Source organism: Chelatococcus sp. GCM10030263, from assembly GCF_042666455.1.
In the GTDB taxonomy this organism is placed as follows: domain Bacteria; phylum Pseudomonadota; class Alphaproteobacteria; order Rhizobiales; family Beijerinckiaceae; genus Chelatococcus.
Genome location: NZ_JBHTDB010000016.1, coordinates 569,493 through 624,174 on the forward strand (window position 1 = coordinate 569,493; position 54,682 = coordinate 624,174).

Annotated in this window: 55 protein-coding genes and 1 pseudogene (2 of these 56 only partly in view); 34 read left to right on the plus strand and 22 right to left on the minus strand. The window is 66.5% G+C overall.

Annotated features, from left to right (window positions below; genetic code table 11):
- From ACFQU1_RS24985 to ACFQU1_RS25010, 6 genes are all read left to right on the plus strand, one after another.
- Positions 1–546, plus strand: partial view of an ATP-binding cassette domain-containing protein gene (locus tag ACFQU1_RS24985; protein WP_378137897.1) — the final stretch only. 1,947 nt of this gene lie to the left of the window's left edge; 546 of the gene's 2,493 nt are visible here — the last part of the coding sequence; the start codon falls outside the window, past its left edge; it ends in the stop codon at positions 544–546.
- Complete coding sequence (locus ACFQU1_RS24990; RefSeq protein ID WP_378137899.1) at positions 546–1,541, plus strand: ABC transporter permease; 996 nt, start codon at positions 546–548, stop codon at positions 1,539–1,541. Before ACFQU1_RS24985 ends, ACFQU1_RS24990 begins: the two co-directional genes overlap by 1 nt.
- A gap of 148 nt (positions 1,542–1,689) precedes the next feature.
- Entirely contained in the window at positions 1,690–2,406 is a 717-nt protein-coding gene (nanR, locus tag ACFQU1_RS24995; RefSeq protein WP_378137901.1) for a transcriptional regulator NanR, read from the plus strand.
- A gap of 108 nt (positions 2,407–2,514) precedes the next feature.
- On the plus strand, positions 2,515–3,780 hold the full coding sequence (locus ACFQU1_RS25000) for a ribulose-bisphosphate carboxylase large subunit family protein (protein WP_378137903.1): 1,266 nt from the start codon (positions 2,515–2,517) through the stop codon (positions 3,778–3,780).
- Positions 3,777–5,168, plus strand: coding sequence for a four-carbon acid sugar kinase family protein (locus tag ACFQU1_RS25005; RefSeq protein ID WP_378137905.1), 1,392 nt, complete (start codon positions 3,777–3,779; stop codon positions 5,166–5,168). The genes ACFQU1_RS25000 and ACFQU1_RS25005 overlap by 4 nt, the downstream gene beginning before the upstream one ends.
- Before the next feature lie 4 nt (positions 5,169–5,172).
- Positions 5,173–6,021, plus strand: coding sequence for a phosphogluconate dehydrogenase C-terminal domain-containing protein (locus tag ACFQU1_RS25010; RefSeq protein ID WP_378137907.1), 849 nt, complete (start codon positions 5,173–5,175; stop codon positions 6,019–6,021).
- A gap of 112 nt (positions 6,022–6,133) precedes the next feature.
- On the opposite strand, the gene ACFQU1_RS25015 is transcribed toward ACFQU1_RS25010, so the two are convergent.
- The 5 genes from ACFQU1_RS25015 to pdxA all read right to left on the minus strand — a co-directional run bounded on the left by ACFQU1_RS25015 (position 6,134) and on the right by pdxA (position 12,382).
- Positions 6,134–7,600, minus strand: a complete 1,467-nt coding sequence (locus ACFQU1_RS25015) for an aldehyde dehydrogenase family protein (RefSeq protein WP_378137909.1) — start codon at positions 7,598–7,600, stop codon at positions 6,134–6,136.
- A 43-nt stretch (positions 7,601–7,643) separates the two neighbouring features.
- Complete coding sequence (locus ACFQU1_RS25020; RefSeq protein ID WP_378137911.1) at positions 7,644–8,627, minus strand: ABC transporter permease; 984 nt, start codon at positions 8,625–8,627, stop codon at positions 7,644–7,646.
- A gap of 10 nt (positions 8,628–8,637) precedes the next feature.
- Complete coding sequence (locus tag ACFQU1_RS25025; RefSeq protein WP_378137913.1) at positions 8,638–10,113, minus strand: sugar ABC transporter ATP-binding protein; 1,476 nt, start codon at positions 10,111–10,113, stop codon at positions 8,638–8,640.
- 63 nt (positions 10,114–10,176) lie between these two features.
- Positions 10,177–11,244 carry an ABC transporter substrate-binding protein gene (locus ACFQU1_RS25030; RefSeq protein ID WP_378137915.1) on the minus strand — a complete coding sequence of 356 codons (1,068 nt, stop codon included), beginning with the start codon at positions 11,242–11,244 and terminating at the stop codon, positions 10,177–10,179.
- A gap of 82 nt (positions 11,245–11,326) precedes the next feature.
- Positions 11,327–12,382, minus strand: coding sequence for a 4-hydroxythreonine-4-phosphate dehydrogenase PdxA (gene pdxA, locus ACFQU1_RS25035; RefSeq protein WP_378137917.1), 1,056 nt, complete (start codon positions 12,380–12,382; stop codon positions 11,327–11,329).
- Between the two features lie 346 nt (positions 12,383–12,728).
- On the opposite strand from pdxA, the gene ACFQU1_RS25040 reads away from it, so the two are divergent.
- From ACFQU1_RS25040 to ACFQU1_RS25050, 3 genes are all read left to right on the plus strand, one after another.
- Positions 12,729–13,550: a DeoR/GlpR family DNA-binding transcription regulator gene (locus tag ACFQU1_RS25040; protein ID WP_378137919.1), complete on the plus strand. Its 822-nt coding sequence runs from the start codon at positions 12,729–12,731 to the stop codon at positions 13,548–13,550.
- Positions 13,547–14,644, plus strand: coding sequence for a four-carbon acid sugar kinase family protein (locus ACFQU1_RS25045; protein WP_378137921.1), 1,098 nt, complete (start codon positions 13,547–13,549; stop codon positions 14,642–14,644). The genes ACFQU1_RS25040 and ACFQU1_RS25045 overlap by 4 nt, the downstream gene beginning before the upstream one ends.
- Positions 14,645–14,946: 302 nt before the next feature.
- Positions 14,947–15,771 carry an alpha/beta fold hydrolase gene (locus ACFQU1_RS25050; protein WP_378137924.1) on the plus strand — a complete coding sequence of 275 codons (825 nt, stop codon included), beginning with the start codon at positions 14,947–14,949 and terminating at the stop codon, positions 15,769–15,771.
- Between the two features lie 63 nt (positions 15,772–15,834).
- Here ACFQU1_RS25050 and pncB read toward each other — a convergent pair whose 3' ends face one another.
- From pncB to ACFQU1_RS25080, 6 genes are all read right to left on the minus strand, one after another.
- Positions 15,835–17,139, minus strand: coding sequence for a nicotinate phosphoribosyltransferase (gene pncB / locus ACFQU1_RS25055; RefSeq protein WP_378137926.1), 1,305 nt, complete (start codon positions 17,137–17,139; stop codon positions 15,835–15,837).
- 131 nt (positions 17,140–17,270) lie between these two features.
- Positions 17,271–17,906: a hypothetical protein gene (locus ACFQU1_RS25060; protein ID WP_378137928.1), complete on the minus strand. Its 636-nt coding sequence runs from the start codon at positions 17,904–17,906 to the stop codon at positions 17,271–17,273.
- A complete protein-coding gene (locus ACFQU1_RS25065; protein ID WP_378137930.1) occupies positions 17,906–18,766 on the minus strand; it encodes an ABC transporter permease in 861 nt (286 codons plus the stop codon). Before ACFQU1_RS25065 ends, ACFQU1_RS25060 begins: the two co-directional genes overlap by 1 nt.
- Positions 18,766–19,521, minus strand: coding sequence for an ABC transporter ATP-binding protein (locus ACFQU1_RS25070; protein ID WP_378137933.1), 756 nt, complete (start codon positions 19,519–19,521; stop codon positions 18,766–18,768). Before ACFQU1_RS25070 ends, ACFQU1_RS25065 begins: the two co-directional genes overlap by 1 nt.
- A 36-nt stretch (positions 19,522–19,557) precedes the next feature.
- A complete protein-coding gene (locus ACFQU1_RS25075; protein ID WP_378137935.1) occupies positions 19,558–20,547 on the minus strand; it encodes a YVTN family beta-propeller repeat protein in 990 nt (329 codons plus the stop codon).
- Between the two features lie 33 nt (positions 20,548–20,580).
- Positions 20,581–21,801, minus strand: a complete 1,221-nt coding sequence (locus ACFQU1_RS25080; protein ID WP_378137937.1) for an ABC transporter substrate-binding protein — start codon at positions 21,799–21,801, stop codon at positions 20,581–20,583.
- A 254-nt stretch (positions 21,802–22,055) separates the two neighbouring features.
- On the opposite strand from ACFQU1_RS25080, the gene ACFQU1_RS25085 reads away from it, so the two are divergent.
- From ACFQU1_RS25085 to ACFQU1_RS25105, 5 genes are read left to right on the plus strand one after another with little or no spacing between them, the layout of a single operon-like run.
- A complete protein-coding gene (locus ACFQU1_RS25085) occupies positions 22,056–22,745 on the plus strand; it encodes a (5-formylfuran-3-yl)methyl phosphate synthase (protein WP_378137939.1) in 690 nt (229 codons plus the stop codon).
- Positions 22,742–23,362, plus strand: coding sequence for a uridylate kinase (locus ACFQU1_RS25090; protein ID WP_378137941.1), 621 nt, complete (start codon positions 22,742–22,744; stop codon positions 23,360–23,362). Before ACFQU1_RS25085 ends, ACFQU1_RS25090 begins: the two co-directional genes overlap by 4 nt.
- Positions 23,359–23,919, plus strand: a complete 561-nt coding sequence (locus ACFQU1_RS25095) for a flavoprotein (RefSeq protein WP_378137943.1) — start codon at positions 23,359–23,361, stop codon at positions 23,917–23,919. The genes ACFQU1_RS25090 and ACFQU1_RS25095 overlap by 4 nt, the downstream gene beginning before the upstream one ends.
- Complete coding sequence (locus tag ACFQU1_RS25100) at positions 23,895–25,301, plus strand: DUF6513 domain-containing protein (protein WP_378137945.1); 1,407 nt, start codon at positions 23,895–23,897, stop codon at positions 25,299–25,301. Before ACFQU1_RS25095 ends, ACFQU1_RS25100 begins: the two co-directional genes overlap by 25 nt.
- A gap of 3 nt (positions 25,302–25,304) precedes the next feature.
- Entirely contained in the window at positions 25,305–25,865 is a 561-nt protein-coding gene (locus tag ACFQU1_RS25105) for a DUF447 domain-containing protein (RefSeq protein ID WP_378137947.1), read from the plus strand.
- A 57-nt stretch (positions 25,866–25,922) separates the two neighbouring features.
- On the opposite strand, the gene ACFQU1_RS25110 is transcribed toward ACFQU1_RS25105, so the two are convergent.
- Positions 25,923–26,999, minus strand: a complete 1,077-nt coding sequence (locus tag ACFQU1_RS25110) for a hydantoinase/oxoprolinase family protein (RefSeq protein ID WP_378137949.1) — start codon at positions 26,997–26,999, stop codon at positions 25,923–25,925.
- A 77-nt stretch (positions 27,000–27,076) separates the two neighbouring features.
- Between ACFQU1_RS25110 and ACFQU1_RS25115 the strand changes: the two genes are divergently transcribed.
- On the plus strand, positions 27,077–27,772 hold the full coding sequence (locus ACFQU1_RS25115; protein WP_378137951.1) for a HisA/HisF-related TIM barrel protein: 696 nt from the start codon (positions 27,077–27,079) through the stop codon (positions 27,770–27,772).
- A 150-nt stretch (positions 27,773–27,922) separates the two neighbouring features.
- Here the strand turns inward: ACFQU1_RS25115 and fae are convergent, their stop codons facing one another.
- The 7 genes from fae to ACFQU1_RS25150 all read right to left on the minus strand — a co-directional run bounded on the left by fae (position 27,923) and on the right by ACFQU1_RS25150 (position 34,333).
- The gene (gene fae, locus ACFQU1_RS25120; protein ID WP_378137953.1) at positions 27,923–28,432 is read right to left on the minus strand and encodes a formaldehyde-activating enzyme; all 510 of its coding nucleotides are present in this window, start codon (positions 28,430–28,432) and stop codon (positions 27,923–27,925) included.
- Positions 28,433–28,562: 130 nt separating this feature from the next.
- Positions 28,563–29,441, minus strand: coding sequence for a triphosphoribosyl-dephospho-CoA synthase (locus ACFQU1_RS25125; protein ID WP_378137955.1), 879 nt, complete (start codon positions 29,439–29,441; stop codon positions 28,563–28,565).
- Positions 29,441–30,352, minus strand: a complete 912-nt coding sequence (locus tag ACFQU1_RS25130; RefSeq protein ID WP_378138368.1) for a RimK family alpha-L-glutamate ligase — start codon at positions 30,350–30,352, stop codon at positions 29,441–29,443. Before ACFQU1_RS25130 ends, ACFQU1_RS25125 begins: the two co-directional genes overlap by 1 nt.
- 13 nt (positions 30,353–30,365) lie before the next feature.
- Complete coding sequence (mch, locus tag ACFQU1_RS25135; RefSeq protein WP_378137957.1) at positions 30,366–31,340, minus strand: methenyltetrahydromethanopterin cyclohydrolase; 975 nt, start codon at positions 31,338–31,340, stop codon at positions 30,366–30,368.
- Positions 31,285–32,472 (minus strand): ATP-grasp domain-containing protein, encoded by a 1,188-nt coding sequence (locus tag ACFQU1_RS25140; RefSeq protein ID WP_378137959.1) that lies wholly within the window; start codon positions 32,470–32,472, stop codon positions 31,285–31,287. The genes mch and ACFQU1_RS25140 overlap by 56 nt, the downstream gene beginning before the upstream one ends.
- Positions 32,459–33,352, minus strand: a complete 894-nt coding sequence (locus tag ACFQU1_RS25145) for an NAD(P)-dependent methylenetetrahydromethanopterin dehydrogenase (protein WP_378137961.1) — start codon at positions 33,350–33,352, stop codon at positions 32,459–32,461. The genes ACFQU1_RS25140 and ACFQU1_RS25145 overlap by 14 nt, the downstream gene beginning before the upstream one ends.
- A gap of 18 nt (positions 33,353–33,370) precedes the next feature.
- A complete protein-coding gene (locus tag ACFQU1_RS25150; RefSeq protein WP_378138370.1) occupies positions 33,371–34,333 on the minus strand; it encodes a beta-ribofuranosylaminobenzene 5'-phosphate synthase family protein in 963 nt (320 codons plus the stop codon).
- 210 nt (positions 34,334–34,543) lie between these two features.
- On the opposite strand from ACFQU1_RS25150, the gene ACFQU1_RS25155 reads away from it, so the two are divergent.
- The 17 genes and pseudogenes from ACFQU1_RS25155 to folK all read left to right on the plus strand — a co-directional run bounded on the left by ACFQU1_RS25155 (position 34,544) and on the right by folK (position 48,836).
- Entirely contained in the window at positions 34,544–35,641 is a 1,098-nt protein-coding gene (locus tag ACFQU1_RS25155; RefSeq protein ID WP_378137963.1) for a formyltransferase, read from the plus strand.
- Positions 35,638–37,269 (plus strand): formylmethanofuran dehydrogenase subunit A, encoded by a 1,632-nt coding sequence (locus ACFQU1_RS25160; RefSeq protein WP_378137965.1) that lies wholly within the window; start codon positions 35,638–35,640, stop codon positions 37,267–37,269. Before ACFQU1_RS25155 ends, ACFQU1_RS25160 begins: the two co-directional genes overlap by 4 nt.
- Positions 37,257–38,165 (plus strand): formylmethanofuran--tetrahydromethanopterin N-formyltransferase, encoded by a 909-nt coding sequence (gene fhcD / locus ACFQU1_RS25165; RefSeq protein ID WP_378137967.1) that lies wholly within the window; start codon positions 37,257–37,259, stop codon positions 38,163–38,165. The genes ACFQU1_RS25160 and fhcD overlap by 13 nt, the downstream gene beginning before the upstream one ends.
- A complete protein-coding gene (locus ACFQU1_RS25170; protein ID WP_378137969.1) occupies positions 38,162–38,977 on the plus strand; it encodes a formylmethanofuran dehydrogenase subunit C in 816 nt (271 codons plus the stop codon). The genes fhcD and ACFQU1_RS25170 overlap by 4 nt, the downstream gene beginning before the upstream one ends.
- Positions 38,978–39,043: 66 nt before the next feature.
- Positions 39,044–39,262: a hypothetical protein gene (locus ACFQU1_RS25175; RefSeq protein ID WP_378137971.1), complete on the plus strand. Its 219-nt coding sequence runs from the start codon at positions 39,044–39,046 to the stop codon at positions 39,260–39,262.
- A 230-nt stretch (positions 39,263–39,492) separates the two neighbouring features.
- The gene (locus ACFQU1_RS25180; RefSeq protein WP_378137973.1) at positions 39,493–41,076 is read left to right on the plus strand and encodes an ATP-binding protein; all 1,584 of its coding nucleotides are present in this window, start codon (positions 39,493–39,495) and stop codon (positions 41,074–41,076) included.
- A gap of 3 nt (positions 41,077–41,079) precedes the next feature.
- Complete coding sequence (locus tag ACFQU1_RS25185; RefSeq protein WP_378137975.1) at positions 41,080–41,778, plus strand: response regulator transcription factor; 699 nt, start codon at positions 41,080–41,082, stop codon at positions 41,776–41,778.
- A gap of 201 nt (positions 41,779–41,979) precedes the next feature.
- Positions 41,980–42,468, plus strand: a complete 489-nt coding sequence (locus ACFQU1_RS25190; protein ID WP_378137977.1) for an SRPBCC family protein — start codon at positions 41,980–41,982, stop codon at positions 42,466–42,468.
- A gap of 302 nt (positions 42,469–42,770) precedes the next feature.
- Positions 42,771–42,848, plus strand: a complete 78-nt coding sequence (pqqA, locus tag ACFQU1_RS25195) for a pyrroloquinoline quinone precursor peptide PqqA (protein WP_378138372.1) — start codon at positions 42,771–42,773, stop codon at positions 42,846–42,848.
- Positions 42,849–42,897: 49 nt separating this feature from the next.
- A complete protein-coding gene (gene pqqB / locus ACFQU1_RS25200; RefSeq protein WP_378137979.1) occupies positions 42,898–43,797 on the plus strand; it encodes a pyrroloquinoline quinone biosynthesis protein PqqB in 900 nt (299 codons plus the stop codon).
- Between the two features lie 19 nt (positions 43,798–43,816).
- A pseudogene (gene pqqC, locus ACFQU1_RS25205) lies at positions 43,817–44,859 on the plus strand (pyrroloquinoline-quinone synthase PqqC).
- A complete protein-coding gene (gene pqqE / locus ACFQU1_RS25210; RefSeq protein WP_378137981.1) occupies positions 44,856–46,007 on the plus strand; it encodes a pyrroloquinoline quinone biosynthesis protein PqqE in 1,152 nt (383 codons plus the stop codon). Before pqqC ends, pqqE begins: the two are co-directional and overlap by 4 nt.
- Positions 46,004–46,702: a hypothetical protein gene (locus ACFQU1_RS25215; RefSeq protein WP_378137983.1), complete on the plus strand. Its 699-nt coding sequence runs from the start codon at positions 46,004–46,006 to the stop codon at positions 46,700–46,702. Before pqqE ends, ACFQU1_RS25215 begins: the two co-directional genes overlap by 4 nt.
- Positions 46,683–47,054 (plus strand): hypothetical protein, encoded by a 372-nt coding sequence (locus tag ACFQU1_RS25220; RefSeq protein ID WP_378137985.1) that lies wholly within the window; start codon positions 46,683–46,685, stop codon positions 47,052–47,054. The genes ACFQU1_RS25215 and ACFQU1_RS25220 overlap by 20 nt, the downstream gene beginning before the upstream one ends.
- A 105-nt stretch (positions 47,055–47,159) precedes the next feature.
- Positions 47,160–47,981 (plus strand): dihydropteroate synthase, encoded by an 822-nt coding sequence (folP, locus tag ACFQU1_RS25225; protein WP_378137987.1) that lies wholly within the window; start codon positions 47,160–47,162, stop codon positions 47,979–47,981.
- Positions 47,978–48,346, plus strand: a complete 369-nt coding sequence (gene folB / locus ACFQU1_RS25230; RefSeq protein ID WP_378137989.1) for a dihydroneopterin aldolase — start codon at positions 47,978–47,980, stop codon at positions 48,344–48,346. Before folP ends, folB begins: the two co-directional genes overlap by 4 nt.
- The gene (folK, locus tag ACFQU1_RS25235; protein ID WP_378137991.1) at positions 48,339–48,836 is read left to right on the plus strand and encodes a 2-amino-4-hydroxy-6-hydroxymethyldihydropteridine diphosphokinase; all 498 of its coding nucleotides are present in this window, start codon (positions 48,339–48,341) and stop codon (positions 48,834–48,836) included. Before folB ends, folK begins: the two co-directional genes overlap by 8 nt.
- A gap of 88 nt (positions 48,837–48,924) precedes the next feature.
- Here folK and ACFQU1_RS25240 read toward each other — a convergent pair whose 3' ends face one another.
- The 3 genes from ACFQU1_RS25240 to xoxF5 all read right to left on the minus strand — a co-directional run bounded on the left by ACFQU1_RS25240 (position 48,925) and on the right by xoxF5 (position 52,333).
- On the minus strand, positions 48,925–49,812 hold the full coding sequence (locus ACFQU1_RS25240; RefSeq protein ID WP_378137993.1) for a substrate-binding domain-containing protein: 888 nt from the start codon (positions 49,810–49,812) through the stop codon (positions 48,925–48,927).
- Complete coding sequence (locus ACFQU1_RS25245; protein WP_378137995.1) at positions 49,793–50,341, minus strand: c-type cytochrome, methanol metabolism-related; 549 nt, start codon at positions 50,339–50,341, stop codon at positions 49,793–49,795. The genes ACFQU1_RS25240 and ACFQU1_RS25245 overlap by 20 nt, the downstream gene beginning before the upstream one ends.
- Before the next feature lie 189 nt (positions 50,342–50,530).
- The gene (xoxF5, locus tag ACFQU1_RS25250; RefSeq protein ID WP_378137997.1) at positions 50,531–52,333 is read right to left on the minus strand and encodes a lanthanide-dependent methanol dehydrogenase XoxF5; all 1,803 of its coding nucleotides are present in this window, start codon (positions 52,331–52,333) and stop codon (positions 50,531–50,533) included.
- A gap of 749 nt (positions 52,334–53,082) precedes the next feature.
- Here xoxF5 and ACFQU1_RS25255 point away from each other — a divergent pair.
- Positions 53,083–54,084 carry an ABC transporter substrate-binding protein gene (locus tag ACFQU1_RS25255; protein ID WP_378137999.1) on the plus strand — a complete coding sequence of 334 codons (1,002 nt, stop codon included), beginning with the start codon at positions 53,083–53,085 and terminating at the stop codon, positions 54,082–54,084.
- On the plus strand, positions 54,074–54,682 hold the 5' portion of the coding sequence (locus ACFQU1_RS25260) for an ABC transporter permease (protein ID WP_378138001.1). It continues 162 nt past the right edge of the window; the window shows 609 of its 771 coding nt (coding positions 1–609); the start codon lies at positions 54,074–54,076; its stop codon lies off the right edge, out of view. Before ACFQU1_RS25255 ends, ACFQU1_RS25260 begins: the two co-directional genes overlap by 11 nt.

The following is a 54,682-nucleotide window of genomic DNA, read 5'->3' on the forward strand; positions in this document are numbered from 1 at the left end:
ATCGGCTACAGCCTGCAGCCGACGCCCGGCGGCAGCAGCCCGGAATGGCTCACGGCGCTCTTCACCTGGCAGATCCCGGGCGTACCGACCACGGTCGTGCTCGTGCTCATCGCCGCGGCCGTGGCGGTCCTTATCGATCGAGCACCGCTCGGCGTGGTGCTGCGCGGCTTCGGCAACAATGCGCCGGCGCTCGCACGCGGCGGCTGGTCGGTGCTGCGTTATGCGGTCATCCGCTATCTCATCGCCGGAGCCTTCGGCCTCGTCGCCGGGCTTTCCCTCACCGCGATCAACACGGCGAGCGACATCAATGCCGGCGGGTCCTTCACGCTCTTGAGCGTCGCAGCGGTTGTGATGGGGGGCTGCGCTTTGCTGGGCGGCGTCATTTCGCCGCTCGGCGTCGCGGCGGGAGCCGCCACCTTGTCGCTGATCGGCGCCCTTCTCGGCACGCTTGACGTCAGCACCGACTATAACGCGGCGGTGCAGGGAGCGCTGCTGCTCGTCATCCTGGTGCTGCGCATCGCGGCCGACCGCCGGGGAGAGGCGTGATGCAGAACCTGTCGCAATGGGCGGCGCGCAACCGCTGGATCTGGTCGCTGATCGGCGTCGTCGTCCTGTGGGGCATCCTCAGCCTCATCACAGACCGGCTCAGCCTGCATAGCCTCTCGGGGGTGGCGACCTCCGCCTCCTTCCTGGTGCTCGCAGCGCTCGGGCAGATGTTCGTGGTCACCACCGGGCGCGGCAATATCGATCTGTCGATCGCCAGCGTGATCGCCATGAGCGCCTTTGCGAGCCTGATCCTGTCGAGCGGCAGCGACGGCAATCTTGCGCTGGGGCTCGCGGCTGTCCTCGCCATCGGCCTCGTGGTCGGGACGGTGAATGCGGTGCTCGTCGTGCTCTTCCGGATCCCGGCGATGATTGCGACCTTGGCGACGGGTTACGTGCTCGCCACCGGGACGCTTCTCGCCAACCGCCATATCGCGGGCGCCGTCGCCAACCCTGCGCTCACCTTCGTCGCGGCCGGAAAGGTCGCCGGCGTGCCGGTGATGCTTCTCGTAGCGCTCGCAGCGGTTATCCTCTCCAGCCTCGTTCTCGGCCGGCTCGCCTATGGGCGCAGCCTGTCGGCGGTCGGCCAGAACCTGCGCGCGGCGCGGCTCGCCGGTGTGCGGACCGGCCGCGTGGTGGCAACGACCTTCCTGATCAGCTCGCTTCTTGCGGCGATCGATGGCGCCCTCCTCAGCGCCTATGTGGGCGGCGCCTTTCTCGAGATGGGCACACCCTATCTCTTGCAGTCGGTCGGCGCCGTGGTGATCGGCGGCTCACTCATCTTCGGCGGCGGCTCGACGGCTGTCGGCACCTTCTTCGGCTGCGTCCTGCTCGTGCTGATCGTCACGACCATGCAGATCGCAGGGCTACCGCCCGGCACCCAGGACATCGTCCAGGGCACCGTGGTGATCGCCGTGCTCGCGCTCGCCGGCGGGAGCGCCTGGAGGCGGAACACGCGCAGAGGCACGGGCGCTGCAGTCGCGGCCAGGAGCGCATAAGCCAGGAGGACGGAAGGCCTTTCGGCGAGCGCACGAAGTGCAGCCGAGGTCGAGGCCTTGACTTCGGAGGAAGCCCGGCGCAATGGCCGGCAATCATTGGGCCGCCAGGCCGGTGAATTTCAGCAGCGAGAAGGCAGTCGGGTCAAGGATGGAAGCCATCACGCGCCGCAAGCTCTCCCATGAGGTGCTCGATCGCCTGCTCGCCGGGATCGAGGCGGGGGAGTATGCACCGGGCTCGCAGCTGCCGTCCGAACGCGAACTGATGACGCGCTTCGGTGTCGGGCGCCCGGCCATTCGCGAGGCGATGCAGACGCTCCAGCAGATGGGCATCATCCGCATCACGCATGGCGAACGGGCGCGCGTCATTCTGCCGACGCCCAATGCCATCATCGACCAGATCACGGGCGCGATGATCCAGCTCCTGTCGAGCAATCCGCGCGACCTGCACGATCTCAAGGAAGCGCGCCTGTTCTTCGAGGTCGGCCTTGCCCGCATCGCCACCCAGCGAGCGACACGCGAGAGCCTCGAGCAGCTTCGGGCAGCGCTCGTCCACTGCCAGGACGTCCGCGGCGACCTCGGCCGCTTCGTGGCCGCCGACATGGCCTTCCACCGGCAGATCGCGGCCATGTCCGGCAATCTCCTGATCGCCGCAGTCAGCCAGGGCATGCTCGACTGGCTCAGCCGCTTCAAGCGCGAGCTCGTTTCCGCTCGCGGGGCAGAGCGGCTGACACTCGAGGAACATGAGCGCATCTACAAAGCCATCGCTGCCGGTGATGCGGATGCTGCGGCGAAGGCCATGTCGGACCATCTGACGCGCGCCAATGCGCTCTATTCGGTGCTCGCGGCCGGCGCCGGCAACGACTGAGATCGCGGGCGCCGGCAAGGCTGCAATCCACGGCCTGCGGGCCGCCTCCGGCTTGTGACGGCCCCCCAACTGGTATAATCAGTATAACATAAACGGGAGGAGCCAATCGTGACCGAGCCGACGCGTATCGAAGCCGATTATCTGATCGAGACCGCTTTCGATCCGCGCCAGGCCGTGGAGGTCATGGCGGGCGAACAGTCGAGCGGCACCTTCGTGCCCGTGCCGGGTGAGACGCCCGAGCTCAAGGAGCGCTCGGCGGCGCGCATCGAGAGTCTTGAAGTGGTCGAGGAGCTGCGCGAACCCTCGCTCCCAGGGGCCGGCCGGCCGAAGACGGGCGAGCCCGTCTACAAGCGGGCGCGCGTGACGCTGTCCTGGCCCTTCGCCAATCTCGGCGCCTCCCTGCCGAACCTCATGGCCACCGTCGCCGGCAATCTCTTCGAGCTGAAGCAGTTTTCCGGGCTCAGGATCCTGGATATCCGGCTGCCGCATGCCTTCGCGGAGGCCTATCCCGGGCCGAAATTCGGCGTCGCCGGCACGCGCCGGCTCACGGGCGTCGAAGGCCGGCCGCTCATCGGCACGATCATCAAGCCAAGCGTCGGCTTCGGCCCGGAGGAGACGGCATCGCTCACGAAGTTGCTGTGCGAGGCCGGCATCGACTTCATCAAGGATGACGAATTGCAGGCCGACGGGCCGCATTGCCCCTTCGAGGAGCGGGCGCGCGCCGTGATGCGCGTCATCAACGACCATGCCGAGCACACCGGCAAGAAGGTGATGTATGCGCTGAACATCACCGGCGATCTCGATGAGATGCGCCGGCGCCACGATCTCGTGCGCGGCCTCGGCGGCACCTCGATCATGGCGAGCCTCAACTCGGTCGGTCTCGTCGGCATGATCGAGCTCGGCCGCTTCTCGGAGCTACCGATTCACGCCCACCGCAACGGCTGGGGCTATCTCTCTCGCGCGCCGCTGCTCGGCTGGTCCTATGTCGCGTGGCAGAAGATCTGGCGCCTCGCCGGTGCCGACCACATGCATGTGAACGGCCTCGGCAACAAATTCTGCGAGGAAGACGAAAGCGTCATCGCCTCGGCGCGGGCCTGCCTCACGCCCATGTTCGCCGACAAGCCTTGCATCGCCATGCCGGTCTTCTCCTCCGGTCAATCGGCGAAACAGGCGCCGGGCACTTTTGCCGCGCTCGGCTCGACGGATCTCATCTATGCGGCCGGCGGCGGCATCATGGCCCATCCGGACGGGCCGGCCGCCGGGGTCGCGAGCCTGCGGGAGGCCTGGGAGGCGGCAACTTCGGGCGTGCCGCTCGCCGACTACGCGAAGGACCGCCCTGCCCTCGCCAAGGCGCTCGGAGCCTATGCCGGATGAGCGCGCCTGACCGGGGCCTGCCTGACGGGCTCCTCCTCAGCTATTATGGCGACGATTACACCGGCTCCTCGGCCGTCATGGAGGTGATGACCTTCGCCGGCCTGCCGACGGTGCTCTTCCTCGACCTGCCCACACCCGAGCGACTCGCCTCTTTCGCGGACTACCGCGGGATCGGCATTGCCGGCATCGCCCGGTCGCAGAGCCCGGCCTGGATGGAGGCGCATCTGCCGCCGATCTTCCGGCGGCTCGACGATCTCGGCGCGCCCATCGCCCATTACAAGGTCTGCTCGACCTTCGATTCCGCTCCGCATGTCGGCTCCATCGGCAAGGCGGTGGAGATCGCCGCACCTCTCCTCGGCGGCGCCTGGCATCCGCTCGTCGTGGCCGCGCCGGCGCTCGGCCGCTACCAGGCCTTCGGCAATCTCTTCGCCACCATCGCCGAGGAGGGCTACCGCCTCGACCGTCACCCCGTCATGGCGCGCCATCCGGTGACGCCGATGGACGAGGCGGACATTCTGCGCCACCTCGCCCGCCAGACGGAGATGGCGAGCGGCCTCGTCGATTTCGTCGCCATGAAGCAAGGACGCGGCAACGCGCGGCTCGCCGTCATGCGCGATCAGGGCGCGCGCATCGTCGCCTTCGACGTGCTCGATGACGAAACGCTGGCCGAGGCCGGCCGGCTCATCTGGGAGCATCGCGGTGAGCGGCTGCTGGCGGTTGGATCGCAAGGCGTCGAATATGCGCTCGCGGCCCATTGGCGGGAGCGCGGCTTCATTCCGCAAGAGGCACCCGCCTTTCGCGCGCCGCCCGTCGAGCGCATCATCGCCGTCTCCGGCTCCTGCTCGCCCATTACCGCTGGGCAGATCGCCTTCGCCGAGCGGAACGGCTTTTCGCCATTGCCGCTCGATGCGACGCGCGCCGTCGACGAGGCGGCCTGGGCCGCGGAGATCGGTCGCGCTGGCGATGAAGCCCTACGCCTCATCAGTGACGGCAAGGACCCGCTCGTCTTCACCGCGCGGGGCCCGGATGATCGGGCTGTCGCCGCCCTCGCGCAGGCGATCGCGACGAGCGGCGCTTCGCCCGGCAAGGTCAACGACCGCATCGGCGACGGCCTCGGCCGGCTGCTCGATGGCGTGCTGCGCAAAAGCGGGCTGCGCCGCGCGGTGATCGCCGGCGGCGACACCTCCGGACACGCGAGCCTGGCGCTCGGCATCTATGCCCTGACCGCGCTCGCGCCGGTCGCACCCGGTTCGCCGCTCTGCCGTGCTCATTCCGACGATCCGGTCCATGACGGGCTCGAGATCGCCCTCAAGGGTGGCCAGGTCGGCCGGCCCGATTTCTTCTGCGCCGTCAAAGACGGCGGCGCGCCCGATCCCAATGGAGGATGACGAGATGACCAGGATCGCTTTGCTGGGCGCCGGCGGCAAGATGGGCGTGCGCCTCGCCCGCAATCTGCAGAATTCGCCCTATGAGGTCGCCCATGTGGAGGTGTCGGACGAGGGCCGGGAGCGTCTCAAGGCCGGCATCGGCGTCGATTGCGTCGAGCGCGATGTGGCGCTCGCCGATGCCGATGTCGTCATCATGGCGGTCCCGGACCGGCTGATCGGCAAGATCGCCCATACTTTCATCGACCGCGTGAAGCCCGGCACCGCCATCATCATGCTCGATGCGGCCGCTCCTCATGCCGGCGAGTTGCCGGAGCGCAAGGACATCACCTATTTCGTCACGCATCCCTGTCATCCGCCGATCTTCAACGACGAGACGGACCCGGAGGCGCGTAAGGATTTCTTCGGTGGCGTTAAGGCCAAGCAGCACATCGTCTGCGCGCTCATGCAGGGGCCTGAGGAGCATTATGCGCTCTGCGAGGCCATCGCGCGCACCATCTATAAGCCGGTGATGCGCTCGCATCGCTGCACGGTCGAGCATATCGCCATCATGGAGCCGGCGCTGTCCGAGACGATCGGCGCGACGCTCTGCCTTGCGCTGCGCGAGGCGACCGACGAGGCCGTGCGCCGCGGTGTGCCGCGCCAGGCGGCCGTCGATTTCATGCTCGGACATCTCAATATCGAGCTCGCCATCGCCTTCGAGCAGTTTCCCGAAGGCCGGTTCTCGGATGGCGCGCTCTATGCGATCGCTCAGGCGCGGCCGCAGATCTTCCGTGAGGGCTGGCTCGAGCGGATCTTCGACCCGGCCGCCGTCAAGCAGTCCGTCGACGAGATCTGCAACCCGAAAGCCGCGTAAACCGGCCGCTCAGTTCGCGCACTACAGGGGCGGCTGGCGCATGCCAGCCGCCCCTGATCATCAGCCTGATTGCCGCGCTCATCAGCGCGGCGCAATGCTTCTGAGGAAGCGTTCAGGCGTAGTTGTTGTAGAGGGTCTTCTTGCGCATGAAGCCCTCGATGCCGTGCTGGCCGTCCTCGCCGCCGAGGCCGCTCTTGCGGTAGCCGGTGTGGAAGCCGTGCGGGCTCTCGCCCGACGGGCGGTTCACGTAGATCTCGCCGAAATGCAGCTCGTTCACGCTGCGCATGATCTTGCGGTTGTCGCGCGTGAAGACATAGGCCGACAGCCCGTATTCGGAATCATTGGCATAGGCGAGCGCCTGGTCGAAATCTTCGACCGCCATCGCGGCGATGACCGGACCGAAGGTTTCCTCCCTCATGATGTCCACGTCATTGGAGGAGACCGAGAAGACCGTCGGGAAGAACCAGTGGCCACGTTCGAAAGTGCTGCCCGTCGGCTTTGCTTCACTGACGAGCGTCGCATTCTGCTCCAATGCGCGGGCGACCATCTTCTTCAGCTTCTCGACCTCGACATTGCTGATGCGCGGACCGACATTCACGTCCGTCGTCGGATCGCCGACCTTGAGCGCATTCACCTTGGCGATGAACTTGTCCATGAACTGGTCATGGATCTTGCGGTGCAGATACATGCGGTCGTTGCAGGTGCAAACCGACCCGCCGAAGAAGAACTTGGAGGTCACCGCGGCCTCGACGGCCTTGTCGATGTCCGCATCGTCCATGACGATGAAGGGCGCTTTGCCGCCGAGCTCCAGCCGGATCGGCTTGATCTGCTCGGCGCCGAGCGCGTAGATCTCGCCGCCGGCGCGCACGCTGCCGGTCATGGAGATGAGGTCGGTGCCCTTGTGCGAGACGAGATGCGCGCCGACCGTGCGTCCGTCGCCGACGACGATATTGACGACGCCGTCCGGAATGCCGGCCCGGCGGCAGAGCTCGCCGAGGACCAGCGTGGTGAGCGGCGTGAGCTCATGCGGCTTGACGACGATCGTGTTGCCGGTAACGAGGGCCGGCCCCACCTTGCGGGCGAAGAGCGCCGCGGGGAAGTTCCAGGCGGTGATGCCGGCGACGACGCCATAAGGCACGCGCTGGATCCAGATCTGCTCGTCGCGTCCTTCGCCGGGCAGGATTTCGCCCTGCAGCCGACGGGCGCTCTCGGCCGCATAGCGCAGCAATGCCGAGGAGAAGCCGACATCGATGCGCGACTCGGACAAAAGCTTGCCGCCCTCGGCGGTAAGGAGCTGGGCAAGCGGCTCGGCGTTCTCGTCGATCAAGCCTGCGAGCTTGTGAAGGAGGGTGGCCCGTTCCATCGGCGTCGCCGCGCCCCAGGCGGGTTGCGCCTTGCGGGCGGCGGCCACCGCGCGGTCCGCGTCTTCGATGCTGCTCGATGCCACCGTCGCAACGGGACTCTCGTCCGTGGGATTGTGAATTTCGCGGCGGTCGCTGCTCGCCGACTCGACCCATCGCCCGCCGATATACAACTGCCCGGCGCCGATGCCGAAATCCCGCATGGTCTGAATGGTCATGCACTATTCTCCTTGGCCTACGCGATCTGTGGAGCGCGCCTGGTTACTTGATGATGCCGATTTTCTTGCGGTCGATCGTGAAGAAGACCGAAAGGATGAGCACCAAGCCCTTGATGATGTTCTGGAAATAGGGGTCCAGACCGATGATGTTCAGGCCGTTCGAGAGGATGGTGATGATCAGCGCTCCGAGGATGGTGCCCTGGATGCTGCCGACGCCGCCGGTCAGTGGTGTCCCGCCTACCACGACCGCTGCGATGGCGTCGAGTTCCAAGCCCTCGCCGAGCTGCGCGGTCGCGGCCATGGCGCGCGCTCCCTGGAGTAGGCCCGCCATGCCGCAGAGGAGCCCGAGCAAGGCAAAGATGGCGATCTTGACGCGCTCTACCTTGATGCCCGTGAGGAAGGCGATCCGCTCGCCGCCGCCGATCGCGCGCACCTCGCGGCCGAAGACTGTCAGGTTGAGCATGACTGCTGACAGGCCGATCAGCGCGAGCGCGATCAGCACCGAATGGGGAATATTGCCGCTGCGCCCGGAATAGACGTCGAGAAAGGACTCGTCCTCGATGGAGACCGGCGCGCCGCGCGTGAAATAGAGCACAACGCCGCGATAGACCACCATGGCGCCGAGCGTCACGATGAAGGAAGGCACCTTGCCCTTGGCGACGATGATGCCGTTGAGGAGGCCGCAGGCGACACCGACTGCGCAGGCCGGCACGATGGCGAAGACGCCGAGGCTAGCCGAAGTCGCGGCAGCGACCAGCGCCGACAAGGCCACGATGGCGCCCACGGAGAGGTCGATCGAGCCGGCGATGATGACGAAGGTCAAACCCAGCGCCGCCACGAGCAGCACGACCGCCTGCTGCGCGACGATCATCAAATTGTTGAACTGCAGAAAGCGGGGAGACAGCAGCGAGAAGATCGCTGCGAGCGCGACGAGAAGCAGGATGGGAAACAGGCGTCGCAGTTCCTCCCGTCCGAAACGGCGGCGGGGCTCGCGCGGCGCGCTGGCCTGGAGTTCGGCGGGTGTCACGGCGCTCTCCTCAGGTCATATGCCGAATGATGGCGTCTTCGGTCGTGGTCGCGGGATCGTCGATCGCGGCGACCGCTTTGCCGCCGCGCATGACGAGGATGCGGTCGCTCAGGCCGATCAGCTCGTTGAGGTCCTCGCTCACGAGCAGAATGGCGAGGCCCTCGTCAGCCGCCTCGCGCAGCGACCGGTAGATCTCGGCGCGCGCCCCGACATCGACGCCCCGCGTCGGATTGTTGAGAAGCAGCACGCGCGGATCGATCGCCAGACATTTGCCGAGCACGACCTTCTGCAGATTGCCACCGCTGAGCGAGCCGGCACGCGCCTTGTCGGAGCTCGTTTTGATGCGGAGCCGGCTAATGAGCTTCGCGGCCAGGTCGCGCGCGCGGCCACGGTCAAAGAAGGGCCCGCGTCGCGGCGGCCGCGCCATCACGAGATTGTCGAGAACGCTCGCCTCGACGATCAAGCCTTCCGCCGTGCGGTCGCCCGGCAGATAGGCGATGCCACGCGACCAGGCGCCCGCGGGCGTCCGGGGCTTCAGCGGCTGTCCTTCGAGGCGCAGCTTTCCTCCGCTCGGCCGCGCCGCGCCGGCAACGATTTCGAGGATGCGCTCGCCCCCTGCCCCTTTGAGGCCGGCGATGCCGAAGATCTCGCCGCTGCCGAGCGCGAGCGAAATGGGCTCCAGCCGGTCGCTCGCAACCGCATCGAGACGCAACACGGGATCTGAGCCCCGCACGGCCGCCCGCGGCGGAAACAGGCCGTCGGCGAGGTCGCGCCCGACCATCCGGCTCTGAATGCCCTCGCGATCGAGTTCGCCGGTGGCATAGTCGCCGACCTTGCAGCCGTCCTTGAGGATCGTCAGCCGGTCGGCCACCGCTTCGACTTCCGCGAGATGATGCGACACGAAGGCGACGACCAGCCCGCGCGCCTTCAAGGCCTGCATGGCCGCGAGCACGAGCTCGATCTCGCGATGATTGAGGAAAGCCGTCGACTCATCGAAGAGCACGGCGCGCGGCGCGGTCGACAGCACGCGAGCGATCTCGATGCATTTCCACTGCCCGAGATCGAGCGATCCGATCGGCCGGCGGACCGAGATATCCGCCGAGAGGCCGTCGAGAATAGCCTGCGCCTCACGCTGTAGCGCGGCCTGCATCAGCATCCCGCCGCGCCGGAAGCGCCGCAACTGGCCGGCGAAGATGTTCTCCGCGACGGTGAGAGACGGGTTGATCGTCATCTCCTGAAAGACGAGGCCGACCCCCGCCTGCGTCGCATCCGTCAGCGAACGCGGCGCATAGGAGGCGCCGTCGAGTGACATGGTCCCGGCATCCGGCCGTTCGGCGCCGCCGAGGATCTTGAGCAGGGTCGACTTGCCCGCACCATTCTCGCCGACCAGCGCATGAATGGTGCCGGCCTGAAGCGTGATGGAGACGCCGGCAAGCGCCTTCGTCCTGCCGAAGCTGCGTGAGATATCCTGAGCAACGATCTGCACGGGCATCCTGCCTCGCGAGCGGGTTGACGGGCCGCCAGGGCTGCCCGGTCAACGAGACCTCGGCTATTTCGAGTATTTCAGCTCGAAGGCCGCCGCAGCCGCTTCGGGCGTATACACGCGGGAATGGGCCTTGAAGTCGTAGGGCGGCACGCCGGCGGGGAAGTCGGCCTGGAACTGCGCGATCCGGTCCTGGGTCAGCGGCAAGAGCTTCAGCTTGACGTTGTCCTGCGCCTTCGGCACCGGATGGCCCTTGATCTCGTCATAGAGCATGACCAGCGCGAAGCCGCCCTGGAGCCAGTGGCCGCCGATGTCGAACAGCAGGTCCCCGTTCTTGACCGCGTCGACATTTTCGGGATTGAGGTCCATGGCGACGACGACGACATCCTTGCCCGGCTTCTTGCCGGCATTCTTGAGCGCCGTCATGACGCCCGTCGCCGTGCCGCCATTGGCGGCCCATACGCCCTTGATCTCGGGATGGCCTTGATAGAGGGACTCGAACACGGTCTGGGACGTATCCCGAACGAAGTTGCCGTCCACCTCGCCAGCGACGACCACCTCGGGATGGCTTTTCAGTGCATCCTCGAGCCCTTTGCGACGGTCGATCGCGACAGAGGTGCCCGCCGTGCCGTTGACGACGCCAATCACCTTTTTGCCGTTCGCGTCCGGCTGCATGGCCGCGAAGAGCGCTTCGGCCATCTGACGCCCGGCGTCCTGGTCGCTCGGCCCGACAAAGGCCTTATAGTTCGGAAAGCGGCTCGTCTGCGGCGCGAAATCGGGATAGCTGTCGGTGAGGATGACCGGAATGTCGGCGTCCTTCGCCAGCGTCAGCCCGCGGGCGGCCGTCGCCCAATAGGGCGTGAAGATGATGCCGTCGACCGGCCGGGCGACGAGGTCTTCGAGCGACTTGACCATCTGGTCGGGCTTGTTGTCGGCATTGAGCACGACGAGATCGACGCCGAGTTCCTGGGCGCCCTTCTTCATGAAATCGACGTAGTTGTTCCAGAACTGCGCAGCGAGCGTCGGCACGACGACGCCGATGACCGGCTTGTCCTTCGACGCGAGCGCCGGGCTGGCGAGCAGCAGTGGCGCGGCGAGCGCCAGGATGGCGTTGCGGATCCGTTTCAAAATCATCTTTCCCCTCCCAAGTGCCGGCCTTTTTTGAAGATACCGGCCAAGTCGATTGACTGATGTCCGCTCGCCGACCGGCGCGGGCCTAGCCTGCAGCTTTTTTCGGTTGTCCCCGGCGTGCCTTCGCCAGCGCGATCGCCAGATCGATCGCCTCGATCAGGCTCGTCTCGCTGGCAATGCCTCGGCCGGCAATATCGAAGGCCGTGCCGTGATCGACGGACGTTCGGATGATCGGCAGGCCGAGCGTGACATTGACGCCGCTGAGCGCCTCCCACCGACCCGTCTTCTCATCGACCGAGAAGCCGAGCAGCTTGACCGGGATATGCCCCTGGTCGTGGTACATCGCGACGACTGCGTCGAACTGCTTGGCATGCAGCTTGACGAAGACCGTGTCCCCCGGAACCGGCCCCTCGACGTCGAAGCCGCGCTCGCGCAGCTTGCGGATGGTCGGCTCGACGACGTCGATGTCCTGACGGCCGAAGAGCCCGCCTTCCCCGGCATGGGGATTGAGCGCGGCCACCGCGATGCGCCGGCGTTCCAGGCCGAGCGCCTGCAAGGCCTCGTCGGTCAGCGCGACCACCCGGCCGATGCGTTCCGGGGTCACGCGGCCGGGCACATCCGCGAGCGCGACATGGGTGGTGACATGGCTCACCCGCATATGGCCGTGGGCGAGCAGCATCACCGAATCCCGCGCGCCCGTGAGGTCGGCCAGGAGTTCGGTGTGCCCGCTATAGTGATGGCCGGCGAAGTTGAGCGCTTCCTTGCTGATGGGGCCGGTGCAGATCGCGTCCACCGCTCCTTCGAGCGCCATATCGACGGCGCGCGCGATCGCGTCATAGGCGATACGTCCGCCCTCGGCCGTCGAGCGTCCGACAGGCACCCGCGTCCCCGCACCATCGACATCGAGAAAGCCGATCGCGACGGATCTGTCCGCCGCACGGTCCGCGGTCACGGCAACGGAGGCATCCGCGATCCCGAGCGCCTCGATCGCCGCCTTATGGGTCGCTGCCGACCCCACGAGCGCCAAGGCGAACTCGCCCGCCTCGATGCGCGGCTTCAGCGCCGATGCGGCACGCGCCATGATCTCCGGACCGATCCCTGCAGGATCCCCTGATGTAACCGCGATCCTCGGACGAAACACCGGCACTCCTCGCTCCCAAAATTTACCAGACGCTAGCCTAACGGCTTTTGAATGGGAAGCCAGAATGTTTCAAACGATTTCATGGCCTGTCAGGCCATATGTAAGCTGTTGAACTGTAAAGGCTACTTCACCCACAGGGTGACGCAGTCCTATGTTTCGCAGTTGCGTGTCATATCACTTTATTGCAAAAACGGTCATCAGGCTTGCATGGATCGGGCCGGCGAAATGAGAGAATTTGGAAAGAGCGGATCCAGCGGATGATCGTCTGTGACATACCGGCCTGTCAGAATGCGTCTTGATCAGCGATTCTGCTCACCGCCCGCACAGCAGACCGAGTGACACCGCCATGGCCACAAACCGTCGCCCCGAGCTCATCCCGGCCCAGCGTCGCGCCTTTATGCTCGAGCACATCCGCGAGCGTGGAGCGGCCTCTATCCAGGAGCTGGCCGAGGCGATCGGCATCTCGATGTCGACCGTGCGGCGGGACCTCGAACATCTGGAGGAACGCGGCTATCTGGAGCGTGCGCACGGGGGTGCGCTGATCCAGAAGCAGCTACAGACCGCCTTCGAGCCCGAAGCGGCGATCACCGCCGAATTCGACAGGCCGGAGAAGGAACGGATCGGCCAGGCGGCCGCGGCCAGCTTGCATTCCGGCGAGAGCGTGATCTTCGACAGCAGCTCGACCGTGCTCGCCGCCGCCCAGGCCTGCGTCCAGCGTGGCATCGCGCTGACAGCCGTCACCAATGATCTCGGCATCGGCCAGACGCTCGCCTCCGGCAACACCGTCCGGACCGTCGTCCTGGGCGGGACGGTGCGCGCGGGATCGCTCACCACCCTGGGCGAGCCGGGGCAGAACTTTCTCGGCGATCTCAATGCGGATGTCGCTTTCATCGGCACGCATGCGATCCACGGGACAAGCCTGACGGAGACATCGCTCGAAGCAGCCGCGATGAAACGTGCGATGATCGCCGCCGCGCGCCGGGTCGTGCTGCTCGCTGATGCCTCGAAATTCAGGCCGGCCGCCTTCTGCCGGATCTGCGACATCACCGCCATCCACGAACTGATCACGGACGACCGCGCGGATGCGGCGGAGATCGAGCGACTGCGGGATCTCGGACTGACTGTCACGCTCGTCCCCTCCCCCGCCACGAGCACGGCGGCGGCGTGACCATCCTCCGCCTGATCGCCGACGACCTGACCGGCGCCCTCGATAGCGCCGCGCAGTTCACCGGCGTCGCGGGCCCCCTGCCGGTCCTTTTGGAGCCGCCGGCGACCCACCCCGCTGGTTCCTTCGCCCTCGACCTGTCTTGTCGCGACGGCGCGGAAGCCGCCGCCGTCGACGCCGTCCAGGCAAGCGCCTCCTGTTACCGGGGCGCGGATATAGCCTTCAAAAAGATCGACAGCCTGCTCAGAGGCCACTGGGCAGCCGAACTCACGGCGCTCGCCCGCACGCGGCTCTTCCGGCGGATCATTCTGGCGCCCGCCTTCCCCGCGCAAAGGCGCGTAACGCGGGACGGCCGGCAGGCAATCTTAGAGGCGAGCGGTGATGTGACGCCGATTGCGATCGACCCCGTCGCCGCGCTGTCGAAGCGGGGTGTCACGGTCCGGCGCGATGGCGATCGCGCCTCCGTGCCTGATGGCGAGACGGTCGTGCATCTTTGCGATGCCTCGACCCAGGCCGATCTCGACGACATCGTGCGCCGGGAAAGCGCAGGGCGCGATCCCGTGCTGTGGTGTGGCGCGGCCGGCCTGGCACTGGCGCTGGCGGACAGACCACCGGCAACCGTCACGCCCGAACGGCTTTCCCACCTCGTCATCATCGGCTCGATCCACCCCGTCACGCGCGGCCAGGTCGAGGCACTCACCGGAGCGCATCCCGCCTGGATCGGCTCGTTCGACGCGGATGGGCGGACGAGCGCGTCTCGTGTCATGACAACAATGGAGCGGCACGGCCGCTGCGTGGTCGCCGCCGACCTTCCGCCGGGCTTGGCACCGGTGCAGGCAGCGCAACTCTTCGCGTCATGGTTCGCCGACATGGTGCCTCATCTCGCGCGGCCGGAGGTGCTGACGGTCGTCGGCGGCGAGACATTCGCCGCCTTGTGCCGAAGCCTCGGAGCGCATGCCCTTGCCGTCGAGGGCGAGTGTCAGCCGGGCATCCCGGCGTCGCGCATGATGTCCGGCCAATGGTCAGGCGTCAGCTGCTTCTCGAAATCCGGCGCCTTCGGCGAGCCGGACTGGCTCTGCACGCATCTGGGCCCGTGACGCCAGCACCGACGTTTGCCGTGTGAGGTTAACGGCCCGAACCACCGCATCGTTCGGACATCATCCTGCAACAAACGCGGCCTAGACGGTGCCCGCCTTCCCTGGCACGATCAGTGCGGGGGACGAGTGGCCGGAGATCGGAACGTTTTACTGATGGGCCGGACGTCAAAAGATGCGCACCGTCCCATCCGCCCCACGCAGCCCATAAGCGGCGCTGCCGTCGTGGCCCTCTGTTCTGAGACTTCCCGCCCAAGCTTCGACCAATCTCAGCGATTGTCCATCGCCAGCCAGAGGGAAATACAATGAGCACCATCACCACAAAGGACGGCACGGAGATCTTCTACAAGGATTGGGGCTCGGGTCAGCCCATCGTCTTCCATCACGGCTGGCCGCTCAGCGCCGACGACTGGGACAACCAGATGCTGTTCTTCCTGGACAAGGGCTATCGCGTGATCGCCCATGACCGGCGCGGACACGGCCGTTCGTCGCAAACACCGACGGGCCACGAGATGGACACCTATGCGGCGGATGTCGCCGAGCTCGCCGCGGCGCTCGACCTGCGCGACGCCATCCATGTCGGGCATTCCACCGGCGGCGGCGAGGTCGCACGTTATGTGGCGAGATACGGCAAGGGCCGGGTTGCGAAGGCCGTGCTGATCGGCGCGGTGCCGCCGATCATGGTCAAATCCGAGAAGAACCCTGGCGGACTGCCGCTCGAGGTCTTCGACGGCTTCCGGGCGGCGCAGGCCGCTAACCGGGCGCAGTTTTTCCTCGATGTCGCGAGCGGCCCCTTCTACGGCTTCAACCGACCGGACGCCAAGGCGGCGCAGGGCGTCATCTGGAACTGGTGGCGTCAGGGCATGATGGGCAGCACCAAGGCGCATTACGATTGCATCAAGGCCTTCTCCGAAACCGACTTCACCGAGGATCTGAAGGCGATCGACGTACCAGTCCTGATCATGCATGGCGATGACGACCAGATTGTCCCGATCGCCGACTCGGCCCTGCTGTCGTCCAAGCTCGTCAGGAACGGCACCCTCAAGGTCTATAAGGGCTTGCCCCACGGCATGTGCACGACGCACCCGGAGATCGTCAATCCGGATTTGCTCGCCTTCATCCAAGGCTAGCGCCGGCCGGGCGGATGGCGGCCGAGCGTACCATCCGCCCCTTCGCCGCCGACGGCCAGGAGATCACACCGTCACCGATTGGGCCGCATGTCCGGCGGTGCCGAAGACCCTCAGGTAGCGTTCGATCTCGGCCGGTTCGCCGCTTGCCTTGTTCGGATTGTCGGAGAGCTTCACGGCCGGACGGCCATTGGCACGGCTCACCTTGCATACGATCGAGATCGGGTCGAGGCCGTCGAGCGGCTCCGGGGCGCAGCCCCGGAAGTCGTTAGTCAGATTGGTGCCCCAGCCGAAGCTCATGCGTACCCGCCCGTCGAAATGACGAAAGGTCGCTTCGATGGAATCGACGTCCATGGCGTCGGAGAAGACCAGAAGCTTTTCGCACGGATCCCGGCCCTTGGACTGCCACCAGCGGATGATCGCCTCGCCCGCCTCGATCGGCGGCGCCGAATCCGGCCGGAAGCCCGTCCAGTTCGCCACCCAATCCGGTGCATTGCGCAAAAAGGCGGCGGTGCCGAAAGTGTCCGGCAGCACGATCAGCAGATTGCCGCCGTAGAGCTTTTCCCAATCCTGCAGCACGCGGTAGGGCGCCTCGCTGAGGGCTGCATCGTCCTCGGCAAGGGCCGCGGCCACCATCGGCAGTTCATGGGCATTGGTGCCGATCGCCTCGAGATCGTTGTCCATGGCGAGCAGGACGTTGCTCGACCCGATGAATGCCGGGCCAAGCCCTTCCTTCAGCGCCTCCACGCACCATCGCTGCCACAGGAATCCGTGCCGCCGGCGGGTGCCGAAATCGCTGATCTTCAGGCCCTCCAGCTGACGCAGCTGCTCCACCTTGTTCCACAGCTTCGCCTTGGCGCGGGCATAGAGCACATCGAGGGTGAAGCGCCCCATGCGCCGCATGGCGGCACGCGCCCTGAGCTCGTTGACGATGGCGAGCGCCGGGATTTCCCACATCATGGTGTGGGTCCAGGGACCGTCGAAGGTCAGTTCGAACTGGCCGTCGACCCGCCGCAAGTCGTAGTCCGGCAGGCGGAATTCCGCGAGCCACGCCAGGAAGTCGGGATCGAAAATCTGGGCGCGGCCATAAAAGGAATTGCCGGCGAGCCAGATCATCTCCTTTTTCGAGAGGCGAAGCGTGCGCGCGTGGTCGAGCTGGTCGCGCAGCTCGGCCTCCTCGATCTCCTCGGCAATCCGCACGCGCTTCGTGCGATTGATGAGAGAGAAGGTCGCGTTCACGTCCCGGTGGAGGCTCCAGATCATCTGGAGCATCAGAAGCTTGTAGAAATCGGTATCGAGCAGGCTGCGGATGATCGGGTCGAGCTTCCACGTGTGGTCGTAGACCCGTTTGGCAATGTCAGTCGTCGCCATGATGCAGCCTGCCCGAAGTTTCGCCGGTAGCTTGACGATTGTCGCGGAGTTCCAGCGTGTTTAACAGGCCTTGACGATCCAATCTTCCTTCGGTGCGCAAATACAGCGGCAGCGGGTCCGTCTCTGACCAGCTAAAGCCGCGCCTGAATCTTCCGGGCGATCTCGAAGGCGCGCTGCTCCAGGATGGTCGGCGTTTCGCAGACATAGCGCAGGGATTGGCGGCGCTCGGTGAAGATGCGCGTGTCCCATTTGAGGCGCGTCTCCAGATCCTGCGACTCCTTCGTCTCCGGAGCGGTCGGCGTGTCCTTCACCTTGCTGAGCTCGTCGCTTTCCTCACGGATGCGCTCGGCGAAGCGCTGCTGGCCGCGGGCGTAACGGGTGATGCCGTCGAGGATGCGGCTGCGCTGGTCGTTGATGACTTCGAGCACCCCCGCGAAGACGCGGGTGAGCCGCGCATCCTTGTCGGGGCCGAGCGTCTTGACGAAATCGTCGAGGAGGGCATCGACCTCCGACAGCTGCGTGCGGCGCGAGGCAAGCGTCTGGGCGAGCGCGGCAGCCTGGTTGTCCTTCGTCCAGTCGCCGGCCTCCTCGAGCGACGGCCCGGACCAGACGGCGCCTGCGCTGATGGTCGGCACCTTGCGCTGCGCGCAGGGCCAATCGGGATCCGTATTGGGCCGGCCGGTTTGCGCAGCCGCTGCGAGCGGCACGAGGGCCACCAGCGCGGCCCCGGTCAGAGTGGCGGCCAGTGTCCTCAGGGCGTGACGCATCAGGCTTGTTCTCCCTTGGGGCCTCCGCGCCGCGCCATGATGCCCCGGCCGGGGTCATAGGCGAGCACGGATGCGACGAAAAATACGATCAAGGTCCCGGTCACGACGGCGAAGGACACGGGATTGAACGAGAGATAGAGCGCAAAGCGCACCAATTCGATGGCATGGGTGAAGGGATTGGCCAGGCAGATGATGTAGAGGAGTTCGCTCGCCTCACGAATGCGCCAGAGCGGATAAAGCGCCGAGGAGGCGAAGAACATGGGAAAGATCACGAAATTCATTACGCTGGCGAAATTTTCGAGCTGGCGCACGAAGGACGACAGGAAGAGGCCGATCGCCCCGAGCATCAGCCCTGAAAGAATGAAGGCCGGCAGGGCCGCCACATAGCCCCACAGCGGGATGTCGACCTCCCAGAAATAGGCGATGGCGAGAAAGGCATAAGCCTGCAACAGCGACACCACCACGCCGGCGGTCAACTTCGAGAACAGCAGAAACCAGCGCGGAAACGGGCTCGTCAGCAGCACCCGCATGGAACCGACCTCGCGGTCATAGACCATGGACAGCGAGGACTGCATCCCGTTGAAGAGCTGCACCATCACCGCCAGCCCCGGCGTGACATAGACCTCGTAGAGCACATAGGTCTGGTAGGGCGGGATGATGGAGACGCCGAGCACGTTGCGGAAGCCGGCGGCAAAGATGAACAGCCAGATCAACGGCCTGACGAGCGCAGAAAGGAAGCGCTCGCGCTGATTGACGAAGCGCAGGAGCTCGCGCCGGACGATGCCGGCAAGACAAGTCCAATAGCCGGCGGGGCCGAGATGGCGCCGTCCTTCGGCGGGAACGATCGCGGGAGCGGACATCAGACGGCCTCCGGTGCCTCAGAGGCATCCGTGAGCGCGCGGAAGGCCTGCTGCAGGGAGGTCTCGCCCCCAATGTCACGCGCCGCACCTTGCGCGACGATCTCGCCCCTGTGCAGCACATAGACGAGATCGTCCGGCTCGACCTCGTCGAAGATATGGGTCGCCCATAGGACGGAGAGGCCCTGCGTCCGCACGAGATCGCGCACGATGGACAGAATGGAGGCGCGCGAGGCGAGGTCGAGCCCGACGGTCGCTTCGTCGAGCAACAGCAGTCGCGGGTCATGGATGAGGGCGCGGGCGATCTCGACGCGGCGCGCCTGGCCACCGGAGAGGTTGCGCACCTTCTCGTCGATGCGCTCGGCAAGCCCGACGCGTCCCAGGAGCTCGGCGATGCGCGCCTTGACCGCCCTCCCCCGCAGGCCGTGAAGGGAGGCGTGGTAGGAAAGATTTTGCCGCAGCGTCAGGTCCGGGTCGAGGGTGCGGCTCTGGAAGACCACGCCGAGTTCGGCGAGCGCCTCGGACGGCGCCTGGCGGAGATCGCGCCCGAAGACATGGATCTCGCCGCTGCGATTATTGTAGAGGCGGGTGACCACGGAAAAGAGCGTCGTCTTGCCCGCGCCATTCGGGCCGAGCAGCGCAACGAAACGGCCCCGCGGCACGGCGAGCGAAACATCGCGTAAAGCCTCGCGCCTGCCGAAGCGATGGCCGACGCCGCTCACGTCAAGCGCGGCATCACCCATGATGGTGCCGTGCATCACGGCCTCCCGAATGGCAACTCGCTGCCGCTGCGATCATTTCGGCGAGACGACCACTCCCCAGGGATAACGCCCGACGGGAATCGACTTGACCACCTTCAGGTCGGGCACGTCGATCACTGATACGTCTCCCGAGACGCCATTGGTGGTGAGCAGGAGCTTCTCATCCGGCGTGAAGGCGACATGCCAGACCCGTTGCCCGACGAGCAGATATTTTTCGACCTCGTAGGTGTTGGCGTCAATCACCGCGATCCGGTTGGCCGGTCCGAGCGCCACGAAGGCCTTCGTGCCGTCCTTGGTCAGCGCCATGCCGACCGGCTGGATCGCCTCCTGCTCGACGCCGGGGATCTTGAACTCGATCGTCTTCAGGATCTCGCGCGTCGCCGGATCGATGACCGTGACGGTGCCCCCCACTTCGGCACTGACCCAGAGCTTCTTGCCGTCCGAGGAGAAGACGGCATAGCGCGGCCGCGAATCGACGAGCACGCTGTCGATCACCTGGTAGGTGCTCGTGTCGATGAAATGGGCCATGTTGGTCGTCTCGGAGGTATTGACCAGGACTTTACCGTCCGGGCTAATCCCCATGCCCTCCGGCTCCACGCCCACCGGGACCTGAGTGAGGATCTCGTTCTTCTCGATGTCGAGGACGGTGACCTGATTGTCGTTCTCGTTGGCGATATAGAGCGGATTGCCCGAGGGATTGAGCACGAAGAGCTCGGGATCGGCGCCGGAGTTCAAGGTGCGCACCACTTTCAGGGTAGCGGTGTCGAGCACGGCGATGGCATCGTCGTCGCTGATGCAGACATAGACGAATTTACCGTCCGGGCTGATGGTGATGCCACGCGGCCGACGGCCGATATCGATGGTCTCCTTGACCGTCATGGTATCGGTATCGAGGACGCTGACGGTGTTCCCCTCCTCGTTCGAGACATAGGCCGTGAAGGCGAAGGCCGAGGAAGCCATGGCCGAGAAGGTTATGGCCGAGGTCACGACGACCGCCGATGTGATCACGATGGCGCGCAGCATGTGAGCTTGTTCTCCTCCCGTTCGTTCAGACCGTTATTGCAGACGACAAGCCGATTCCGGCTCGTCCGTGCCGAGCGAATCGAGCGGTGAGCGCTGGTGCAGGAACTGTGTCTGCGGCGATACCGAAACGAGCAGCATCGGCTGAGCGAGCAGAAGCGGCTGCCGAAGCTGGTGATCCCAGGTGCGAAAGCTCAAGGGCACGCCCTTGAACGCCGCGAGCTCGAAGTCCGGCGAGGTCAGAAAGCGCGCAACGGCCGCTGGATCGGCCCCCTTCGTCCGCGTCACCGCCTCACCGATAGCGCGCACGGCCGTCCAGGCCTGGTAATCCAGCGGGCGCATGTAACGCTTGGCGGCGCGCAGGAAGCGGCTCTGCAGCTGGGCGGCACCCCAGGCGTCCTGCGCCCGGTGCCAGGAGGCGGCGATGAGCCCCTGCGTGCCTGCGACGAGCTTCGGATCCCAGGTGTGGTAGGGGATGTAATCGCCGAAATCGCCCTCTTCGTCGGCGACGATCATGATGTCGTAGTCGGTTCCGCGGGTGAAGACGAGCGCTTCCGCCTGTATGGGACTGTCCGCCCGCGCGCGCGCCAGCGGCCCGAATTCCCACGGCTTCTCCGCCACGATCTTGAGCCCGAATTTATGGGCCGAGCGTTTCAGCGCCTCGGCATAAAGCTTGTCACCCGGTGCAGGCCCGGTGATGAGGAAGAGCCGGCTCCAGCGCTTGACGGCGAGATATTGCACGAGCGCATCGGTCAGCATCGCGCGGCTGGGGGCGACATGATAGACATTGGCCCGGCAGTCGGCGCCGCGCAGGCTGTCGTCCGTGGCGCCCGCGTTGAAGACGACCACATCGCGACCCTTGAGGGCATCGGCGACGGCGACGAGATCGTTCGCCGGCAAGGTAACGACGAGGAAGCGCACGCCGGCATCGGCGAGCTTGACGGCGGCATCTGCCGCCGATTGATCTTTCTCGAGGACAACTTCGGACAGCTTGTAGTTCTGACGAAGGAACCGCCCGGTGGTGGCATTGTCCGTCAGGCCGACGCGCGCCCCGGCAAGGCCTTCGTCCTGCGGCAGAGGATCCACCACATAGGGCAGCGGCGGCGGCAGCTTGCGCATCATGAAGCCGATCTGCACATCGACGTCGCCGGCGGCCTGCGCGTTCGCCGGAACTGGCAGCCAAAGGGCCGTCACGAGAGCGAGCAGCCCCGCGAATGCCGCAAATATACGGCCCGCGAGCAGGATGCGAATGGTCATGGCGATGACGTTTCCTCCACCCTGAGACTAGCAGGTCGATCCCCAGGCAAGCAACGGAATAAGCCTAAGGGATTCCTAAGCTCATCGCGCCTTGCCAGGCCCGCATCATCTATGCCAGCTTCCCGATCGACATTGGATTTATGCGGTTCTTCTTATAACGATCGCGAGATCGAATCGGCCCTTGACCAGCTACCCTGACGGTGGCACCGCAAGCGGGCATACACTGAATTTCGCCTCATGGAGATCAACGCCGAATGACGCGGCTGCTCGTCAGTGTGAAAGACGCTGCAGAGGCCGAACTGGCCGCAGCGGCGGGCGCGAACCTGATCGATGCCAAGGACCCGGCGACGGGTGCGCTCGGCGGTCTTTCGCGTGGCGCCGTCGAAGAGATCCTGCGCGCCGTTGCCGGCCGCCGGCCGGTGAGCGCCGTCGTCGGCGAGCACGACGAGCCGGCTGCGGCCATGGCGGCGGCGCGGGCGCTCGCCGGGACCGGCTTGTCCTTCATCAAGATCGGCTTCGGGCCGGGCCTCAGCAGCGAGGCGGCGGTAGCGCGCCTGAAGCCCGAGGGGCTGCCGCCGCTCGTCGCCGTCTTCTTCGCGGACGAGGACCCGCCCTTTCATCTGCTTCCTGCTCTCGCCCAGGCCGGCTTCCACGGCGCGATGCTCGACACGCGCGGCAAGCGGGGCGGCGGGCTCACCACCCATCTGGCGCGCAAGCGCCTCGCCGCCTTCGTCGCGCTGTGCCGCGCTCATGCCCTCTTTTGCGGGCTCGCCGGGTCGCTGCATATCGCGGATATCGACAGGCTGGCGCCGCTCGGCGCGGATTATCTCGGCTTTCGCGGGGGCCTTTGCCGCGGCGGCAACCGCCTCAACGGACTTGATGCGGAGGCCGTCCGGACCGCCGCAGGCCGCCTTGCGCTCGCCTCCACCGGGGTTCCGGCATGAACCGCCCCGAAAAGCCCACAGCCGTCGTGAAGATCGGCGGCAGCCTCTATGGCACCGCGCGCCTCGACCGGGTCGTCGCCGAGGTGCTCGCCGCGCCCGTACCGAGTGTGATCGTGCCCGGCGGAGGCCCCTTTGCCGATGCGGTGCGCGAGGCGCAGAGGCGCCTTGGCTTCGACGACCGCCTCGCTCATCGGCTCGCCCTCGACGCCATGGCGCAGGCGGCCGAGGCTCTGGCAGCGCGCCATGCGCGCCTCGTCGTCGCTGCGACCGCCGCAGAGATCGCGGCGGCGCACGGCGCCGGCCTCATACCCATTTGGCAGCCGCATGCCTTGCGGGCCGGACATCCCGATATCCCGGAGAGCTGGGACGTGACCTCGGATAGCCTCGCCCTCTGGCTCGCCACCCTGCGCGGCGCGGCGCGGCTCGTGCTGGTGAAATCGCTCGATGTCGCCTCGGCATCCCCTGCGGCACTCGCGGCGGCCGGGATCGTCGATGCCGCCTTTCCCGTCTTCGCGGCGCGCTATGACGGCGATATCGTGATCGCCGGCCCCGCGGCGGACGCGAGCCTCTCCGCATTGATCGCCGGCACCGTCGCGAAGGGAGCCCAGGCCGCATGAGCGCCAAAGTCAAGACGCCGCGTCTCGCCTGGGCCCTCACCGGCTCCGGCCATTTCTTCACGGAATGCCTGGAGCTGATGCGCGAGGTGCCGGACCTCGACCTCTTCGTCACCAAAGCCGCGGCGGAAGTGGTGCGGATGTATCGCGAGAAGCTCGATGCCCTGCCGAAAAACGTGCGCATCTTTCGCGACACGACGGCGAGCGCTGCCCCCGTCGGGCTCTTCTATCAGGGCGTCTACCACACGCTTGTCGTGGGTCCGGCAACCTCGAATACGGTCGCCAAATGCGTCTATGGCATTTCCGACACGCTCGCGACCAATGTCTTCGCCCAGGCCGGCAAATGCCGCATTCCCTCTATCGTTTTCGCTTGCGACACGGCGCCGGAAATGGACACCATGGCGCCCGGAGGGATGGTGAAGGTCTGGCCGCGGCGCGTCGATCTCGACAATGTCGACCGCCTGCGCAGCTTCGAGGCGACGACCGTCGTCGAGACGCTCGATGAGCTCACCGGCGCACTCCGCGAAAGGCTCGCATGCGTGAGTGCCTCTGCCTCATAACCGGCCATATGGCGAAGCCGCGTCTGACCAAGGTGATGGAGAGCCTGGGCCGGGATGCCTTCGACTGGACCATTGTCGATGCCGGCGTGAAGGTTGCGGCGCTGATGACGGAGGAGATCATCCGCCGCCGCGTCAGCCTGCCGGAGGGCACCTCGCGCGTCATCCTGCCGGGCCGCTGCCGGGCGAATGTCGATGTGCTCTCGCGGCATTTCGGCGTGCCCGTCGCGCGCGGACCGGACGAGATCGTCGACCTGCCCGCCTTTTTCGGCCGCGGCGCCCAGCCGCCGGACCTGTCGCGCCATGACCTCACGCTCTTTGCGGAGATCGTGGATGCGCCGCATCTCGCGCCCGCGGAGATCCTCGCCCGGGCAGCCGCCCTGCGCACCAAGGGCGCCGACGTGATCGACCTCGGCGGCTTGCCCGACACGCCCTTTCCGCATCTCGAAGCGACGGTCGGCCTGCTCAAGGGCGAGGGCTTTCGGGTCAGCGTCGATTCCTTCTCGCGCGACGAGCTCGAACGCGGCGCCAAGGCCGGGGCCGATTTCCTGCTGAGCCTCAACGAGGACACCCTCGAGCTTGCCTTCGACCATCCGGCCGTGCCGGTGATCGTGCCGACAAGGCCCGGCGACATGGCCTCGCTCATCCGCGCCGCCGAGCGGCTGGCTGCCGCCGGCAAGCCCTTCATGGCCGATCCCATCCTGGAGCCGATCCATTTCGGCTTCACCGCCTCGATCGCGCGCTATGCCGAATTCCGCCGGCTGATGCCGCAGGCCGAGATGCTGATGGGCACGGGCAACCTGACCGAGCTCACGGATGCCGACAGCCTCGGCGTCACCGCCGTCCTCCTCGGCATCTGCTCGGAGCTCTCCATCCGCAACGTCCTTCTCGTGCAGGTGAGCCCGCATACCCGCCGCACCATCGAGGAGCACGACGCCGCGCGCCGACTGATGTATGCCGCGAAAATGGACGACGCCCTGCCCAAGGGCTATGGCGCAGCTCTTCTCGCCTTGCATGACAAGCGCCCCTTCCCCAATGCACCGGCGGATATCGCGGCGGTCGCGGCGCAGGTGCGCGACGCCAATTTCCGCATCGAGGTGGCCGAGGACGGCATCCATGTCTACAACCGCGACCTCCATGTCGTGGACACGGACGCGCTCGCCTTTTTCCCGAAGCTCGGGGTGGAGGCGGACGGCGGTCACGCCTTCTACCTCGGGCAGGAGCTCGCCAAGGCCGAAGTCGCCTGGCGGCTCGGCAAGCGTTATGTGCAGGACGAGCCGCTCGCCTGGGGCTGCGCGGCCGATCCGCCGGCGGCCGAAGACTCGACCGTCTTCAAGGAGGCGGGCCACACGCTGCGCGCCAAGCGCTACAAGGATGGTGCCTAAGCGATGGCCTTCATTCTCGAAACGGTGGTGACGACCCGCAACGCCGACGGCAGCCATCACCTCGCGCCCTATGGGCTGATCCAGGATGGCGAGGGCTATGTCATCGCGCCCTTCCACCCTTCACCGGCCATCGAGAACCTGAGGCGCCGTCCCTTCGCGGCGGCAGCGGCACCCGTCGACCTCCGGGTAATCGCCGGCGCGGTGACAGGCAGGCGCGACTGGCCCACCGTGGCCTGCGAGACGATCGACCTCGTGCGGCTGGCCGACGCCTTCGGTCATATGGAGCTCGCGGTCGAGAGCGTCACCGAGGACGCGCTGCGCCCGCGCTTCCGCTGCAAGGTGGTGCACAGCGCAAGCCACCTGCCCTTCGTCGGCTACAATCGGGCACAAGCAGCAATCATCGAGGGCGCCATCCTCTCGACCCGGCTCGATCTTCTCCCGCGCGAGAAGATCGAGGCGGAAATGGCCTATCTCCGGATCGCCATCAGCAAGACCGCGGGGCCGGTCGAGCAGGAGGCCTGGGGCTGGATCGAGGAAAAAATCCGCGACGGTCTCGGCAGCTGAACCGCCGGTTCAGCTAATTTGTGAGCTGAGACCGGCTCGTCGAGTCGAGTCAAAGGCTTACCGGCCATTCCTGAACGATTGTTGCAGCTCGACGGAGCTTGCGAGCAGGCCCACCGCCACCGCCGGCGCGCAGGACGCCGTCCAGCCGCGCGTGCCCTCTTCGGCCGGCACGAGCTCGGCCAGGTTGCGGCAGGGCCGGTTGAGGCGCCCTGCCAAGGCCTCGACGATGCCGGTGCCGACGCCGCAGGCGATGACCGGAGCGTCATCCGGCAGACGGCGGCCGGAGAGCACCTGCGTCGCCGCGTCGTGGATGCGGCGCAGCTGCAGCTCAGCGAAATGGGCGGCAAGGTCGCGCCAAGCCTCGTCCGATGCCTCGCCGGCATCATGCCCGACCATGCGCGCGAGGCGCACGCAGGTCTCCGCCAGGCTCTTGCCTTTGCCGTCGGCCGCCTCCTGCTGGTCGGCCTCCTCCGGCAGGCGGCCGAGCAGGCGATAGACATCGGCCGTGGTGGCGAAATATTCGGCCATCAGAGAGACGAGGCGGCCGCCGAAAGGCACCTGGCTCGCGAGCGCCACGAGCGGCGTCCGCACGAGGCCGGTATAGACGAGTTCGCCGGTCGCGAGCCGTTCGGCGTCGGTATAACCGGCAGCAGCAGGCAGTCCGGCGGCGATGGGGATGATGTCCGTCGTCGTGGAGCCGATATCGACGAGAAGCGCCTCGCCGACGGCACGGCCCACGAAGCCCGCCGTCGCGTGCCAATTGGCCGAAGCGATATCGGCGACATGCGCAGGAACGGCGTCCGGCGGCAGAAATTCCGCGCGGCCGCCATAGATCGCGACCGGGCCGGTGAGGCGCGTCTTCGCCCAGTCGACAAGAGCGCCCACGCCTTCCGCGCGGTTGCTGAAGAAATCGGCGAGTTCGCCGGTCATGGTCACGGCATGCAGGGCGTGTTCACGGGTCCATTCCGGCAGGCCGGCCAGCGCCTCGTCCAGGGCGACAGGACCTCGCCAGAGCAGACAGGGTGCCTGCACGACGGCCTCGACCCGGCCGGCGACGATGCGGGCGGCCTTGACATGGATGCCGCCGAGATCCCACCCAATAACGACATCCGAGCCTTGCGGCATCATGCTCATAATGCTCCTGAGGGAAATCTACGGGCCGCAGCGCGAAGGCAACGCCCATTGTCGGGCCACCACGGGGGCATCAGGCCATGGCTGAAACGGCCGTCGACATCATCCCGGTCATCGATCTGCAGCACGGGCTCGTCGTCCGCGCCAAGGCTGGCGAGCGTGCGCGCTATGCCCCCATCGTCACGCCGCTCAGCGCCACGGCCGATCCGGTCGACGTGGCACAGGGCCTGCTCGCCGCCGTGCCGGCCAAGCGGCTCTATGTCGCCGATCTCGACGGCATCGAAGGCCGCGGCTCCGATCATGCGAGCCTCGCGCGTCTTGCGGCCGCCTGTCCAGGGATAGAGCTCTGGGTCGACAGCGGCTTCGCCGCCGACGCCGAACTCGGCGCCTTCCTCGACAACGGGATCGGAAAACCGGTCCTGGGCTCGGAAAGCCAGGGGGATGGCGAACTCTTTGCGCGCTGGCGCGACCATGTCGTGCTGTCGCTCGACTTCCGCGGCGAAGGCTTTCTCGGCCCACGGACGCTTCTCGATGACAGCGACTTGTGGCCCGAGGCGGTGATCGTCATGACGCTGGCGCGCGTCGGCACCGGCACAGGGCCAGACACCAAGCGGCTCGCCGCCATCAAAGCCAGGGCACCGAACAGCCGGGTCTATGCCGCCGGGGGCTTGCGCGGGCCGGAGGACCTACGCAGGCTCGAAGCGCTCGGCATCGCCGGCGTGCTCGTCGCCTCGGCGCTGCACGATGGTCGGCTCGGCCACCGAAGACCCCGCTGAAGAGGCCCACCTCGGCACAACCGTCAGAGAGACGGCGGGAAGGCGCGATGCCTCCCCGCCCCGCTATCGATTGAGGAATATGGCAGCCAACCGCTGAAGCAGGCCTTGACTTGCAGGCGAAGTTACGCCCTGCCCAGGGTTGTCCCCTTCCTAATTGGCAGCGAAGGGATGCTGCGCCGAATTGCGCTGCTCGGTCACCGTGCGCGCGTTGGGCTCGCCGCGGATGGCGCGCTCGATCGAGAGCTTGGTGGCCTCGTAGTTGTATTGCTGAATCTTCTTGTCGTCGTTGGCTTCCCAGTGAATGAAGACGCCGACGCAGATGAAGATGTCGTCCGCCTCTTCAATCGGGATGGTACCCTCGGCCACGGCATCCTGAACCGCCTTGGCCACGCCATGCTGCGCTGGGCCGAACATCTGCACGGCCTGCTTGGCTTCCTTGATCGTGACCTTGTTGAACAGGATCGTGTTGGGCTTGCACGGCAGGTTCGGCGCGATGACCGCAAGAAGGGTTGTGAAACCGTCCTTGTTATTGGTCAAGGCGGTGGCAAATGCCGTTTCAGCCACGCTACCGCGAGGTCCCATGATCAGATCGATATGGGCAACTTCGTTGCCATCACCGACCAGAGCCTCACCTACCATCAACTTGTTGATCTTCGCCATCTGCTAGTCCTCCCTAAGAGAACGAAGAAAAAAGACCGGCGCCGAAGGGTACTTTGGCGGCCGGACCGCCTATCCTTGTTTTCAGCATTCGGCATGCGCCGAACCGGTTGGCCAGATAGCTCCGAGGAGCCTAGCCGGGGCCACGCCCGCCAGCAAGGCTTTCCGCACCAATTTTTCGTTCGACGGCCACTGCATTCAGGAAGATCGTCGCAACGGTGAAGTCTGCGCTCGTGCCCGGATTGATCCCTTCCCCCTTCAGTTCCGCGTCGAAGGCGAGAAGTGCGTCACCATTAGCCGGGCCGAGCTCCGATCCGGCGGCGATCGCTGCCGCCCTCTCCCGGATCCGCTCCGCCGTCTCCGCCCCGAATTTCCGGGCGATATGGCTGTCCGGCACCGCGGCGAGAAAAGCGAGATAGACCGCCGTCACCGTCCAGGGCTCGGCGGGGCCGCGCCCTTCAGCCTCGTGCAGGGCCGGCAGGCCGACGGCAAAGAGATCCTCGAAGCCCGTGACATAGGCGCGGGCGATTCGATCCCGGCCGGCAGCCGCGGCCATGGCCTCACGCAGGGTCACGCGCGGCGGCTCGGCTACGTCGTGGCTCTCCGACCGCCCGAGACCGCCGGGAGAGGCACGCCGGATCGCGGCATAGACCTTCGCCGCATCCGCAACGTCGAGGCTGTCCAGCGTGGCCCCGAGATTGGCGCGGAGTTCCCCCGGCCGCTCGGCGGCGGCGGCGATGGGCGCGGACAAAAGGAGAATGCCGAGATTGGTGTTCATGCCGAGCCGCGCCACCGTCGCCTCGACGGCGTCGAGCACGCGCTCGCCGATCCGGGCACCAGTGCGGGCGAGCGGCTCGGCCGAGGCATTGGCGCTCGCCTCGAAATCCGCCACCGTCATGCCGTGCCCTTCGGCAAAGACATGGACATTGCCTGGCTTCAAGGCGGCGAGCTCGGCGAGGCAGGCCTTGCGGTAAAGCCGCGCGATCACGCTGCTATCGAGCGCGCGCGCCATCACGATGCCGCCGCGAGGCGGAGCGGCCGCGCAGCCCGCACCGCCTTGAGGAAGCCGTCGACGACCGTGCTGGCGATGTCCTGTTCGGTCACCGTCTGCAGGCCGGACCAGGACGGCATGCTGTTCACCTCGAGCACGAGAAAGCCTTCCGCGCCATCCTCGATCAGATCGACGCCGCAATACTGCACGCCGACGGCCTCCGCCGCCGCCACGGCGAGCTCCTCGGCACGCGCCGGCACGGCCCAGGGCCGCGGCCGCCCGCCCCGGTGGACATTGGTGATCCAGTCGTCACCTTCGCGGATCATGCCGGCGACCATGCGGCCGTCGCAGACGAAGACGCGGAAATCGCGCCAGGGCCGGCCGGGCCGCGGCACGAAGCGCTGGAGGTAGTAGACGCGCGCGACCTCTTCGGGCTCAGGCAGCTCCTCCGGGCGGCGCACGAGCCTGAGGCCCTCGCCCTGCGAGCCGAAGAGCGGCTTCAGCACGAGCGGTGCGCTTTCACTGGCCTCGCGTGCCACAACCGCCGCTGCCGCCTCGCGGCTCGACAGCACGAAGGTGTCGGGCGTCGGCAGTCCGGCGCGCGCGATAAGCAGGCTCGTCATGGACTTGTCCACGCAGCGCTCTATGGCCTGTGGCGCGTTCCAGACCACCGTGCCGGCAGCGGCGAGCGCGTGCAGCACGCCGAGCCGCATGGTGGTCGCTTCGAAGGTGCCGCCAGCGATCGTGCGCAACAGGAGCCCGTCCGGCAACGCGTCGGCCAAGCCGGGGATGCGCAGGGGCTCCCCACCTCCCGTCACCACCGCGACGTCCGCCAGCGAGAACAGCACGGGCTCGATACCGCGGGCTCTCAGCGCCTCGCGCAGGCGGCTGCGATGCCACTCGCCATTGTCGGCAGCGAGCCCGATGCGCACCCCCTCGCCCGGCTCAGCCGAAGGAAGCATCGACCAGCTCCGGCACGAGCCGCCCGGCGCGATAGGTGCGGCCGCTCTCCAGCGCCGTCACCATCACCTCGGCCGGGCTGAAGAGATGGCCGTCGATGGCGTAGAAATCGCCCTTGAAGCGGGCGAAGATCTCGGCGAAGGGCGCGCCGTGGTCGCGCGAGGTGGTGCTCGGCAACGCCTCCGTGAGGTCCTTCGCCTCTGCGTCCGGCCCCATCACGAAGAGATGGATGCGCCCGCCATAGATGATGGCATCGTTGGTGCGCCCCATGGCGACGACGAAATCGGGCGCGGGCGGCGCGAGCGGCGCGCTGCCGAGGCCGTCGACGACCCGCTCCAGCGGGAAACCCAGGGCATGCACCTTGTGGAGACCGACTTCGAGCACGCGGGCCACCACCTGCGTGGCGCCTGCGAGGCTTTGGGTGGGCGCATAGATGAAGGTGAGGCGATCGGTCTCGAGGCCCGTTGCCGCGGCGACCTTCTCGACGATGACCGCGGGCGGCGGCTCACCGGTTTCAAGCACCAGCACGGCGCTCTCGGCCGGGTCCGCATAGCCGAGCTCCTCGAAGAGGGTTTCGGCGCGGGCGGCCGCACGGCCGGGGCCGGAGCCAAGCGCGAAATAGTTCTGGCCCTCGGCCTCCGAGGTCAAGCTCCAGCCGGCATATTGGCTGCCAAGGCAGGCGAGAACCGGGTCTGTGGTGTGCACGGTGACCGAGAACGGCCAGCGCGATACCGGCCCCAACGGGCCGAAGGTCACGGTGCCGAGCCCGCCGAGGCAGATCTCGGCGATGCGTCGCCCGGCCTCCAGCGAGCCGGGCACGCGGGCGCCGGCGTCGATGATGCGGGCTCCTCCGGGTCCGGTGGTCACCGCCAGCCTGAGCGCGGCCGCCTCGGCGGCCAGGCGCTCAACCAGCGGTGCTGCGAGCGTATTGACGCTCGGCCGCTGCGTCGTTTCGTTCACGGTTGATGTTCCTGTGTTGGATGAGACGCAGGACCTCGGCAGCGCGCGTGTCGAGCAGGATGCGTGTCATCGAGGCGTCGGACGCCGTAGCCCAAACGGTGGCGACCGGTGCCCCCGCCGGAATCCGGCTGCCGGGCGGCGGGCGATCCATGACGTAATCCGGCCAGGCAACCCCGGCAACCCGCTCGACCGCGGTCGGGGCATAGACGATCATGGCGCCAGCGGCGTCGCTCGGAGCGGCTTCGGCCGGACCGAGGCTGCCGCGAACCGCCGCTATATGGCGGGCGAGAAGCGGCGTCGGGCGCCGGTCGATGACGTCGAGCGTTGCGCCGGGACGCGGATTGATTTCGAGAAGCCACCAGCGCTCGCCATCGACGAGGCAATCAGCGCTGATGAGGCCGCGGAGACCGAATTCCGGCACGAGGCGGGCGATCGCCTCGGTCATCTCGGCGGCAAGGCCCGCTGCGACCGTTTCCGGCTCGATGGCGCCGCCGTAGCGCCACGGCGCCTGCGCCGACGGCGCCGTCCATTGCCGGGTGGTCGCGACCACCTGAGCGTCGCAGCCATCGGCGAGCACAGCCAAGGAGACGGGAACGCCAGGCAGGCAGTGTTGGGCATAGCAGCCCTTCGGCAGGCTCGCAGGCCGCGCTCGCCTGATATGGCTGCCGCCGGAGCCGCCGGCCTGCTTCACCAGCCAGAGGTTGGGATCCTCAACGGGATATAGCGAAATCGGCGGATGCGGAACGCCATGCCGCGCACAGGCTGCGGCGAACTGGGCGGGGTCCTTGACCCCGGCCATGCTCGCGGCCGACGTGCCGAGCAGAGTGAAGCGCTCGGCAATGGCCGCGACCAGCGCCGGCCGCCCCTCGAAACCGCTGCCGAGCACCACGCCGAGCACCGGGCGGGCGGCCTCGGCCGCGAGCGCATCGAGCGCGGCGAGAACACCGGCAGCGGCGATGCCGCGGCCGAGGCGGCCCGTCAGCGGCCGATAGCCGGCGGCGAGCGCCAGCGTGTCCATGTCGCCGAAGAGGTCGGCCACATAGGGCGCAAATCCCGCCCGCCGGGCGGCGGCGGCGAGCGCGCGACCCGACTGGGCCGCGACGAGCAGAGCTGGCGCTTCAGCCGGCGACATCGCGCGCAAAGGCGTAGGCGTCGCGGAAATCGAAGGCGAGTGGCTTGTCCGTTTCCAGCATGCGTCGGAAGAGACCGGATTCCGTCTGGTATTTCACATTGCCGATGGTGAGCGCGCCGATCGCCAGCGCCTTGCTGCCGTTGAAAGGCTCAGCCTTGGCCATGACGCCGACGCCCTCGATACCGGCCGGCGGAACGGCGTTCACATCGGCAGCGATCAGGAGATTTTTCACCGCCGCGACCTGGCTGGCATCCAGGATATTCACGCCCGCGGGTCCGGCCGAAAGAACGATATCGGCATCGCGCACGGCCGCCTCGCTGGCGGCGCGGCTGCTGCCATCCGCCGGCTCGACCGTCACCCCGAAGCGCTCCTTCATTTCCGCGGCAATGCCGGCGACGCGCTGCACGCCGTCGTGTCCGGCAATCACCGCGGTCGCGCGTTCGAGAGCGGCGAGCACGGCCGCGCAATAGGCCACGACGCCGGTGCCGCCGAAGATCACGACGCGCTTGCCCTTCAGATCCGTGCCGTGCTTGTCGCGCAGCGCCTTGGCGACCACTGCGACGAGCGCCGCCCCGGTGGTGAAGGAGCCGGCCGGGTCAGCGAACAGATTGAGCTCGAAGGGCGGCACGAAGGCTTTCTTGGCCGCATCGAGCATATCGAGCGCAAGCCCCGCCTTCTTGCCGGCGATGAAGATTCCGGTGCGCTTGCCGTCGTTCGGCGCGCGGGAAAATATGGCGTCCTGCACGAGGCCGGTGACCTCTTCGAGCGTCACATTCGTGTAGGGCACGACCACGTCGAAGCCGGCATCGGCTGCCATGTTCACGTCGAAGGGGCTCATATGCTTGAGCGGCGAGAGCATGTGCAAGATCGAGCGGCTCATGGTCGTTCAGTCTCCTCGTTAGGCCTCTCGGGCGGCCACTGTTTCGATATGGGCGCCGTGGTTGACGCCGCAGGTCGTGATGAATTGCAGGCCGCCCTCCCCGCCGTAGCGCGCCGAGAGCTCGCGCGCCAGGGCCGCGGCGGCTTGGGCAGAGCCGAGGAATGCAAAGCCCGTCGGGCCCCAGGAGCTCTGGCCGACGCCCGTGATGCCACGCGCTTCGAGCGCGGCCAGCACCTCGGCCACCCGCGGGCTCGTGAAGCGGCCGCCCTGGACGGGCGCGAAATGGTCACCCACCCGGCGCTGAATCTCGGCGATTCCCCGGCCGAATTCGTCGACGTCGCCCGCCACGAGGGCCGGCAGAACGCGCATGATGGCGAGGCGGCAGAGATGGCCTGCGAGTTCGGCCGGAAAGGGCGGTAAACGTTTGAAGGCTTCCGTCTCCGCCGATCCGTGGACGCCCTGCAGTGCCGGATCGAGGACGAGCAGGATACGCCAGTCTTCCGGCACCGGCAGCCGGGCGAGAAGCGGCGGCGGCGCCTCGCCTGCATCACGGCCACCGTCGAGAATGAAGCCGCCGCCGGTGAAGGCGGCGAGCCCGACGCCGGAGCGGTTGCCGCGATCGAGCGCACGCGCCGCGGAGACGGCATCGAAAGAGACATCATTGAGCCCGGCGAGCCCGGCGGCGACGGCCAGCGCAAGCTGCGTGCCCGAGCCGAAACCGGCATGCGCCGGGATCTCGCTCTCGACCGCGATGCTGCAGCAGGGCGAAACGCCGAGATGGGCGGCGGCGGCCTCCACGTGACGGCGGAGGCGCTCGTCGCCAACTTCAAGCGTCGGGGATGGAGCAATGGTGAGCACGAGCTCCGGACGCGACAAGGCGACCCCGAGGCTGCCGAAGCGGCGGCCCAGACCGCCGTTCAGATCGAGGAAGCCGAGGTGCAACCGAGCCGGAGCGCGCACCCGAATCCTGGCGGCGCTCATCGTGGTCACGCTCTTCACGTAAGTCGCCCCTCCCTGCTGGGTGCGAATGTTGGCCTTCTTGTGGTAGGCTGCGACTGTCCACCCCCAAAATCGGCAATGCAACACATGAATTCCTTAGAAATCTCATAAATTCTTTTTAGATACGTCGAATTTCTTGCTCCAACCTTAGAGCCGGTGCCATCATGGCCACGGACACCATGAGAGGAACCAATGGCGGCTTGGGTCAATGGACACGAAGCCGGTCTTGATGGCGCAGTCGAGACGAGTGCGAACATTCTGGCGCAGGCACGGGCGCCGCTGATCGGCGGGCTCGCCGCCGATGTCGCGGCGATTCGTGCCGCCTACAGGCTCGCCTTCGCGACTGGCGCCTCGCTGGATCCCGCCGGTTCTGCGGGGCTCTACACCGATCTCGCCGTCCTCTCGTCCTCCGGCCAAATGTTCACCACGCCGGCCGAAGCGCTCGCCCGCGCCGATCTCGCCGTGCTGATCGGCACCCGCGCGGCGACCTCGCCCCTGGCGGCCGAATTTGCGGCGCGCCCGGTTACGCGCGGCTCCGCCGGCACCAACCGCCGCCGCCTCATCGCTCTTGCCGAGACGGCGCCGGCCAGTGTCGACAGCTTAACACAAATCGCCCTGCCGGGCGCGCAACTCGCGCCGGCCATCGGCCTGCTGCGCGGGCTCGCCGCCAACCGTATCCATGCGCCGGCGGGCGACATGGGAGCGCTGACGGAGGTCCTGCCGGCGCTGACGGAAGCGTCCTTCGGGGTCGTGCTCTACGACGCCGAAGAGCTCGGCGAGCTTGCCGTCGAGATGTTGCATGGGCTCGTCAAGGATCTCAACGCGACGCGGCGCTTCACCACCCTGCCGATCGTCCGGGAAACGGCGGCGCGCGGTGCCCTTCAAGTCGGCGCCTGGACGACGGGCGATGCGCCGCGGGTAGGCCTCGGCCGTGGCTTTCCGGAGCATGATCCCTGGCGGTTCGATGCGGCCCGCCTGCTTGCAACCGGTGAAGCCGATACGCTGCTCTGGCTCGCCGCCCTCCCCGCTCCGCCACCGCCTGGCGGTGCGATCTCGACGATCGCGCTCGTCGGCCGCGCTGAAAAGCCGGTCGATCCGGCGAGCGCCGATGTGGTCATCGAAGTCGCCGTGCCCGGCGAGACCGGCTCCGGCGCCGTCTGGGATCAACGCCGCGCCACCTTCGTCTTTTCCAGCGCGCAAGCGGGCCCTCCTGCCTCCCGTTTGCCCCCGGCCTCCCACGTGCTCAGTGCCATCGAGGCCGCCGTCGCTGCCACGCGGAGGGCGGCATGATCACCCGCATCACCGGCGGACGGGTGATCGATCCCGTCCACGATCGCGACGGCATCGGAGATATCTGGATCGCGAACGGGCAGATCACCACAGCCCCCGGCGACGGCCGTGCCGACGAGGTGATCGACGCCCGCGGCGCCATCGTCATGGCGGGGGCGATCGACATCCACTCTCATATCGCCGGCGGCAATGTCATCCTCGCACGTCTCCTCCTGCCGGAGCTCCACGTCAGCGAGACGGCGGCGGACCTCGGCCTGCCCTTCGCGACCGCCCGCTGGTCGGCCTACGAGACCGGCCGGCTCTATGCGCAGATGGGCTACACCACGGTCATCGAGCCGGCGCTCGCACCGACGGCGGCGCTCGCCACCCATCTCGAGCTCGCCGACATCCCGATGATCGACCGCGGGGCGCTCAGCGTGCTTGGTAACGACGACCAGCTGCTCGCGCTCCTGCGCGACCGCCAGGGCAAGGACGCGGTCCGCGATCTCGTCGCACTGACGCTCGCCACCTCGCGCGGCCTCGGCGTCAAGGTCATCAATGCCGGCGGTGCGGCGGCCTTCAAGGAGAACGTCCGCCGTTACGGGCTGGACGACACCGTGCCGAGCTACGGGCTCAGCTCGCGCCAGATCCTGACGGCGCTGCTCGATGCCGTCGCGGCAATCGGCGTACCCCATCCCTTGCACGTTCACTGCAGCAATCTCGGCCTGCCGGGCTCGGACGAGACCATCCTCGCCACCATGGAGGCGGCGGAAGGCCGGCCGATCCATTTCGCCCACGCCGAGTTCTACAGCTACGGCGCCCGCGAAGAGGGTGGCTTCGTCTCGGCGGCGGAGCGCGTCTGCGCCGGGCTTGCGGCCCACCCCAATGTCACGCTCGACGTCGGCCAGGTGATCTTCGGCCAGACGACGACGATTTCGCTCGACATTCTGCGCCAGTACCAAGCCAACAAATCGGCCCGGCCGCGCAAATGGATCGTCACCGACGGCGATGCGGAAGGCGGCGGTATCATCCCGTTCAACTACAAGCGGACGAACGGGGTCAATGCGCTGCAATTCGCCATCGGCCTCGAGCTCTTCCTGCGCTCGCCGGATCCGTGGCGGGTGCTGCTCACGACAGACCATCCGAACGGCGGCCCTTTCACGGCCTATCCGCGCATTCTCCATCTCCTGATGGACAAGGCCGAGCGCGACCGCGTGATGGCGGGCCTGCCGGCCATGGCACGCAAGCGCTCGGGCGTCGACGCTATCGAGCGGGAATATACGCTCGCCGAGGTCGCCATCATGACGCGTGCCGCGCCGGCCAAGCTGCTCGGCCTCGCCGACCGCGGCCATCTCGGCCCGGGCGCCCGGGCGGACGTCGCCATCTACGACGACAATGCCGATCGGACGGCCATGTTCTCGCAGGCGCTCACGGTGCTCAAGGACGGGCGCGCCGTCATCCGCAACGGCGCGGCCACAGGCTGGCATGCCGGCCGCACGCTCGCCCTCGCCCCGGGTTATGATCAGGCCATGGAGCGTCGAGCCGATAGCTATCTGGACGAGCGTTTCGGCATGGGCCTCTCGGGCTTTGCCGTGCCGGAAGACGCTTTCGAGCCGGGCCTTTTCCAGGTGGAATCATGCCGGACCTGACGCTCAACGGCATTGCGCTCGACGACACCTTCGCCGAGGCTTTCGACATGGCGGCGGCCGGCCTCATCATCACCGCCGACAGCCTGCGATGGGCCGAAATCGCAGCCGTTACCATGACGGGCTTCGCCACCTCGGTGATCGGTAGCGGCTGCGAGGCCGCCATCAACTCCATTCTCAGGCCCGAAGATACGCCGGACGGGCGGCCGGGCGTGCGCATCCTCCTTTTCAGCTTCGACGGCAAGAGCGTGCAGCAGCAGCTGCAGCGCCGTGTCGGGCAATGCGTGCTGACGAGCCCAGGCTCGGCCTGCTTCGCAGGCACCGAGGGTGAGGAACGCGTCAGGGTCGGCGCCGGGCTCAGCATGTTCGGCGACGGCAATCAGGTGGCCAAGCGCATCGGCGACCGGCGGCTCTGGCGCATTCCGGTGATGGACGGCGAATTCCTGTGCGAGCACGACACCGGCCTCGTCAAGGAGGCGGTCGGCGGCGGCAATCTGCTCTTTCTCGGCCGCGACGAAGCCGGCACGCTCGCCGTGGCGGAGGCTGCCGCGGCGGCGGCCAAAAGCGTTCCCGACGTCATCCTGCCCTTCCCCGGCGGCATCGTACGCTCCGGCTCGAAGGTCGGCTCGCGCTACAAGGGCATGATGGCCTCCACCAATGACGCCTATTGCCCGACGCTGAAGGGCCGGCCCGGCTCGGCGCTTGCGCCCGAAGTCGGTTGCGTGCTCGAAATCGTCATCGACGGCCTGTCGAACGGGGCGGTGCGCGCCGCGATGCGCGCCGGGCTCCATGCGGCCGTCGCCGTCGGCCCCGACCACGGGCTCCTGCGCGTGACGGCCGGCAATTACGGCGGCAAGCTCGGCCGGCATCACTTCCATCTGCGGGAGTTGCTGACGTGAGCGCCCTCACCTTCCGCCTGCGCGAGGCGCCGCCGGAGCGGCTCGACCTGTCGGCCTTGGTGCCGCAACGCCTCGCAGGCCTCGCACCGCAGGAGATAGTGCGCCTGCCGATCGGCACGAGCCGCATGGGTGTCGTGGTCGGCGATCTCTTCGGCGTGGCGGGCAATGACCCCGTCGACATCCGCTTCGAGGGCGGCTCGCCCCGCTTCGACCGCCTCGGCGAAGGGCTGGACCGGGGGCGCATCACGGTCGCGGGTGAGGTCGGACAGCGCCTCGGCTTCGCCATGGCGGCCGGCGAACTTAGCGTCGAGGGATCGGCCGGTCCCTTTGCCGCGAGCGCGGCGACCGGGGGCGTCATCCGCATCGCGGGCAATGCGGATGAGCGGGCCGGCGGCGCGATCTACGGCGCCATGCACGGGCTCAACGGCGCGACCCTCATCATCGGCGGCAATGCCGGCCCACGGCTCGCCGACCGCATGCGCAGGGGCCTCGTCGTGGTGACAGGCGAAGCGGGCGATTTCGCCGGCTCACGGATGATCGCCGGCACCGTCATTGCCGCGGCCGTCGGCGACCATCCCGGCTATGGCATGCGGCGCGGCACCATTCTCACGCGACGCCACGGCGAACTTTTACCGACCTTTGTTGAAACCGGAGGCCACCGCTTCGTGTTTCTCCGAGTGCTTCAGCATTGGCTGCAGCACTCGGCCCCCGAATTGGCATCAGGTTTGCTTGCCACGTGGCCAGACGAGGTCCGCCGCCACGCCGGGGACCTCGCCGCCCTCGGCAAGGGCGAAATTCTGGTGGCCGCCTGATCCTTCCAGCGTCTCTCGCATCGCTGACCGGCAAAGGCGCCGCCCGGCAAAAGGAGTAGGACATCGATGCTTGCTGGCATGATCATCGTCATGTCGATCTGCATGATCGATACACCGTCGACCTGTCGGGAAGAGCATCTCGACTGGTCGTTCGAGCACGTGAGCGCCATGAGCTGCATGGTGGGCGCCGAACAGGCGATTGCCCAATGGGAACAGCAGCATCCGGCCTGGCGCGTATCACGCTGGCGTTGTGCGGCGCGCGGCTCGCTGCCAAAGAGAGCTTGAGCCGGTCTCGATCCGCGAAACCCCACGTCTCGTCTCAGGTGCCGCTGCCCAAATCGCATGGGTAACGGCCTGAGGCAACGCATTGCCCGCGCTCGCGCAGCAGGCTCTCTTGCGCCGGACGCTCTCTTGCGCAGGACGCCCGCCCGGACCCATGATCGCGCCGGCCTTGCGCGACCCGCCTGCTCGCGGCATGGAATGCAGGCTGCGGGCGAAGGTGCGAAAGATCGGGCATGGCACGGGCCTTCCAATCAATCCGGTTCAAGCTCGCACTTCTCGCGGGTGGAGCGGTGCTCGTCGCAGGGCTTTGCGCCATAGGCCTGGTGCTGGGCGCGCGGGCCAGCGACATCGCGCTCGAACGCGCCATCACCGCGCAGCGCCGCCTGGACCTTCTCACCGGCCTCTCCGCCCGCTTCTCCGATTACGGACTCGTCGCGGTTGACAGCGCCAATGGCGCGCCGGATGCCACCGGGCGCCTCACCAATGCCCGCATGCGGATCGAGGCGGCGCTGGCACGGGTCTCCGCCGCCCTTGATGCGAATACCGCAGGAGATCAGGCCCCCGGGGATGCAACGGCCTCCCATAGCCGCGCCTTCGCCCATCTCAATGCCGACTTCAGGCTGCTCCACGCGCAGATCGAGCAGGCGCTGGCCGAGCATGACGAGGAGCGGCGGGCGGATATCACGCGCGGCGCGCTCAACGCCTTCGCTGCCGCGGCAGGCCCCGTGCTGTCCCTCCTCGTCGAAGCGGAACAGCAAGCCACTGCGGAAGCCCGCGACAATGCACGCCGGCTCTCCCGCGACATGCAATGGGCGGCAATCGGCGGCGCCCTCCTTCTGCTCGCCGCCATCGCGCTCCTGCACAGACGCATCACCGGGCCGCTCGTCGCGCGGATAGGCGCCATCGAGCAGGCGGCCACCGCCATCGGACGGGGCGAACTCGACATTCGACTCGACCCCGGCGCACGCGATGAACTCGGCCTCCTCGTCACGCGTTTCAATCGCATGGCGGCCCGGCTGGCACGGCGCGAAAGCCGACTGTCGCAAGGCCGCTCAGCCCTTGAGCGGACCGTGGCCGAGCGCACCGCCGATCTCACCGCCGCCAATGAACGGCTCACCGCCATCGACAATTCGCGCCGGCGCTTCTTCGCGGATGTCAGCCATGAGCTCAGGACGCCGCTGACCGTGATCATCGGCGAATGCGATCTCGGCCTGCGGAGCTCGGCCGAACCCGACGATCCCATCCGCACGGCGCTCACCACCATCCGCGGACGTGCGCTGCGCCTCAACCGGCGGGTGGAAGACCTCTTGCGCATCGCCCGCTCGGAGAGCGGCGAAATCGAACTGCATCCCCGCGAAGTGGCTCTTCACCCGATCCTCGAGGAGGCCATCGAGAGCTTCGCGCGCCCTGCCCAGCGGCGCGGCCTGCGGCTGCAGTTGGACGATCACTCCCTCGACATCATTGTAACCGCGGACCGCGAATGGCTGCGCCAAGTGATCGAGGGGCTGATCGACAATGCCTTGCGCCATGCCGAGGGCGCTACCGTCGTGGTGATCGAGGCCGAAGAGCGGGACGATGGCGTCATCGTCAGCATCGCCGATGACGGCTGCGGCATTCCGCCTGAGGTCAGGGACAAGCTGCTCGAGCGTTTCTCACGCATCCCTGGCTCCGGCGAAACCGGCTTCGGCATCGGCCTCGCACTCGCCCGCTGGGTAATTGAGCATCATGGAGGTACCATCAGCATCAACGGCAACGAATCCGCCGGACGGGGCACCCGTATTCTCATTACCCTGCCCCGGACGGCCCGGAGGATCTGACCCATGAATATTCTCGTCGTCGAAGACGATGCCGATATCGGCTCCCTGCTCGCCCGCGGCCTCGAAGCCGAAGGCTTCATGGTCACGGTGGTCGATACCGCCGGGGCGGCCCTCGATCAGGCCCGTGAGAACAACCCCTGCGCCGTCGTGCTCGACATGCTGCTGCCGGACGGCTCCGGGCTCGACGTCTGCCGCACGCTGCGGGACACCGGCCATATCGGCCCCATCCTCTTCCTGAGCGCCAAGGATGAGGTGCGCGACCGCGCCGAAGGCCTTTCGGCGGGAGCGGATGACTACATCGTCAAGCCCTTCCAGTTCGATGAGCTCGTTGCCCGCCTCAGAACCCATCTGCTGCGGCGCCTGGGCGCTCCCGACGGCGAGCGCTTGATCGCCGGGCGCCTGATCCTCGACCTCAACATCCGCCAGGCGCATTTCGGCGAAATCCGCGTTCGGCTGACGCAGCGCGAGGCGGAGCTCCTCGCCATGCTGATGCGGGAGGCGAATCGGCCGATCTCGCGCGGCGAGATCTTCGACCGGCTGTGGGCGACCCAGGGAGGAGCCTCGCTCAATGTGGTCGATGTCTATGTCGGCTACCTGCGCGGCAAGCTCGCCGACATCACGCGGGCCAGCGGACCGGCCATCGTCACCGTGCGGGGGCGCGGCTTCATGCTCGACCTGTCGCACGGGTCGACCCCGCATTGACGGACATCAGGGGCTAGCCTCAGGGCGGCGGGACAGCCGCGGGGCTTGGCACCTCCCGGATGCCTGCCCTTCGCGGCATTCGGCAGAGCTCGGCAAACGGGTCTTCTCAGATCTTCCTTAGAATAGAATGATTGTTTCCGCTCCATCTGGCAGTATGTTTACTTGTCTCGACAATACGAATGCTGGGAGAGGAGCACGTCCATGAGAGCATTTCCCGTTTTGGGGGGCCTTGCCCTCGCGATTCTGGTCGTCGGCAGCGCATCCGCGGCCAAGAACAGCAACCGCGTGGAAGCCAATGCCTCGCCGGACGCCGCATGGGCGGCCGTCGGCGACTTCTGCGGCGTGAAGAATTGGCATCCAGCCATTGCCGACTGCGTCTTGTCGCGGGACAACGGCGCCGAAATTCGCACGCTGACCACCAAGGACGGCGGCAAATTCGTCGAGAAGCTGGTGAAGTGGGACGACAAGAACCACTCCTACACCTATGAAATCCTTGAAAGTCCACTGCCGGTCACAAGCTACGTCTCGACCTTCAAGGTGGAGGAGGACGACGAGCCGGGCAAGGTGGCGATCATCTGGTCGGCCGAGTTCGAGCCCAAGGGCGCAACCGAGCGCGAGGCAAGAGCCAAGGTCGGCGAGGTCTATGTCGCGGGGCTCCTCGGTCTGAAGTCCAAGCTCCCGAAGAAGTGACAGGCCCTGGCGCGGCTCCGCCCGCGCTTACCCGGCCTTGATCGCAGTGGAAACCTATGCGCGCCCAATGCTCCGGCGTGTCATTGGGCCTTTGCATGTCCCGTCCGGGGTAAACGAGGCGCCGATCCGCGCGTCAAAATGGCCGGGGAACGCAAACGCTTCGGGGATGATTTAGATCTTGTTCTCGGGCAAAAGCGGCCTATAGTAATAGGGATCGTGCTCGATAGCATAGACGATCAACTGCTTATGATTTTCTTATCAGAGAAGACCATAAGCAATCATGAGGATGAGGAGGAAATCTCATGCGCTGGCAAGCTCCGGTCATTCGTGAAATCTGCGTTGGCATGGAAGTGACAGGCTACCTTCCGTCGGAAATCTGATCCGAAGGAGAAGGAGCACGGGCGGCGTTCTCCCGCGTGGAGTGAAACCGTGAGAGCGATCGTCCTTGGTTCGGCAGCCGGGGGTGGCGTTCCTCAATGGAACTGCCGCTGCCCGGTTTGTCGTTTGGCCTGGGCCGGCGATGCCCGGGTTCGATGGCGCACCCAATCGAGCTTGGCGGTGAGCGTCGACGGGAAGGACTGGCTCCTCCTGAACGCCTCGCCCGACATTCGCCAACAGATTGCGGCGACGCCTGCCCTCCACCCCCAGGAGGGCGCCCGACATTCGCCGATTGCGGCGGTGCTCGTGACGAATGGCGACGTGGACCATGTCGCAGGGCTTCTGGGATTGCGCGAGAAGCAGCCTCTCGTGCTCCACGGGACGGCGGAGGTGCTCCAGTCGATCGCCGACAACCGCATCTTCGACGTCATGGATCGCGATGTCGTTCGGCGGCAACCGGTGGTTCTCGGCCGGGACTTCTCACCTCTGCCGGGTCTCGTCGCCAGGCTCGTTGCGGTGCCCGGCAAGGTGCCGCTCTGGCAAGAGAATGGTGAACCGGCGATCGGTGCCGCCACCGAGACGACGGTCGGTGTCCTCTTATCGGCGAGCGGCCGGCGCATCGCCTATATTCCAGGCTGCGCGGCGGTGACGCCGGAGGTGAAGCAGGCAATCGCCGGTGTGGATCTGCTGCTTTTCGACGGCACATTGTGGCGCGACGACGAAATGGTCCAAGCTGGGCTTGGAACGAAAACGGGCAAGCGCATGGGGCATCTCTCCATATCCGGGCCGGAGGGATCCATGGCCGCGCTCGCGGATGTGCCGGTCGGCCGGCGCGTCTTCGTCCATATCAACAATACGAATGCGGCTCTCATCGATGGGTCCGCCGAGCGAGGCGCCATCGAGGAGGCCGGCTGGGCCATCGCCCATGATGGAATGGCCTTTACGCTCTGAGAGTCGCCAAGACTGTCGCATGTCCGGGGATATCGAGATCGAGATGACCGCACTGCTCTCCCCCGCCGAACTGGAACAGGCGCTCCGCGACATCGGCGCGCGGCGCTACCACAACCTGCATCCGTTCCATAAGCTCCTGCACGGCGGGCAGCTGAGCCGCGACCAGGTGCGCGCCTGGGCGCTCAATCGCTACTATTACCAGGCGATGATCCCGATCAAGGACGCGACCATCTTGGCCCGCATGCACGACCCGGAGCTGAGGCGGATCTGGCGGCAGCGGATCCTCGACCACGACGGCGAGAGCGCCGGCGACGGCGGCATCGAGCGCTGGCTCAAGCTGACCGATGGGCTCGACCTGCCCCGCTCCTATGTCACGTCGACGCGCGGCCTGTTGCCCGGCACGCGCTTCGCCGTCGAGGCCTATGTGCATTTCGTGCGCGACCGATCGCTGCTCGAAGCGATCGCGTCTTCGCTGACGGAGCTCTTCAGCCCGAATATCATTTCGGAGCGCGTCGCCGGCATGCTCGCCGGCTATGACTTCGTCTCCAAGGAGACGCTGGCCTATTTCGACAAGCGTCTCAGCCAGGCGCCGCGCGACGCCGATTTCGCTCTCGACTATGTGAAAGAGCATGCCCGGACGGCGCCGGAACAACAGACCGTGCTCGGGGCTCTCACCTTCAAATGCAACGTGCTGTGGGTGCAGCTCGACGCGCTGTACCACGCCTATGTCAACCCCGGCCATGTGCCGCCGGGCGCATGGACCCCGGGCGCGGAGGTGGAGGGATGACGGGGCTTGCCCTCTCGGATGTGCCGCGCCTGCCGCGCGGGGTGCGATTGCGCTATGATGAAACGCGTGAGCGGCATGTGTTGCTCGCGCCCGAACGGGCCTTCGAGATCGACGATATCGCCGCCGCCGTGCTGGGCGCGGTCGACGGCCAGCGGACGGTCAGCCAAGTCGTCGATGCTCTGGCCGCCCAGTTCGACGAGAAGCGCGAGATCATCGAGGCCGATGTCGTCGCCATGCTCGACGATCTGCTGAACAAGAGGGTGCTGGAACGATGAACGCGCCCATGCCAACGGCCATGCCGACCACCACGCCCGTCACCATGCCGATCGGCCTCTTGGCCGAGCTCACGCATCGCTGCCCGCTACACTGCCCCTATTGCTCGAACCCGCTGGAGCTCGACCGCCGCTCGGCGGAGCTCGACACGGAGACATGGGCGCGCGTTTTCGACGAGGCGGCGTCCATGGGTGTTCTGCACGTGCATCTGTCGGGCGGCGAGCCGACGGCGCGAGCCGATATCGTTGACATCACCGGCCATTGTGCCCGGCTCGGGCTCTATACCAATCTCATCACCGCCGGCGTCGGCGCCGCGCTCGGCAAGCTCGACGCCTTGGCGGAGGCCGGCCTCGACCATGTGCAACTGTCGATCCAGGCTGCGGATGCCGCCAATGCCGAGCGCATCGGCGGGCTTCCGCGCGCACAGGCGGCGAAATTCGCCTTCGCGGAACGCGTCGTGGCGCTCGGCCTGCCCCTGACGCTCAACGCCGTCATCCATCGCGGAAATGTGCACGAGGTGCCGGCGATCATCGATCTCGCGGTGGCCATGGGCGCGCGGCGTCTCGAGGTGGCGCATACGCAATATTACGGCTGGGCCTATGTGAACCGGGCATCGCTGATGCCGACGCGAGCCCAGATGGACGAGAGCATCGCGGTTGTCGAGAGTGCGCGCGAGCGTCTGAAGGGCCAGCTCGTGATCGACATGGTGCTGCCCGACTACTATAGCCGCTTTCCGAAGCCCTGTGCCGGCGGCTGGGGGCGCAGGACGCTCAATGTCACGCCTTCCGGCAAGGTGCTGCCCTGCCATGCGGCGGAAACCATCCCGGGCCTTACCTTCTGGTCGGTGCGCGACGCCTCGCTCGCCGACATCTGGTTGAAATCGCCGGCCTTCAACGCCTATCGCGGCACGGAGTGGATGCCCGAGCTCTGCCGCAGCTGCGAGCGCAAGGAGATCGACTGGGGCGGCTGCCGCTGCCAGGCGCTGGCGCTCACCGGCGATGCGGCCGCCACCGATCCGGCCTGCCACAAGTCGCCGCTCCATGAACGCATGCAGGAGCTCGCGCGGGCGGAATCGGAAAGCAGCGAACCCACTCCCTATCGCTATCGCACCATGTCCGCCCCTCATTCCGCAGAGGCCCTCGTTCCATGATGCCTGTCTGGTCCCGTGCTGTTGCTCTTGCTGTCCTCCTTGGCGCGACGCCGGCTTATGCCGCCCCGGGTGATATCCCCAAGCTGGACGCCGCTAAGCCGGATGCCGCGACCCTCTTGTTCGAGACGCCACAGCTCACGACGACCAAGCCAAACGATACACTCGTCTACGACTACAAGCAGACGAACACCAATCCACAGCTCTTCGGGCCGGACGTTACGGACAGCATCCGCCTGACGGTGGATTCGAGCGCGAAACCGGATGCGCGCACCGTCCGGGCTCAGCTCTTCACGGGGCCGCGCCACCGCGCTGCGGGTCCCTTCGAGAATGTAACGGGCAACCCTGTCTTGTCCCTGTTCCTCGAGCAGCATGTACAGGCGCTCGCCCAGCAGCTGCACGCCAATCCGCGTTACCTCAAGAACGCCATCCGGGCTGCTCTGCGCGACAAGGCCGACGTCACCGCGACAGAGGTCACGATCGCCGGCCGGACGCTTCCCGGGTGGCGGGTACGGATCACACCCTTCGTGGCAGACCCGAACAAGGCGCGCATGGCCGGATTGGACGGGCTCGCTTATGAATTCACCGTTGCCGACGGAGTGCCCGGCGACATCGCCGAAATTCGGGTCAGCGCACCCGGCGGCAATGGAAAGAACCTCTTCGAGGAGACGCTGACCTATGATCCGACGGCTTCCTGAGGCAGCCTGCGTCGCCCTCGCCGCTGCGCTGTTCGCCGCCCTTCCCTCCGCACGCGCTGCCGATGGGGCTGATGTCAACGACTATCCCACAGTTGCCCGCGCCGACTATGTATTCACCTGCATGGCCGCCAATGGGCAGACGCACCAGGCGCTCGATCGCTGCTCGTGCTCCATCGATACGATTGCGTCGATCCTTCCCTACGACCGCTATGTGCAGGCCGAAACCATCCTCCGCATGCGTAACAGCATCGGCCAGGGCGCGGCGACCTTCCGCAGCACCAAGGAATTCGACGACACCGTCGCGGAGCTGAGACGCGCGCAGGCCGAAGCGGAGATACTCTGCTTCAAATAAGCCAAGCGCGCTGCGGCGCAGAGGGCTGGCTTAGGCCTATTGTCGACTGGACAGAGAGCGCGTTCGGGCTCATGGCCCGCGGTGGATGCAATGGAGACGACCGGAATGCCCTCCCCGGCAAGCGACATTCTCTCGGACCTCGGTCGACGAACGCTCGTTATGGGCATTCTCAATCTGACGCCGGATTCCTTTTCCGACGGCGGGTTGTTCAATGCGCCGGCGATCGCGCTGGAGCGGGCGCGTGCGCTGGTGACCGACGGCGCCGACATTCTCGATATCGGCGGCGAATCGACCCGCCCCGGCGCAACGGAAGTCTCCCCGGAAGAGGAGATGCGGCGCGTGCTGCCCGTTCTCACCGAGATCGCGCGGGCCGTCCAGGTGCCGATCTCGATCGACACCTACAAGGCCTCGACCGCGCGGGCGGCGCTGGAAGCCGGCGCCCGCATCGTCAACGACGTCTGGGGATTGCAGCGCGAGCCGGAGATCGCGGATGTGGTTGCGCAGTTCGGCGTGCCGGTGGTCGTCATGCACAACCGTCGAGAGGTCGATGCGAGCCTCGACATCATCGACGAGATGCGCGGCTTCTTCGACAAGACATTGGACATCGCCAGCAGGGCCGGCATTCCGGAGCGTCACATCATCCTCGACCCCGGCATCGGCTTCGGCAAATCACGGGCGCAGAACCTCGCCGCGCTCGGACGCCTCGACGAATTGAAGGCCTTGGGCTTTCCCGTCCTCATCGGCACGTCACGCAAGTCGCTCATCGGCTCGGTGGTCGACCGGCCGCCACAGGAGCGGCTCGCGGGTACCATCGCGAGCAATGTGCTCGCCGTGGCGGCCGGCGCCGACATCGTGCGCGTGCACGACGTGCGCGAGCATGTCGATGCCTGCCGCGTCACCCGCGCCATACTGGATCATCGGGCATGAGTGATCACATCTTCGTTCAACGCATCGCGATCTATGCCTATCACGGGCTCAACCCGGAGGAGGAAAAGCTCGGCCAGCGCTTTTTCGTGTCGCTCGATTGTGAGCTCGACACCTCCACGGCCGGCCGCAACGACGACTGGAACAGCACGGTTTGCTACGGCCAGATGACCGAGGTCGTGACGCGGCTCGGCACCAATGGGCGCTTCCACATCATCGAGGCCCTGGCAGAGGCGGTCGCGCAGGAACTCCTGGCGCGTTTCCCGCGGCTCGAGCAGGTCAGCGTCGAGGTGGAGAAACCTTCCGCGCCCGTTCCCGCCATCATCGACGGCGTGTCCGTGCGGATCACGCGCCGGCGCCATGGCTGACGCCTATCTCAGCCTCGGCAGCAACCTCGGTGACAAGCGTGCCATGATCGCACGGGCCGTCGAACGGCTCGGTGCGGCCGGCGTCGCCGTCATCGCGCGATCAAGCGATTATCGGACGCCGCCCTGGGGCGACGAGGACCAGGACTGGTTCGTCAATGCCTGCGTGAAGGTGCGCACGGACCTCTCGCCGCATGACCTGCTGACGCTCTGCCTCGCCGTCGAACGCGACCTCGGGCGCGTGCGCACGCGCAAATGGGGGCCGCGCACGATCGATATCGATCTTCTCGTCTATGACGGCGTGCAGATGGCGTCCGGCGATCTCGTGCTGCCGCATCCCCGCATCGCCGAGCGCGCCTTCGTCCTGCAGCCGCTGGCGGAGATCGCGCCCGATCTGGAGATCACGGGGCGCAGGATCTCCGCGATGCTGCAGGGTCTTGATGCAATGGGCATCGAACGGCTTCCAAGCCGGGATCCGCCACCTTCGTCGTGACTATGGCGAGACGCGGCTGTGATTACGTTCTGGAAGCTGAACAAGGAGGCGAAGAGCCTCAATGCATCTATAGCCGGCAAAAGAAGGATTACTGGGCCTTGCCGCTCTCGGCGGGCGTGGCAACCGAGATGAGCTTGCCTCTGAAGTCGAGCAGCGGCACGCCATAGCTCGCGAGCACGCGGTTGAAATCGGCCTGGCGCTTGGCAATGACCCCGTTCAGCTTGTGTTTCCAGTCGTCCTCCTCCGGTCGAATTCCGAAAGTGATGCGGAAACTGAGGGGCGGCCGACCGGTTTCCTCAACGAGGGGAATAACCTTGAGCGGCACGCCGGCCTTCTTCGCGAAATAGCCGCCGATCGGTCCCCAGAGCAATGCGCCATCGATCTCACCGGAGGCCAGATCGGCGATCATATCCTCGCCCGGAGACTGGAAGCGACGCTCGACCAGAAGCGCATAGCTCTTCGCGTCCTTTATCAGCCCCTGCTCCATCAGGTGATCGACCGGGGGCGTGGCGGCAACGACACCGAGCCGATGTCCCTTGAGACGTGGATCGTCGAGGCGCGTCACATCGGCCAAGGGTCCGTCCGCCTTCACGACGAGGACATAGACCGAACTGTAGTAGGGGTTTGTATGCTGCACCGGGTCGGCGCCGGCGGCATAGCCGATAATGACGTCGCAAAGCCCGGTCTGGAGCGTGTTGCGGGCAAAGCCCGGACCCTGGGACAGCCAGAAATAGCGGACGGGAACCTTCAATTCGTCGGCAACGATGTCGGCGATCTTATTTTCGAAACCTTCAGCCTGCCGGTTCGAGAAGGGCATATTGGCCGGATCGGCGCAAACCCTGAAGGCATCCCTCGCCACCAGGTCCGGCATGGTCTGCGCCGCCGCCGGGAAAACGACACCGTCGGCGGCCGCCAGAGCGAGCAAGCCGGCCACGAAGGCTGCTTTGCGCGATCGCCTATCCGCCAAGACAGGCATCCTCGGCCTCTCTGGCGCTGGGTGGCTTGTCGTCGTGCTTGGCGGGGCGCCCGCGCGCCAGTCCACCAACGGCGCGCGCCTTCAGATAGACGTAGATGTCGTCGAGGTAGCACATGACGTTCTTGTTCGTGCCGAAGGCCGGCATCACGTTCTCGCTGCCCGTGTTGACGTTCTGCCGTCCCTGGACCACGACCTCGGTGAATTGCTCATAGGTCATCGTCTTGAGCGATTCGGCCAAGGCTGGAGCATAGGTCGAGCCGGCCCCATCTGGCCCGTGGCAGACGTGGCACTCGGCATGGTAGCGGCGGAATCCGGAATAGGTATACCAATCCACAGTACCGTCAGGCTTGATATTGAAGGTCGGCGCGCCATCAGCGTCAAAATACTTGCCGTCTTGTTCGCTGGCCGGCTTTGCCGCGCTTTCCGCCGGCTTTGCCGCACCATCGGCCGGTTGCGCCGGTTGTTGGGCCATGGCGACCGTGGTCAGACTTCCCGCCAGAAACAGGAAGGACGCCAGGCCCAGAGCCATGCGATGTGATCCGAGAGAAAAAGACAACACAGGTCCTCCGGGGAAATCGAGAGTTTTCGCTGAAGGCGCCGCCGTCGGTCTGAGGGCGTCCTCTCGCCGTTCAGCCTGGATCACAAAGAGGCCAGCGCGAAGCGCGCTTCGCGCTGGCCATCTCGCGGTCCCGCCAGAACTTGCGGGCTCACACGGCCGTCACGGGATGGCGAAGACCGTCAGCTGCCCCCCCAGAGCAGTGTAGTCGTTCAGAGCAGCATAGCCGCCCACCGCGCCGAGACCGGCGTTGGGATCCGTCAAGCCTGCCGCGAGACCGATGCCGGCCCAGCCGCCAACACCCGAGAGGACAGCAACATACTGCTTGCCCTTGTGCGTGTAGGTCATGACGTTGCCGATGATGCCCGACGGAGTCTTGAACTTGTAGAGTTCCTTGCCCGTCTTGGCATCGACCGCCTTCAGATAGCCCTCGAGAGTGCCGTAGAAGACGATGTCACCCGCGGTCGCCAGAGCGCCGGACCACACGGAGAACCTCTCCGGAAGCGACCAGACGATCTTGCCCTCACGCGCGTCCCACGCGATGAAGTTACCCATGTTGCCGTTGCCGCCAGGCGCGGCATACATGGAAAGCGTGGCACCGACATAGGGCTGCCCCGGTGTATAGCTCACGCGGAACGGCTCGTAGTCCATGCAGACGTGATTCGTCGGCACGTAGAACAGGCCGGTCTTGGGCGAGAAGGACGCAGGCTGCTGGTCCTTGGTGCCGAGAGCCGCCGGGCAAATGCCCTTCGTATTCACGTCTTCGCCGTTCTGCTCGGTTGAATACTTGGCATCGACGATCGGCCGGCCATAGGTCTTGCTGTTCTTGTCCATATCGACCTTGCTGGCCCAGTTGACAGCAGGATCGTATTTTTCGGCGACGAGCAATTCGCCGGTCGCGCGGTCGAGTGTATAGCCGAAGCCGTTACGATCGAAATGAACCAGCAAGGGACGCTGCTGGCCCTGGATTTCCTGGTCGACCAGCATCATTTCGTTGACGCCGTCGTAGTCCCACTCGTCATGGGGGGTCATCTGGTAGACCCACTTCGCCATGCCCGTGTCGGGGTCACGTGCGAAGATCGTCATCGACCACTTGTTGTCGCCCGGGCGCTGCTTCGGGTTCCAGGTCGACGGGTTGCCAGTGCCGTAATAAACCAGGTTCTGCTGCGGATCGTAGGAATACCAGCCCCAGGTGCAGCCGCCGCCGGTCTGCCACTGGTCGCCCTGCCAGGTCTTCAGCGAGGAATCCTTGCCGATCGGCTTTCCGAGCTCGGTCGTTTTCTCGGGATCGATGAGGAGTTCACTGTCGGGCCCTGTCGAATAAGCGCGCCAGATGCGTTTGCCGGTCTTGATGTCGTAGGCCGTCACGTGACAGCGCACGCCATATTCACCGCCAGAGATGCCGACGAGGAGCTTGTCCTTCACCGGCAGCACGGTGGCCGTGTTCGTCTCACCCTTCTTGGGATCGCCATTGACCACCGTCCAGGCGACTTTGCCCGTCTTGGCGTCGAGAGCCACCAGCGTGGTATCAGCCTGATGCAGGAAGACCATCCCGTCCGCATAGGCGAGGCCGCGATTGACCGTGTCGCAGCACATGACGGGAATGACGCTCGGATCCTGACGGGGCTCGTACTTCCAGATGATACGGCCGTCGTCGTTAAGATCGAGCGCGTAGACGATGTTCGGGAACGGCGTATGGACATACATTACATCGCCGATGACCAGCGGTGAGCCTTCATGGCCACGAAGAACGCCGGTCGAAAACGTCCAGGTCGGCGTGAGCTTGCCGACGTTGCTGGCGTTGATCTGGTCAAGCTTCGAATAACGTGTGTTGGCGTAATCCCCTGTCTGGATGACCCATTGGTTTGGGTCTTGAATCATCTTCTGCAGCTCGTCATTGGCGTGCGCGGGCAAGGCCCAGGCAACGACCAATGACAGAGCAGCCCACAGTCCGGTCTTTTTCATCAGGGCTTCCTCCGAATGGGTATAGCGCCCCACGCCGGACAACCGACGTCATGGCACAACTAGCACCCGCTCTTTTCGCCTTGGGGACACCGCTTCTCTTCGGCAGCGTGTCACGACCGGCGTTTGCGCCCTTTAAGCCATGCGGCGACTGGCGTCGCGCTGGCCTACGAACCGAACCCCGCTTTCCCCGTGCGGAGCCGTTGAAGCCGAAGATTACCGAGATGCTAGGCAAAGTCTGCGGCTTACGCAATATCCATCTCGCGTTATCTTTTACTTCGCAATTGCAGCATGAAGCCCGATAACTGTTTGCGTCGCAACAAAATCGCGCCATTAACCGTAATTGATCAACCTCCGCCCGGATACAGCGCAGCTGAAGGTTAGAACCACGTCAACGGAGACCGAGCGGCAGTCTTCATATTATTATCTTATGAAGAATTATGAGTTGTTGAAAGCTCTTCTAATCCAGCCCATCATCCCTTCGCGTTCACGGTGTTAGCCGAGCGCGCGGAGCGAATTTGACGCGTGAGTTCCGTCGCCCTCAGGCGTGCGGTCACACTCAAGTTCTGAAGGTCCACGCGCTTGATGGAGTCGTCATTGGTCCATTTGATTCCGACGATGACTCATCGGCAGCAGCGGGAGGCAGATGCCGGGGTGGGACCGCTAGCCGCGCGACACCAGCCAGCGGGCAAGGACCGCCAAGCGCCCGGTCAAGAGGCGGTCGATCCAGAGCGGAGCAACGATTGGTGAGGATGACGCCACTGCTGACGCGACGGGACATGCTCCTGTTCGGCGCCGGGCTGGCCTTTGCCGGGTCGGGCCGGGCCCGCGCGGCCTCGCCCATCGGGATCAAGGTCGGCGTCCTTCAGTTCGGCACGGTGAGTTGGGAGATCGAGGCGATTCGGAAGAATGGTCTCGATGCCGAGCACGGCATCCGCGTCGAGGCCGTCCCGCTCGCCTCGAACGAAGCGGCGCGCATTGCCTTCCAGGCGGGAAATGTCGACACCATCGTTACCGATCTGCTCCTGGCGGCGCGGCTACGTGCCGAAGGGATGAAGGTAGTCTATCTGCCCTTTTCGGCAAGCGAAGGCGCGCTCATGGTGCCGCCGGCTTCATCCATAACCGGCGTCGCCGACCTGGCGGGCAAGAAGATCGGCGTTGCCGGGGGAGCGCTCGACAAGAGCTGGCTGCTGCTGCAGGCCTATGCCAAACGCGAGGCAAAGATCGATCTCGCATCGAGCGCCGATCCGGTCTTCGGCGCCCCTCCCCTGCTCGCCGAAAAGCTGCGGTCGGGCGAATTCGATGCGGCGCTCCTCTACTGGAATTATTGTGCAAGACTGGAGCCCGCGGGTTTTCGCAAACTGATCGGGGTCGACCGTCTCACCACCGCCTTCGGCGCCCAGGGGCAAGTGGCGCTTCTGGGCTACATCTTTAGCGAGGATTTCGTCGCGCGGCGGGCGCAGGCTCTGGAGGCTTTCGCCGCCGCTTCGGCCCAGGCCAAGCAGCTCTTGGCGAGATCCGACGCGGCTTGGGACGGCGTCCGCCCGCTCATGCGCGTCGACGACGACGACACCTTCGCGGCGATGCGGCGTGGTTTCATCGAGGGCATCCCCAGCCGCCCCATGGCCGAAGAGCAGGCGGATGCGGCGCGGGTCTATGCGGTTCTCGCCGATCTCGGCGGCGATCGCCTCATCGGGCCGGCGAAGAGCTTGCCCGCCGGGCTCTACTGGGAAGGACGGGCGGATGGACCGTAGTCCGTCGCGCGCCACGGGCATCGGCCTGCAGCTCGGATCGGTCGTCGCGTTCATCGCCGTCTGGCAGATCGGAGCGATGATCGCCGCATCGCGCGTTCTGCCGTCCCCGCTGGAGATCGCCGGCTTCATTGCCGAAGAGACCCGACGCGGCGATCTCATCAGCAATGTGGGGATCACGCTCTGGCGCGTGGCCGCATCCTTCACCATTGCGATGGCGGTCGGATCGGCGATCGGGGTGGCGCTGGGGCGTTCGCGCGGCGCGGACCGTGCCTTCGGCCCCTGGGTGCTCGTGCTGCTCAACACGCCGGCGCTCGTCATCACCGTGCTCTGTTATATCTGGCTGGGGCTCAACGATGCCGCCGCCATCCTGGCGGTTGCGCTCAACAAGATGCCGAACACGGCGGTCACCTTGCGCGAGGGCGCGCGATCGCTCGACCCCGGCCTCGACGAAATGAGCCGCGCTTATCGCTTCTCCCGGATCACCTGGTTGCTCCATGTCGCCGTGCCGCAACTCGCCCCCTATGTCGCGGCCGCGAGCCGCTCGGGCCTCGGGCTCGTGTGGAAGATCGTGCTGGTCGTCGAACTGCTCGGCCGGCCG

What these genes read in the sequence shown, in the direction of transcription:
- ACFQU1_RS24990 (WP_378137899.1), top strand. Translation starts at nt 546, where the DNA reads ATGCAGAACCTGTCGCAATGGGCGGCGCGCAACCGCTGGATCTGGTCG.
- nanR (WP_378137901.1), top strand. Translation starts at nt 1,690, where the DNA reads ATGGAAGCCATCACGCGCCGCAAGCTCTCCCATGAGGTGCTCGATCGC.
- ACFQU1_RS25005 (WP_378137905.1), top strand. Translation starts at nt 3,777, where the DNA reads ATGAGCGCGCCTGACCGGGGCCTGCCTGACGGGCTCCTCCTCAGCTAT.
- ACFQU1_RS25010 (WP_378137907.1), top strand. Translation starts at nt 5,173, where the DNA reads ATGACCAGGATCGCTTTGCTGGGCGCCGGCGGCAAGATGGGCGTGCGC.
- ACFQU1_RS25015 (WP_378137909.1), bottom strand. Translation starts at nt 7,600, where the DNA reads ATGACCATTCAGACCATGCGGGATTTCGGCATCGGCGCCGGGCAGTTG.
- ACFQU1_RS25030 (WP_378137915.1), bottom strand. Translation starts at nt 11,244, where the DNA reads ATGATTTTGAAACGGATCCGCAACGCCATCCTGGCGCTCGCCGCGCCA.
- ACFQU1_RS25040 (WP_378137919.1), top strand. Translation starts at nt 12,729, where the DNA reads ATGGCCACAAACCGTCGCCCCGAGCTCATCCCGGCCCAGCGTCGCGCC.
- ACFQU1_RS25050 (WP_378137924.1), top strand. Translation starts at nt 14,947, where the DNA reads ATGAGCACCATCACCACAAAGGACGGCACGGAGATCTTCTACAAGGAT.
- pncB (WP_378137926.1), bottom strand. Translation starts at nt 17,139, where the DNA reads ATGGCGACGACTGACATTGCCAAACGGGTCTACGACCACACGTGGAAG.
- ACFQU1_RS25060 (WP_378137928.1), bottom strand. Translation starts at nt 17,906, where the DNA reads ATGCGTCACGCCCTGAGGACACTGGCCGCCACTCTGACCGGGGCCGCG.
- ACFQU1_RS25065 (WP_378137930.1), bottom strand. Translation starts at nt 18,766, where the DNA reads ATGTCCGCTCCCGCGATCGTTCCCGCCGAAGGACGGCGCCATCTCGGC.
- ACFQU1_RS25070 (WP_378137933.1), bottom strand. Translation starts at nt 19,521, where the DNA reads ATGCACGGCACCATCATGGGTGATGCCGCGCTTGACGTGAGCGGCGTC.
- ACFQU1_RS25075 (WP_378137935.1), bottom strand. Translation starts at nt 20,547, where the DNA reads ATGCTGCGCGCCATCGTGATCACATCGGCGGTCGTCGTGACCTCGGCC.
- ACFQU1_RS25080 (WP_378137937.1), bottom strand. Translation starts at nt 21,801, where the DNA reads ATGACCATTCGCATCCTGCTCGCGGGCCGTATATTTGCGGCATTCGCG.
- ACFQU1_RS25085 (WP_378137939.1), top strand. Translation starts at nt 22,056, where the DNA reads ATGACGCGGCTGCTCGTCAGTGTGAAAGACGCTGCAGAGGCCGAACTG.
- ACFQU1_RS25090 (WP_378137941.1), top strand. Translation starts at nt 22,742, where the DNA reads ATGAACCGCCCCGAAAAGCCCACAGCCGTCGTGAAGATCGGCGGCAGC.
- ACFQU1_RS25095 (WP_378137943.1), top strand. Translation starts at nt 23,359, where the DNA reads ATGAGCGCCAAAGTCAAGACGCCGCGTCTCGCCTGGGCCCTCACCGGC.
- ACFQU1_RS25100 (WP_378137945.1), top strand. Translation starts at nt 23,895, where the DNA reads ATGCGTGAGTGCCTCTGCCTCATAACCGGCCATATGGCGAAGCCGCGT.
- ACFQU1_RS25105 (WP_378137947.1), top strand. Translation starts at nt 25,305, where the DNA reads ATGGCCTTCATTCTCGAAACGGTGGTGACGACCCGCAACGCCGACGGC.
- ACFQU1_RS25110 (WP_378137949.1), bottom strand. Translation starts at nt 26,999, where the DNA reads ATGAGCATGATGCCGCAAGGCTCGGATGTCGTTATTGGGTGGGATCTC.
- ACFQU1_RS25115 (WP_378137951.1), top strand. Translation starts at nt 27,077, where the DNA reads ATGGCTGAAACGGCCGTCGACATCATCCCGGTCATCGATCTGCAGCAC.
- fae (WP_378137953.1), bottom strand. Translation starts at nt 28,432, where the DNA reads ATGGCGAAGATCAACAAGTTGATGGTAGGTGAGGCTCTGGTCGGTGAT.
- ACFQU1_RS25125 (WP_378137955.1), bottom strand. Translation starts at nt 29,441, where the DNA reads ATGGCGCGCGCGCTCGATAGCAGCGTGATCGCGCGGCTTTACCGCAAG.
- ACFQU1_RS25140 (WP_378137959.1), bottom strand. Translation starts at nt 32,472, where the DNA reads ATGTCGCCGGCTGAAGCGCCAGCTCTGCTCGTCGCGGCCCAGTCGGGT.
- ACFQU1_RS25145 (WP_378137961.1), bottom strand. Translation starts at nt 33,352, where the DNA reads ATGAGCCGCTCGATCTTGCACATGCTCTCGCCGCTCAAGCATATGAGC.
- ACFQU1_RS25150 (WP_378138370.1), bottom strand. Translation starts at nt 34,333, where the DNA reads ATGAGCGCCGCCAGGATTCGGGTGCGCGCTCCGGCTCGGTTGCACCTC.
- ACFQU1_RS25155 (WP_378137963.1), top strand. Translation starts at nt 34,544, where the DNA reads ATGGCGGCTTGGGTCAATGGACACGAAGCCGGTCTTGATGGCGCAGTC.
- ACFQU1_RS25160 (WP_378137965.1), top strand. Translation starts at nt 35,638, where the DNA reads ATGATCACCCGCATCACCGGCGGACGGGTGATCGATCCCGTCCACGAT.
- fhcD (WP_378137967.1), top strand. Translation starts at nt 37,257, where the DNA reads ATGCCGGACCTGACGCTCAACGGCATTGCGCTCGACGACACCTTCGCC.
- ACFQU1_RS25175 (WP_378137971.1), top strand. Translation starts at nt 39,044, where the DNA reads ATGCTTGCTGGCATGATCATCGTCATGTCGATCTGCATGATCGATACA.
- ACFQU1_RS25180 (WP_378137973.1), top strand. Translation starts at nt 39,493, where the DNA reads ATGGCACGGGCCTTCCAATCAATCCGGTTCAAGCTCGCACTTCTCGCG.
- ACFQU1_RS25185 (WP_378137975.1), top strand. Translation starts at nt 41,080, where the DNA reads ATGAATATTCTCGTCGTCGAAGACGATGCCGATATCGGCTCCCTGCTC.
- ACFQU1_RS25190 (WP_378137977.1), top strand. Translation starts at nt 41,980, where the DNA reads ATGAGAGCATTTCCCGTTTTGGGGGGCCTTGCCCTCGCGATTCTGGTC.
- pqqA (WP_378138372.1), top strand. Translation starts at nt 42,771, where the DNA reads ATGCGCTGGCAAGCTCCGGTCATTCGTGAAATCTGCGTTGGCATGGAA.
- pqqE (WP_378137981.1), top strand. Translation starts at nt 44,856, where the DNA reads ATGAACGCGCCCATGCCAACGGCCATGCCGACCACCACGCCCGTCACC.
- ACFQU1_RS25215 (WP_378137983.1), top strand. Translation starts at nt 46,004, where the DNA reads ATGATGCCTGTCTGGTCCCGTGCTGTTGCTCTTGCTGTCCTCCTTGGC.
- ACFQU1_RS25220 (WP_378137985.1), top strand. Translation starts at nt 46,683, where the DNA reads ATGATCCGACGGCTTCCTGAGGCAGCCTGCGTCGCCCTCGCCGCTGCG.
- folP (WP_378137987.1), top strand. Translation starts at nt 47,160, where the DNA reads ATGCCCTCCCCGGCAAGCGACATTCTCTCGGACCTCGGTCGACGAACG.
- folB (WP_378137989.1), top strand. Translation starts at nt 47,978, where the DNA reads ATGAGTGATCACATCTTCGTTCAACGCATCGCGATCTATGCCTATCAC.
- folK (WP_378137991.1), top strand. Translation starts at nt 48,339, where the DNA reads ATGGCTGACGCCTATCTCAGCCTCGGCAGCAACCTCGGTGACAAGCGT.
- ACFQU1_RS25240 (WP_378137993.1), bottom strand. Translation starts at nt 49,812, where the DNA reads ATGCCTGTCTTGGCGGATAGGCGATCGCGCAAAGCAGCCTTCGTGGCC.
- ACFQU1_RS25245 (WP_378137995.1), bottom strand. Translation starts at nt 50,341, where the DNA reads ATGGCTCTGGGCCTGGCGTCCTTCCTGTTTCTGGCGGGAAGTCTGACC.
- xoxF5 (WP_378137997.1), bottom strand. Translation starts at nt 52,333, where the DNA reads ATGAAAAAGACCGGACTGTGGGCTGCTCTGTCATTGGTCGTTGCCTGG.
- ACFQU1_RS25255 (WP_378137999.1), top strand. Translation starts at nt 53,083, where the DNA reads ATGACGCCACTGCTGACGCGACGGGACATGCTCCTGTTCGGCGCCGGG.